Annotated in this window: 36 protein-coding genes and 1 pseudogene; 24 read left to right on the top strand and 13 right to left on the bottom strand. The window is 69.6% G+C overall.

From position 1 onward, the window contains the following. Positions 1-31 precede the first annotated feature (31 nt). Positions 32-2,269, bottom strand: a complete 2,238-nt coding sequence (locus tag ACFWFI_RS10330; protein WP_387387696.1) for a transglycosylase domain-containing protein — start codon at positions 2,267-2,269, stop codon at positions 32-34. Between the two features lie 398 nt (positions 2,270-2,667). Here ACFWFI_RS10330 and ACFWFI_RS10335 point away from each other — a divergent pair, with 398 nt between their 5' ends. Then, positions 2,668-3,033, top strand: a complete 366-nt coding sequence (locus ACFWFI_RS10335) for a WhiB family transcriptional regulator (RefSeq protein WP_387387698.1) — start codon at positions 2,668-2,670, stop codon at positions 3,031-3,033. Positions 3,034-3,073: 40 nt separating this feature from the next. Here ACFWFI_RS10335 and ACFWFI_RS10340 read toward each other — a convergent pair whose 3' ends face one another. Both ACFWFI_RS10340 and ACFWFI_RS10345 read right to left on the bottom strand, forming a co-directional pair. Further along, positions 3,074-4,519, bottom strand: coding sequence for an ArsA family ATPase (locus ACFWFI_RS10340; protein ID WP_387387699.1), 1,446 nt, complete (start codon positions 4,517-4,519; stop codon positions 3,074-3,076). After that, positions 4,516-5,550: an ArsA family ATPase gene (locus ACFWFI_RS10345; RefSeq protein ID WP_387387701.1), complete on the bottom strand. Its 1,035-nt coding sequence runs from the start codon at positions 5,548-5,550 to the stop codon at positions 4,516-4,518. The genes ACFWFI_RS10340 and ACFWFI_RS10345 overlap by 4 nt, the downstream gene beginning before the upstream one ends. 72 nt (positions 5,551-5,622) lie before the next feature. Between ACFWFI_RS10345 and ACFWFI_RS10350 the strand changes: the two genes are divergently transcribed. The 4 genes from ACFWFI_RS10350 (at position 5,623) to ACFWFI_RS10365 (ending at position 8,123) form a co-directional block, all read left to right on the top strand. After that, positions 5,623-5,781: a DUF4177 domain-containing protein gene (locus tag ACFWFI_RS10350; protein WP_019992579.1), complete on the top strand. Its 159-nt coding sequence runs from the start codon at positions 5,623-5,625 to the stop codon at positions 5,779-5,781. Then, positions 5,781-6,251, top strand: coding sequence for a RidA family protein (locus tag ACFWFI_RS10355; RefSeq protein ID WP_387387703.1), 471 nt, complete (start codon positions 5,781-5,783; stop codon positions 6,249-6,251). Before ACFWFI_RS10350 ends, ACFWFI_RS10355 begins: the two co-directional genes overlap by 1 nt. Before the next feature lie 118 nt (positions 6,252-6,369). Further along, a complete protein-coding gene (locus ACFWFI_RS10360) occupies positions 6,370-7,296 on the top strand; it encodes an NUDIX hydrolase (RefSeq protein ID WP_387387705.1) in 927 nt (308 codons plus the stop codon). Next, positions 7,293-8,123, top strand: coding sequence for an MBL fold metallo-hydrolase (locus ACFWFI_RS10365; protein WP_387387707.1), 831 nt, complete (start codon positions 7,293-7,295; stop codon positions 8,121-8,123). Before ACFWFI_RS10360 ends, ACFWFI_RS10365 begins: the two co-directional genes overlap by 4 nt. A gap of 118 nt (positions 8,124-8,241) precedes the next feature. On the opposite strand, the gene ACFWFI_RS10370 is transcribed toward ACFWFI_RS10365, so the two are convergent. Beyond that, the gene (locus ACFWFI_RS10370; RefSeq protein ID WP_014046869.1) at positions 8,242-8,916 is read right to left on the bottom strand and encodes a Crp/Fnr family transcriptional regulator; all 675 of its coding nucleotides are present in this window, start codon (positions 8,914-8,916) and stop codon (positions 8,242-8,244) included. A gap of 253 nt (positions 8,917-9,169) precedes the next feature. Between ACFWFI_RS10370 and nth the strand changes: the two genes are divergently transcribed. The 3 genes from nth (at position 9,170) to ACFWFI_RS10385 (ending at position 12,228) form a co-directional block, all read left to right on the top strand. Beyond that, the gene (gene nth / locus ACFWFI_RS10375) at positions 9,170-10,012 is read left to right on the top strand and encodes an endonuclease III (RefSeq protein ID WP_387387708.1); all 843 of its coding nucleotides are present in this window, start codon (positions 9,170-9,172) and stop codon (positions 10,010-10,012) included. A 181-nt stretch (positions 10,013-10,193) separates the two neighbouring features. Further along, positions 10,194-10,931 (top strand): NUDIX hydrolase, encoded by a 738-nt coding sequence (locus tag ACFWFI_RS10380; protein ID WP_387387709.1) that lies wholly within the window; start codon positions 10,194-10,196, stop codon positions 10,929-10,931. A 91-nt stretch (positions 10,932-11,022) separates the two neighbouring features. Next, positions 11,023-12,228, top strand: coding sequence for a MarP family serine protease (locus ACFWFI_RS10385; RefSeq protein WP_387387711.1), 1,206 nt, complete (start codon positions 11,023-11,025; stop codon positions 12,226-12,228). Positions 12,229-12,481: 253 nt separating this feature from the next. Here the strand turns inward: ACFWFI_RS10385 and ACFWFI_RS10390 are convergent, their stop codons facing one another. The 6 genes from ACFWFI_RS10390 to ACFWFI_RS10415 form a co-directional block, all read right to left on the bottom strand. Continuing rightward, entirely contained in the window at positions 12,482-12,685 is a 204-nt protein-coding gene (locus ACFWFI_RS10390; protein WP_382096052.1) for a hypothetical protein, read from the bottom strand. A 105-nt stretch (positions 12,686-12,790) separates the two neighbouring features. Beyond that, positions 12,791-13,768, bottom strand: a complete 978-nt coding sequence (locus ACFWFI_RS10395; protein ID WP_387387714.1) for an alpha/beta fold hydrolase — start codon at positions 13,766-13,768, stop codon at positions 12,791-12,793. Next, a complete protein-coding gene (locus tag ACFWFI_RS10400; protein WP_387387716.1) occupies positions 13,765-14,295 on the bottom strand; it encodes a phage holin family protein in 531 nt (176 codons plus the stop codon). The genes ACFWFI_RS10395 and ACFWFI_RS10400 overlap by 4 nt, the downstream gene beginning before the upstream one ends. Before the next feature lie 39 nt (positions 14,296-14,334). Continuing rightward, entirely contained in the window at positions 14,335-15,735 is a 1,401-nt protein-coding gene (gene nhaA, locus ACFWFI_RS10405) for a Na+/H+ antiporter NhaA (RefSeq protein ID WP_387387718.1), read from the bottom strand. A gap of 453 nt (positions 15,736-16,188) precedes the next feature. Next, positions 16,189-18,156: an acetate--CoA ligase gene (gene acs, locus ACFWFI_RS10410; RefSeq protein WP_387387720.1), complete on the bottom strand. Its 1,968-nt coding sequence runs from the start codon at positions 18,154-18,156 to the stop codon at positions 16,189-16,191. Between the two features lie 185 nt (positions 18,157-18,341). After that, positions 18,342-20,852, bottom strand: a complete 2,511-nt coding sequence (locus ACFWFI_RS10415) for a SulP family inorganic anion transporter (RefSeq protein WP_387387722.1) — start codon at positions 20,850-20,852, stop codon at positions 18,342-18,344. A 299-nt stretch (positions 20,853-21,151) separates the two neighbouring features. On the opposite strand from ACFWFI_RS10415, the gene ACFWFI_RS10420 reads away from it, so the two are divergent. Then, entirely contained in the window at positions 21,152-22,474 is a 1,323-nt protein-coding gene (locus tag ACFWFI_RS10420) for a polysaccharide deacetylase family protein (protein WP_387387723.1), read from the top strand. Positions 22,475-22,504: 30 nt separating this feature from the next. On the opposite strand, the gene ACFWFI_RS10425 is transcribed toward ACFWFI_RS10420, so the two are convergent. Next, a complete protein-coding gene (locus tag ACFWFI_RS10425; protein WP_387387724.1) occupies positions 22,505-23,500 on the bottom strand; it encodes an ATP-binding protein in 996 nt (331 codons plus the stop codon). A 102-nt stretch (positions 23,501-23,602) separates the two neighbouring features. On the opposite strand from ACFWFI_RS10425, the gene ACFWFI_RS10430 reads away from it, so the two are divergent. Beyond that, positions 23,603-24,427: a Fic family protein gene (locus ACFWFI_RS10430; RefSeq protein WP_387387725.1), complete on the top strand. Its 825-nt coding sequence runs from the start codon at positions 23,603-23,605 to the stop codon at positions 24,425-24,427. A 475-nt stretch (positions 24,428-24,902) separates the two neighbouring features. Here ACFWFI_RS10430 and ACFWFI_RS10435 read toward each other — a convergent pair whose 3' ends face one another. Next, positions 24,903-25,742: an HAD family hydrolase gene (locus tag ACFWFI_RS10435; protein ID WP_387387726.1), complete on the bottom strand. Its 840-nt coding sequence runs from the start codon at positions 25,740-25,742 to the stop codon at positions 24,903-24,905. A 500-nt stretch (positions 25,743-26,242) separates the two neighbouring features. On the opposite strand from ACFWFI_RS10435, the gene ssd reads away from it, so the two are divergent. From ssd to ACFWFI_RS10470, 7 genes and pseudogenes are all read left to right on the top strand, one after another. Beyond that, positions 26,243-27,382, top strand: coding sequence for a septum site-determining protein Ssd (ssd, locus tag ACFWFI_RS10440; RefSeq protein WP_387387727.1), 1,140 nt, complete (start codon positions 26,243-26,245; stop codon positions 27,380-27,382). Next, positions 27,379-28,527, top strand: a complete 1,149-nt coding sequence (locus ACFWFI_RS10445) for a TadA family conjugal transfer-associated ATPase (RefSeq protein ID WP_387387728.1) — start codon at positions 27,379-27,381, stop codon at positions 28,525-28,527. Before ssd ends, ACFWFI_RS10445 begins: the two co-directional genes overlap by 4 nt. A gap of 23 nt (positions 28,528-28,550) precedes the next feature. Next, entirely contained in the window at positions 28,551-29,393 is an 843-nt protein-coding gene (locus tag ACFWFI_RS10450; protein WP_387387746.1) for a type II secretion system F family protein, read from the top strand. Beyond that, positions 29,390-30,202 carry a type II secretion system F family protein gene (locus ACFWFI_RS10455; protein WP_387387730.1) on the top strand — a complete coding sequence of 271 codons (813 nt, stop codon included), beginning with the start codon at positions 29,390-29,392 and terminating at the stop codon, positions 30,200-30,202. Before ACFWFI_RS10450 ends, ACFWFI_RS10455 begins: the two co-directional genes overlap by 4 nt. Before the next feature lie 241 nt (positions 30,203-30,443). Further along, positions 30,444-30,679: pseudogene (locus ACFWFI_RS10460) on the top strand (DUF4244 domain-containing protein). Further along, positions 30,666-31,046 carry a TadE family type IV pilus minor pilin gene (locus ACFWFI_RS10465; protein WP_387387732.1) on the top strand — a complete coding sequence of 127 codons (381 nt, stop codon included), beginning with the start codon at positions 30,666-30,668 and terminating at the stop codon, positions 31,044-31,046. Before ACFWFI_RS10460 ends, ACFWFI_RS10465 begins: the two are co-directional and overlap by 14 nt. Next, a complete protein-coding gene (locus ACFWFI_RS10470) occupies positions 31,043-31,543 on the top strand; it encodes an Rv3654c family TadE-like protein (protein WP_387387734.1) in 501 nt (166 codons plus the stop codon). Before ACFWFI_RS10465 ends, ACFWFI_RS10470 begins: the two co-directional genes overlap by 4 nt. Here ACFWFI_RS10470 and ACFWFI_RS10475 read toward each other — a convergent pair. Continuing rightward, positions 31,467-33,974 (bottom strand): DEAD/DEAH box helicase, encoded by a 2,508-nt coding sequence (locus ACFWFI_RS10475; RefSeq protein ID WP_387387736.1) that lies wholly within the window; start codon positions 33,972-33,974, stop codon positions 31,467-31,469. The two genes, ACFWFI_RS10470 and ACFWFI_RS10475, sit on opposite strands and share 77 nt — an antisense overlap. A gap of 79 nt (positions 33,975-34,053) precedes the next feature. On the opposite strand from ACFWFI_RS10475, the gene ACFWFI_RS10480 reads away from it, so the two are divergent. From ACFWFI_RS10480 to topA, 7 genes are all read left to right on the top strand, one after another. After that, on the top strand, positions 34,054-34,407 hold the full coding sequence (locus tag ACFWFI_RS10480) for an STAS domain-containing protein (RefSeq protein WP_003967428.1): 354 nt from the start codon (positions 34,054-34,056) through the stop codon (positions 34,405-34,407). Positions 34,408-34,614: 207 nt separating this feature from the next. Then, a complete protein-coding gene (locus ACFWFI_RS10485; RefSeq protein WP_387387737.1) occupies positions 34,615-35,064 on the top strand; it encodes an ATP-binding protein in 450 nt (149 codons plus the stop codon). Positions 35,065-35,561: 497 nt separating this feature from the next. Then, the gene (locus ACFWFI_RS10490; RefSeq protein WP_387387739.1) at positions 35,562-38,012 is read left to right on the top strand and encodes a sodium-translocating pyrophosphatase; all 2,451 of its coding nucleotides are present in this window, start codon (positions 35,562-35,564) and stop codon (positions 38,010-38,012) included. 280 nt (positions 38,013-38,292) lie between these two features. Further along, complete coding sequence (locus tag ACFWFI_RS10495) at positions 38,293-38,919, top strand: small secreted protein (protein ID WP_387387740.1); 627 nt, start codon at positions 38,293-38,295, stop codon at positions 38,917-38,919. A 103-nt stretch (positions 38,920-39,022) separates the two neighbouring features. Continuing rightward, the gene (locus ACFWFI_RS10500; RefSeq protein WP_387387741.1) at positions 39,023-40,525 is read left to right on the top strand and encodes a DUF7059 domain-containing protein; all 1,503 of its coding nucleotides are present in this window, start codon (positions 39,023-39,025) and stop codon (positions 40,523-40,525) included. A gap of 415 nt (positions 40,526-40,940) precedes the next feature. Next, the gene (locus ACFWFI_RS10505; RefSeq protein ID WP_387387743.1) at positions 40,941-41,138 is read left to right on the top strand and encodes a hypothetical protein; all 198 of its coding nucleotides are present in this window, start codon (positions 40,941-40,943) and stop codon (positions 41,136-41,138) included. A gap of 279 nt (positions 41,139-41,417) precedes the next feature. Next, positions 41,418-44,187, top strand: a 2,770-nt coding sequence (gene topA, locus ACFWFI_RS10510) for a type I DNA topoisomerase (RefSeq protein WP_387387745.1), incomplete at its 3' end; no start/stop codon positions are given.

Consider the following 44,187-nt stretch of genomic DNA (forward strand, 5'->3'; position numbering starts at 1 on the left):
CATTCATGTCGTCGTCGCGTGACCCGGACGGTCAGGGACCGTTGCCACCGCGCCCGCCACCGTCGTTCCCGCCGATGATGCCGGGCGGCAGGGTGATTCCGCCGATGGGGTCGGCGGGCTTGCCGTTGTCGTTCCCGCCGCCACCGGTGTCCTGGTCGCGGCCCTTGTCCTTCTCCTTGTCCTTCGCCTTCTCCTTGGCGCGGGGCACCGAGATCGGGTGGAAGGACGGGGTCTCCGAGGCATTGAGCGCGCCGGTCATCGCTGTCTTCCAGATGGGACCGGGAAGACAGCCACCGCAGACCTTGTCGTAGTACTGGCCACCGATGTTGATGTTGTACATCTTGGTGGTCTTCGCGCCGATGTCGTCGCCCACCCAGACCGCGGTGGAGAGGTTCGGGGTGTAGCCGACGAACCAGGCGTCGAGGCGGTCGTTCGTCGTACCCGTCTTGCCCGCGTTGTCGCGGTCGGTGAGACCGGCCAGGGTGCCGGTGCCGTCCTCGACCACGCCCTTGAGCATCTGGCTGATCGTGTCCGCCGTCGGCTCGCTCATCGCGCGGGAGCACTCGGTCTTCGGTACGCCGATCTTCTTGTCGTTGGCGTCGGTGATCGACTCGATGGCGACGGGCGAGCAGTACGTGCCCCGGTTGGCGAACGTGGCGTACACGGAGGCCATCGAGAGCGGGGTGCTCACCTCGCCGCCGAGGGTGATCGAGGCGTGCTCCTCGATCTCCTTGCCGTCGCCCCGCTCGTAGCCGGTCTTCTTGGCCATCTCGACCGTCTCGCAGAGCCCGGCCTTCTGCTCGAGCTTGGCGAAGTAGGTGTTGATGGACTTGCCGAGCGCGCTCGTCATGTCCCAGCTGCCCTTTTCGGACTCCATCTCGTTCTGCAGGTCCCAGTTGCTGCTGCCGGTCGGGGCGCCCGCACAGGTACGGAAGGAGTTCAGCGGCAGCGAGATCTTCCAGTCGGTGGCGTAGCTCTCCGCCGGGCTGATGCCCTTCTCCAGGGCGGCGGCGGCGGTGATCGGCTTGAAGGTCGAACCGACCTGGAAGCCGTAGGTGCTGCCGCCCATCTTGTTGCTGACGCCGAGGTTGAGGACCGTCTCGTTCTTCTTCTGGTCCAGGCCGTACGGCCTGGACTGGCCCATCGAGAGGATCTTGCCGGTGCCGGGCTCGACCTGCACCACCGAGGCGGCGACCTTGTCGTCCTTGTAGACCTTCGAGGTCGCGGCGTCGTCGGCCGCCTTCTGCGCGCGCGGTGAGAGCGTGGTCCTGACGGTCAGACCGCCGAGGTTCCAGAGCTTGGCGCGCTCCTCCTCGGTCTTCCCGAAGGTCGGGTCGGTCAGGATGGTCTTGCGTACGTAGTCGCAGAAGAATCCGGCGCCGCTGACGGCCGTGATGCAGCCGTTCTTCGGCTTGCTGACCTTCAGCTCGAGGGGGGCGGCGATGGCCTCGTCGGCCTCGGTCCGGGAGATGCTGCCGACGGCGGCCATGCGCTCGAGCACGGTGTTGCGACGCTTGGTCGCCTCCTCCGCGTCGTTGACCGGGTCGTAGCGGGTCGGCGACTGGACGAGGCCGGCGAGCATGGCCGCCTCCTCCACCTTCAGGTCCTTGGCGTGCTTCGAGAAGTAGCGCTGGGAGGCGGCCTCGACGCCGTAGGCCTGCTGCCCGAAGAACGTGATGTTGAGGTAGTTCTCCAGGATCTTCTTCTTGCCGAGCTCTTCCTCGACCTGGATCGCGTACTTCAGCTCCCGGACCTTGCGGCCCAGGGTCTGCTGGGTCGCCTCGGCGACCTTGTCCGGGTCGTCGCCCGCCTCCTCGACGAAGACGTTCTTCACGTACTGCTGAGTGAGCGTCGATGCGCCCTGCGCGGCGCCGCCCTCCTGCACGTTGCGGTTCATCGCGCGCAGGATGCCCTTGAGGTCGACCGCGCCGTGCTCGTAGAAGCGTGAGTCCTCGATCGCGATGATCGCGTCCTGCATGTACGGCGAGATGTCCTTGAGCGGGACGACGGTGCGGTCACGCGAGTACACCGTGGCGATCGCGCCGCCCTCGTTGTCCAGGATCGTGGTCCGCTGGCTCAGCGGCGGAGTCTTGAGGTTGGAAGGGATCTCGTCGAATCCCTCGACCGTCCCCTTGGCTGCGAGCCCGAGTGCGCCGGCGGCCGGCAGCGCGATGCCTGCCAGCACAGCTCCGGAGAGCGCGGCGACACCGAGGAACTTGGCGGCCTGCTGGGTCGTCGTCAGACCCCCGCCTGAGCGCTTCTTTGGCATGGGGGCAGCCTACGTTCTCATTCGCCGGACACGCGTATAGGCCTTGGCCTAAGCTGCTCTCAACTGTCACAGCAGTCCGATTTTGTATCAACCCCCCTGCACGGTCCTCAGTGGAATTCAGCCACCCGTCGAGGCGTTCCCGAATTCGCCTCTTATGTTGCTGAATGTCCGTTGCGACTTGGGGTTTCTGTCCCGATTCTTTCGGGATAGTCGCGCATGTCCTCGCATCACTCCTCTGGGTGATCTGCCGCGTACGCATAGTCCGTTCGGGCCATTCAAGATTGGGCCCGAAGGGGGTGTTGTGCTGTCGCCACCTTCCGTAACGTCCTCAACTGGCAGCGGTGAATATGCCGCTACCGCCGTGGGGGAGCCTCGATTCGGGAGAGGACGGCGCCGGGATGGGCTGGGTAACCGACTGGAGTGCGCAGGCAGCCTGCCGCACTACCGATCCGGATGAATTGTTCGTACAAGGGGCAGCGCAGAACAGGGCCAAGGCGGTGTGCACCGGATGTCCGGTGCGGACCGAGTGCCTGGCCGACGCGCTGGACAATCGCGTCGAGTTCGGCGTGTGGGGCGGGATGACGGAGCGGGAGCGCCGCGCACTGCTGCGCCGGCGGCCGACCGTGACGTCCTGGCGTCGCCTGCTGGAGACCGCGCGCAGTGAATACGAGCGGTCCACGGGCTTGCTGCCCGCAGCGGTGGGCCTGGACGACGACGAACTGCACGACGACGAACTGCACGAGACGTTCGCCGCCGTGGGGTAGTGGCACTCGGGCTGCCTGTGGGGGAGGCCCTGGGGTGGTCCTATGCAGCTCCGGCCGGTGCAGAAGCGGAACCGGTCGCGAGCAGTTCTCCGATGGCCCTGAGGCCTGAGAGGTCGTGCACGTCACCCGGCAGCGCGGCCACCTCGGTCACCGGGACCTCGGGGTGGTGCGTGGTGAAGCGGTCGCGTGTGTGCTGCTCGCGCGCGACGACCTGCATCCGCTCGGCGTGCAGCCGCAACAGACCTGCGGTCAGCTGCTCGACGGATACCTCGACGGACACGGCGTCCGCGGTGGGTGTGTCTTGCCCGTCCGCTTCCGTGGGTGGCACGGAAGGGTCAGTCGACTTCCGGCCACGGCCGTGCGGCTCGGGGGTGCGCGACGTCCGGTCGTGCTGGGGCGGCTCCTGCTGTGGTGGATCGTGCGGTGCGGGCTCGTTGCTGCGCTCGGGGGAGAGTGGCGACTCCGGGGCTTCGGGAGAGGTGGCGGCCACCGGGTCCGCCGGGTCACCAAGGCCAGCCTTCCCGGCCGTCTGATCCACAATGCCGCTGCCTTCAAGATTTTCTGCGGCTGCCAGCGCCCGCTCCTCGGAGAGCCGTGAGGCCTCGCTGCCGTGCACCCGGTTGAGGACCAGGCCGGCCAGCGGCATCTCCTCCGCGGCCAGCCGCTCCACGAAGTACGCGGCCTCGCGCAGCGCGTCCCGCTCCGGCGTCGCCACCACGAGGAACGCCGTACCGGGTGCCTGGAGCAGCTTGTACGTCGCGTCGGCCCGGGTACGGAATCCGCCGAACATGGAGTCCATCGCCGCGACGAAGGTCTGTACGTCGCGCAGGAATTGACCGCCGAGCAGCTTGCCGAGCGTCCCCGTCATCATCGACATCCCGACGTTGAGGAATTTCATCCCGGCCCGCCCGCCGATCTTCGCCGGGGCGATCAGCAGCCGGATGAACTTCCCGTCCAGGAAGGAGCCGAGACGTTTCGGCGCGTCCAGGAAGTCCAGAGCGGAACGGGACGGCGGGGTGTCGACGATGATCAGGTCCCACTCGTCGCGCGCCCTCAGCTGCCCGAGCTTCTCCATCGCCATGTACTCCTGCGTGCCCGCGAACCCGGCCGACAGCGACTGGTAGAAGGGGTTCTCCAGGATCGCGCGGGCCCGCTCGGCATCCGTGTGCGCCTCGACGGTCTCGTCGAAGGTGCGCTTCATGTCGAGCATCATGGCGTGCAGTTCGCCCTCGCCGTCGATGTCCTCGACCCGGCGCGGGATGTTGTCCAGCCGGTCGATGCCCATGGACTGGGCGAGCCGGCGGGCGGGGTCGATGGTCAGGACGACGACCTTGCGGCCTCGCTCGGCCGCCCGCACCCCGAGCGCCGCCGCGGTCGTGGTCTTGCCCACGCCCCCGGAGCCGCAGCACACGACGATACGGATCTCCGGGTCGTCCAGGAGCGCGTCGGTCTCCAGTCCCGGTGCGATGCCCGTGCTCAGCGTCATGACCCCACCCCTCGTCCGGAGCCGCGTCGCTTCCCGCCCCGGGGCGCCTGCCCCGCCGCGTCCGCGGTCTCGTCGCCGACACCTTGTTTGCGGAACTCCTCCGCCAGCTCGTTCAGCGCGGACAGGGTCACTCCCTCGCTCATCAGCGGGAGCTCGGCCAAGGGCAGTCCGAGCCCGGCCAGCACCGCGCGCTGCTCACGCTCGAGGCCGACCCGCTGGGCATGCTCGGCGGCCTGCGCGACCAGCGGTCGTACCAGCCCGGCGGAACCTGTCACACCGGCTCGGGTGAGCGCCTTCGCGATCTCCTTGCGGCGGCCCCCCGACGCCGTGCGCAGAGCGTCCTCGTCCAGCAGATGGGGCCGCACCATGTTCACCACGACCCGGCCCACGGGCAGTTCCGCGGCCCGCAGCTCGGCGATGCCGTCCGCGGTCTCCTGGACCGGCATCTCCTCCAGGAGCGTCACCAGATGGACCGCGGTCTCGGGCGACTTCAGGACCCGCATCACGGCCTGCGCCTGATTGTGTATCGGGCCGATCCGCGCCAGTCCCGCCACCTCGTCGTTCACGTTGAGGAAGCGGGTGATGCGGCCGGTGGGGGGCGCGTCCATGATCACGTAGTCGTAGACGAACCTGCCCTGCTTGTCCTTGCGGCGTACGGCCTCGCACGCCTTGCCGGTCAGCAGGACGTCCCGGACGCCCGGGGCGATGGTGGTGGCGAAGTCGATCGCGCCGAGCTTCTTCAGAGCCCGGCCCGCACTCCCCAGCTTGTAGAACATCTGGAGGTAGTCCAGGAGCGCGCGCTCGGCGTCGATCGCCAGTGCGTGGACCTCGCCGCCGCCGGGCGCCACGGCGATCCTGCGTTCCTCGTAGGGGAGGGCATCGGACTCGAAGAGCTGGGCGATGCCCTGTCTGCCCTCGACCTCGACGAGGAGGGTGCGCCTGCCCTCGGTCGCGAGGGCGAGCGCGAGTGCGGCGGCGACCGTGGTCTTACCGGTCCCGCCCTTGCCGCTGACGACCTGGAACCTGCTCACGTCTTCGAGCCTAACCAGTCGGCAGGCAGGCTACGCACGAGGCCGCATGTGCCAGGCATTACAGTCGGCTGCATGACCAAGTGGGAATACGCGACCGTGCCCCTTCTCGTGCACGCGACCAAGCAGATTCTGGACACCTGGGGCGAGGACGGCTGGGAGCTGGTCCAGGTCGTTCCCGGCCCGAACAACCCCGAGCAGCTCGTGGCCTACCTGAAGCGGGAGAAGCCGTAGTGGCGGGCGCCGTCGAGGCGAAGCTCGCCGAGCTCGGCCTGACGCTTCCGGACGTCGTCCCGCCGCTGGCCTCCTACCAGCCGGCCGTGCGGTCCGGGTTGTACGTCTACACCTCGGGCCAGCTCCCGATGGTGGACGGCCAGCTCGCGGTGACCGGCAAGGTCGGCGCCGAGGTGACGGCGGACGAGGCCAAGGAGCTGGCGAAGACCTGCGCGCTGAACGCCCTGGCAGCAGTGAAGTCGGTCGCCGGTGACCTGGACCGGATCGCACGTGTTGTGAAGGTCGTGGGGTTCGTAGCCTCGGCCGCCGACTTCACCGGGCAGCCGGGAGTCGTCAACGGTGCGAGCGAGCTCCTGGGCGCGGTCCTGGGCGACAAGGGCGTGCACGCGCGCAGCGCCGTGGGCGTAGCCGTGCTGCCGCTGGACGCACCGGTGGAGGTCGAGGTCCAGGTCGAGCTCGTCGACGCCTGAGTCCCGTACACCCACGATCCCGCCCGGTCCCACGACCGGGCGGGATCGTGGGTGTAAGGGGCAGGTATTGCGTCGGGGACCCCTCGAACATCGGCGCGGTTCCGGATAGCCTCCGGCCATGTCCAACGGTCAGTGGTACCCACCGGAATGGCCCGACCGGATCCGGGCCCTCGACAGCGGCGAGCTGACAGCCGTGCCCCCCAGGCGTGCGGCCACGGTGATGCTGCTCCGGGACGACAAGCCGGGGCCGGAGGCAGCCGGTCCCTCCGTCCACATGCTGCGCCGGCGGACCTCCATGGCCTTTGCCGGCGGTGCGTACGCCTATCCGGGTGGCGGGGTCGACCCGCGCGACGACGACCACCTCGTGGGCTGGGCGGGACCGTCCCTGGAGACCTGGGCCGGCCGGCTGGGCGTCGACACGGCCGCCGAGGCGCAGGCAGTCGTCTGCGCCGCGGTCCGTGAGACGTACGAGGAGGCCGGCGTCCTGCTGGCCGGGCCGAGCGGCGACACAGTCGTGAGCGACACCACGGGTGCCGACTGGGAGGCCGACCGTGAGGCGCTCGTCGCCCGGGACCTGTCCTTCGCCGGGTTCCTGGACCGCCGGGGCCTGGTGCTGCGCTCCGACCTGCTGGGCGCGTGGGCGCGCTGGATCACCCCGGCCTTCGAACCAAGGCGCTACGACACCTGGTTCTTCGTCGCCGTGCTCCCGAAGGGGCAGCGCACCCGGAACGTCTCCACCGAGGCCGACCGGACGGTGTGGATCCGGCCCGGTGACGCCGCCGACGGTTACGACAAGGGCGAGCTGCTGATGATGCCGCCCACCGTGGCCACCCTGCGGGCGCTGAGGCCGTACGGGACGGCCGCGGAGGCGTTGGAGGCGGCAGCCTCCCAGAGCCTTGCTCCCGTGCTGGCAGAGGCCCGTATGGAGGGTGACGAGCTGGTTCTGAGCTGGCCGGGGCACGACGAGTTCACCAAACACGTCCCGACGGCAGGTGGCCCCGCCGCCCCCTCCACGGACGACGGCACGGACGGGAACTCCGCATGAGCGAAGCGGCCGCACTGCCCGGACAGCCCCGCGGCGGGGTCCTCTCCGGACCCGCCACCACCCGTACGGTCAACGTCCTGGCGCCCAACGCCTCGGCGATGACGCTGGACGGCACGAACACCTGGATCGTCGCGGAACCGGGCTCCGACCTCGCGGTCGTGATCGACCCGGGGCCGCTCGACGACGTACATCTGCGGGCCGTCATCGACACCGTGGAGAGGGCGGGCCGGCGCGTCGGCCTCACCCTGCTCACTCACGGGCACCCCGACCACGCGGAGGGCGCCTCCCGCTTCGCCGAGCTCACCGGGACGAAGGTGCGTGCCCTGGACGTGGCGCTGCGCCTGGGCGACGAGGGACTCACGGCCGGCGACGTGATCACCACAGGAGGGCTCGAACTCCGGGTCGTCCCCACCCCGGGGCACACCGCGGACTCGCTCTCCTTCCATCTGCCCGCCGACCGGGCGGTGCTGACGGGCGACACGATCCTCGGGCGCGGCACCACCCTCGTCGCCCACCCGGACGGCCGCCTCGGCGACTACCTGGACACCCTGCGGCGGCTGCGTTCGCTGACGGTCGACGACGGGGTGCACACGGTGCTCCCGGGGCACGGACCGGTGCTGGAGGACGCGCAGGGCGCCGTCGAGTTCTACCTGGCTCACCGTGCACACCGCCTGGCTCAGGTCGAGACGGCCGTGGAGGCGGGCCACCGGACGCCTGCCGAGGTCGTGGCGGCGGTGTACGCGGATGTGGACCGCTCCCTCTGGCCCGCGGCGGAGCTGTCGGTGAGGGCCCAGTTGGAGTACCTGGCCGAGCACGGACTGATCTGAACCGAACCGGTCAGGGAACGCACGCGAAAGGCCCCACCGGTCGGTGGGGCCTTTTCGACGGCTGCGTCCATCGGCGGCCGGTCACGGTCGTCCGGCGACCGCGTGTGCGGCGGAGGGGTCAGCGGGACCGCTTCGCCAGCCGCTCCACGTCCAGCAGGATCACGGCGCGCGCCTCGAGCCGCAGCCAGCCGCGGCCCGCGAAGTCCGCGAGTGCCTTGTTGACCGTCTCGCGGGAGGCGCCGACCAACTGGGCCAGCTCTTCCTGGGTCAGGTCGTGCACGACGTGGATGCCCTCCTCCGACTGCACGCCGAAGCGGCGCGACAGGTCGAGGAGCGCCCGGGCGACGCGTCCCGGCACATCGGAGAAGACCAGGTCGGACATCTGGTCGTTCGTCTTGCGCAGGCGCCGGGCGACGGCGCGCAGCAGCGCGGTGGCCACCTCGGGCCGTGCGTTCAGCCAGGGCTGGAGGTCCCCGTGACCGAGGCCGAGGAGCTTGACCTCGGTGAGCGCGGTCGCGGTCGCGGTGCGCGGGCCCGGGTCGAAGAGCGACAGCTCCCCGATCAGCTCGCCGGGGCCGAGGACGGCCAGCATGTTCTCCCGCCCGTCGGGAGAGGTGCGGTGGAGCTTCACCTTGCCCTCGGTGACCACGTACAGGCGGTCGCCCGGGTCGCCCTCGTGGAACAGCGCGTCGCCGCGTGCGAGGGTCACCTCACTCATCGAGGCGCGGAGCTCCGCGGCCTGCTCGTCATCGAGCGCCGCGAAAAGCGGGGCGCGCCGCAGAACGTCGTCCACGAGTTCTCTCCTTGTCGGCCTGTTCAGGGAAGGGTGGTTTCCATGATGCCGGACGGTAAAACAGTGCGATCGATCACAAACCAGTTTGACGCACGGGCGTGCCGGACCCTACGGCAGGGGGCCGATTGGGCGTGGATGTGCGGTGACCGGGGCGGATGTCAGCCCCTGGCTCTAGGCTGGCCGGGTGTCCGGAACGCCGGTGAGAGCGCAGGCCGAGGGGGCTGATGGGGTGTCGGGAGACAGGAATTCCGCTGTGGGCGAACAGGGTGTACGAGGTAAGAAAAATGCCGCAAATCGCTCGACGGGAGCGGCGTCGGGCAAGCCCGCGAAGCAGGAGTCGCACCTCGCGATGGTCCGCCGTGCCCGCAGGATCAACCGCGAGCTGGCCGAGGTCTATCCGTACGCCCACCCCGAGCTGGATTTCCGCAATCCCTTCGAGCTCCTGGTGGCCACGGTTCTTTCCGCCCAGACCACCGACCTGAGGGTCAACCAGACCACCCCGGCGCTATTCGCCGCCTACCCGACACCCGAGGACATGGCCGCCGCCGTTCCCGAGAAGCTGGAGGAGATCATCCGGCCGACCGGCTTCTTCCGGGCCAAGGCGCGGTCCCTCATGGGCCTGTCGGCCGCTCTTCGGGACGACTTCGGCGGAGAGGTCCCCGGCCGGCTGGCGGATCTCGTGAAGCTGCCGGGTGTCGGCCGCAAGACGGCCAACGTCGTCCTCGGCAACGCGTTCGGCGTGCCCGGCATCACGGTGGACACCCACTTCGGCCGGCTGGTCCGCCGCTGGAAGTGGACCGAGCAGGAGGACCCGGAGAAGGTCGAGGCGGAGATCGCCGCGATCTTCCCGAAGAGCGAGTGGACGATGCTCTCGCACCGTGTCGTCTTCCACGGCCGCCGCATCTGCCACTCCCGCAAACCCGCCTGCGGCGCCTGTCCGATCGCGGCCCTCTGTCCCGCCTACGGGGAGGGCGAGACGGATCCCGAGAAGGCGAAGAAGCTCCTGAAGTACGAGATGGGCGGCTATCCGGGCCAGCGCCTCAGCCCGCCCCCGGACTATCCGGGCAGCCCCGCCCCGCCGCTGGGAGCCGGGTGAGCGGCCGTCCTGCGAGCGCGCGGTCCGAGCGGCGCCGTCCCCGGCCTGCGGGTGCGCGAGCCGGGGAGGGCCTGTCCCGGCCGGAGTGTGCGAGGGACGAGCGGCGCCGGCCCCGGGCCGCGGGGCGGGCCCGTGCGGAACGAAATGGCCGACGACAGGCGTTGGAACGACGGGGGTGCCCATGACGCACGCACAGAGCACACGGGCCGCGACGGACGCGGCCACCGACGGGACGGGCGAGCCCCACGACAGCGCGCTCACCGTCTCGGCCGACGGCCTGCCGGGCTGGCTCGAGCCCGTCGCCCGGGCGGCGCGGACCGTCCAGGCCCAGCAGCTCAGCCGTTTCCTGCCGCCGGAGAGCGGGGCCGGGCGCCAGTCCGCCGTCCTGATCCTCTTCGGCGAGGGCGAGCGCGGCCCCGAGCTGCTCCTGATGGAGCGTTCCGGGACCCTGCGCTCCCACGCCGGCCAGCCGTCCTTCCCCGGCGGCTCCCTCGATCCCGAGGACGGCGACCACACGACCACCGGACCGCTCAGGGCCGCTCTGCGGGAGGCCGAGGAGGAGACCGGACTCGACCCGAGCGGTGTCCAGCTCTTCGGGGTGCTGCCCCGGCTCTACATCCCGGTGAGCGGCTTCGTGGTCACGCCCGTCCTCGGCTGGTGGCGGACGCCGAGCCCGGTGGGTGTCGTCGATCCGGCCGAGACGGCCCGGGTCTTCACCGCCCCCGTGGCGGATCTCACGGATCCGGCCAACCGCGCGACGGCCGTCCATCCGAGCGGCCACCGAGGCCCCGCATTTCTGGTCGAATCCGCACTGGTCTGGGGATTCACAGCCGGTGTGATCGACAGGATTGTGCACTACGCAGGGTGGGAACGCCCCTGGGACAGGACCAGACAGGTGCCGCTCGACTGGCGCGCATGACAGGCTGACTCCCGTGCTGCGCTGTTCCGGGCCTGGCCCGGACCCCGTTGAACCGGACGGGCCAGGTGACGAATCTGCGAGGCTATAGACGGTGAACGTGCTGGACATCCTGCTGCTCGTCGGCGCCGTGTGGTTCGCGGTCATCGGCTACCGCCAGGGTTTCGTCGTCGGCATCCTGTCCGTGATCGGCTTCCTGGGGGGCGGCCTCGTGGCCGTCTACCTGCTGCCGGTCATCTGGGACCAGGTGACCGACGGGTCGGAAGTCTCCTCCACCGCCGCCATCGTCGCGGTCGTGATCGTGATCGTGTGCGCCTCCGTGGGCCAGGCGTTCACCACCCACCTCGGCAACAAGCTCCGCCGGTACATCACGTGGTCGCCGGCGCGCGCGCTGGACGCCACCGGCGGCTCCCTGGTCAACGTGGTGGCCATGCTCCTGGTGGCCTGGCTGATCGGCTCCGCGCTGGCCGGTACGTCGCTGCCGACACTGGGCAAGGAGGTCCGCAGTTCCTCGGTGCTGCTCGGGGTCTCCCGGGTGATGCCCGCTCAGGCCTCCAACTGGTTCACGGACTTCTCCTCCGTCCTCGCGCAGAACGGCTTCCCGCAGGTCTTCAGCCCCTTCGCCAACGAGCCCATCACCGAGGTCGAGCCCCCGGACCCGGCGCTGGCCGGGAGTCCCGTCGCTGCCCGTGCCAAGAAGTCCATCGTCAAGGTCGTCGGCATGGCGCCGGGCTGCGGCAAGGTCCTCGAAGGAACCGGTTTCGTCTTCTCCGACCGCCGTGTGATGACCAACGCCCACGTGGTCGGCGGCGTCGACGAACCGACCATCCAGATCGGCGGCGAGGGCCGGCTGTACGACGCCAAGGTCGTCCTCTACGACTGGCAGCGGGACATCGCCGTACTGGACGTGCCTGACCTGGACGCCGAGCCGCTGCGCTTCACCGACACCGACAAGGACGCGGGGAGCGGGGACAGCGCCATCGTCGCGGGCTTCCCGGAGAACGGCGCCTACGACGTACGCTCCGCACGCATCCGTGGCCGTATCGACGCCGACGGCCCGGACATCTACCACCGGGGCACGGTGCGCCGTGATGTGTACTCGTTGTTCGCGACCGTCCGCCAGGGCAACTCCGGCGGCCCGCTGCTCACTCCGGACGGAAAGGTGTACGGAGTGGTGTTCGCCAAGTCACTCGACGACCCGGACACGGGTTACGCGCTGACGGCCGACGAGATCCGCGAGGACATCGAACTCGGCAAGTCCACGGCGCAGCAGGTCGACAGCCAGGGCTGCGCGCTCTGAGGCCCTGCGTCCGGCTCCGTCCGGACGCGGTCGCACGGCCCGCGCCCGGTGGCCCCGCGTGGCGCGGGCAGGTACGGCCGAATGCCCCGGACGGAGAGTGCTTGGCTCCGGCGGGTGCGGGTGCGGGTGTCAGGTGGAGGCCAGGGCCCCCGGGCCACCGGCCGCTTCCGTACAGATGTCGCGTACGGGCCGGTTCCCGGGCCTCAACCGGCCCGGACACCGGCGCGTGGCGTGTTGTCCGGCCGCCCCCGCGTCATCCACGGGGATGGCGCAGACGCGCCGAGACCCAGCGGGCCCGGCGGTGGAGAATACGCGGAATGCCCAGCCGGAGATCATGGAAATCGCTCACATCGTGCACCCGGCTCAGGGAGCCGCCCCCCTCGTGAATGCTCGGACCAGCAGGAGCGGTCGAGCGGCGGTTGCGTGCTGCGTCATTGAAGTCGCGCGTCCAGCCCATACCCCGACGTCTGCCCGTGACCCAAGGTCGGTAATCGTGCGTGAGTCAGCCAATTGGCTTATGCGGCAGGCAATTGGCTGTTCGTCGGACACGTGTGCCCATCGACTACCGGTCGGGCTCGGGGTCCTTGAGCCAGTTGATGAGTTCGGTCGAGAAGCCGACCGGATCCTCCTCGTGGGGGAAGTGCCCCAGACCGTCGAAAAGTCGCCACCGGTACGGTGCCTCGACGTACTCGCCGGACCCCGCGGAACTACGGGTCCGGATCGCCGGGTCGAGCGAGCCGTGGAGATGCAGCGTCGGTACACGCACCGGGCGCTTCATCCGCCGGTTGAACTGGACGCCGTCCGGACGCGCCAGGGAGCGCACCATCCAGCGGTACGGCTCGATCGAGCAGTGCGCCGTCGACGGGATGCACATCGCGCGCCGGTAGACGTCCACCGTCGCGTCGTCCGGGAACTCCTGGGTGCGCGGCCCCGACCAGTCGCGGATCATCCGGGCCACCAACGCCGCGTCGTCCGCGACGAGCTGACGCTCCGGGACCCAGGGGCGCTGGAAACCCCAGATGTGCGAGCCCGCCCGGGACTGTGCGAGGTCGGACAGCATCGAAGAGCGCCAGCGGCGGGGGTGCGGCATCGACGACACCACGAGCCGCCGCACCAGCTTCGGCCGCATCACGGCCGCCGTCCAGGCGAGATAGCCGCCCATGTCGTGACCCACCAGCGCCGCGTCCGGCTCGCCGAGCGAGCGGATGACTCCGGTGACGTCGAGCGCCAGGTTCGCGGGGTCGTAGCCCCGGGGCGTACGGTCGCTGCCGCCGACCCCGCGGAGGTCCATCGCGACCGCTCGGTACCCGGCGTCGGCCAGGGCGGTCAGCTGATGGCGCCAGGTCCACCAGAACTGCGGGAAACCGTGCAGCAGCAGCACCAGCGGCCCGTCGCCGAGCTCGGCGATGTGGAAGCGTGCGCCGTTGGCCGCCACATCACGGTGGGTCCACGGCCCGTCGAGGCGGACGGGGCTGCCGGAACCGGCAGCCGGTCCCAGCGGCCCCACCGGGCCGGATGCGCTGAAATCGGGGTCGGTCATGTGGACGAGCGTGTCACAGAGACCGCCTTGTCCTGGACAGGGCGGTTCTCGATGGCCCTGTCCGCGAGTGTGCTGCCCTGCGCCGGCTCGATCGCACGCGCGCTGACGACGGGGCGGGGGTGCGGCTTGACGCCCTGCAGGACCGCCGCGGTCTGCTTGGCCGAAGCGATGGACTTCTCCGGCGGCTTGACCTTCTTGAACTTGGCGAGCCCGAAGAGGGCGAGCAGGATCCCCAGCAGGATGAACGCACCGCCGACGATCAGGAACGACCAGGCGAGACCGAGTCCCAGATTGTGGATCCCGTAGGCCGCGGCGAAGCTCAGCACGGGGATCGCGAACAGGATCAGGACACCCGTGACGATGAATGCCACGCTGCCGATCACGCCGCGCTTGACGTCCTGACGTACCTCGGCCTTGGCCAGGGCGATCTCGTCGTGCACCAGCGCGGACATTTCAGCGGTGGCCGAAGCGAACAGCTGTCCGAGACTACGGTCGGTGCTGCCCGCGTAGTTGCCGGGGTCGCTCATCCCTGACTCCCTCTCCTCTTCCGTACATCCGATGTCAGATCATGCCGGACTGTCCGGCTTGCTGCTCGCTGCCCCCGCCCGTTCGGCAAGGCGGCGGTGTTCGGCAGCCTTCTTCTCGTGGATCGCGGCCATGCGCAGGTGGTACTCCGGGTCGTCCTGCTCGTAGACGTCGGGCACCCCCGATTCGTCCGCGTCGAGTTCCTCGGCCTCGTACAGCGTCCTGTATCTGCGTACCCGCAGTTTGAGCAGTACACCGGAGAGTACGGCGGCAATCAGGGAACCGATGAGGACCGAGGCCTTGACGTCGTTGATCATGTCCTCGTCGCCGGTGAAGGCGAGCTCCCCGATGAGCAGCGAAACGGTGAATCCGATGCCGGCCAGTGTGGCCACCGCGAAGACATCCGCCCAGGCGAGGTCCTTGTTCAGCTCGGCCTTGGTGAAGCGGGTGACGAGCCAGGTGCCGCCGAAGATGCCGATGGTCTTGCCGACGACCAGACCGAGCACCACCCCGAGCGTTTCGGGCCGGGTGAAGACGCCGGCCAGGGCATCGCCCTTGAGGGTGACACCGGCCGAGAAGAGTGCGAACAGCGGGACCGCGACGCCGGCCGACAGCGGGCGCACCAGGTGCTCGATGTGTTCCCCCGGGGAGTGCGTCTCTCCCTCGCGCCTGGTGCAGCGCAGCATGAGGCCCATGGCGACGCCCGCGATCGTGGCGTGGACGCCGCTGTTGTACATCAGCGCCCAGATGACCAGGGCGAGCGGCAGATAGATGTACCAACCCCGTACGCCCGTGCGCAGCAGCACGAAGAACACGGCCAGACCCAGGAACGCGCCGCCGAGTGCCAGGAAGTCGATGTCCTCGGTGAAGAAGACCGCGATGATGAGGATGGCGAAGAGGTCGTCGACCACGGCGAGCGTCAGCAGGAAGGCGCGAAGTGCCGCCGGCAGCGACGTACCGATGACCGCGAGGACGGCGAGCGCGAACGCGATGTCGGTGGCGGTGGGAACGGCCCAGCCGGCTAGGGACCCGCCTCCCAGCGCAGCGGCCACCGTATAGACGACGGCGGGGACGGCCATGCCGCAGAGTGCCGCCGCGACGGGCAGAGCCGCGGCCCGGGGGTCGCGGAGTTCACCGGCGACCAGCTCCCGCTTCAGTTCGACGCCCGCGACGAAGAAGAAGACGGCGAGCAGTCCGTCGGCCGCCCAGTGGGACACCGAGAGATGGAGCCCCAGCGCCTCGGGGCCGAAGTGGAAACGGCTGACAGAAGCGTAGGAGGAGCCGAAGGTGTTTGCCCAGATCAGCGCGGCAACGGCCGCGGCCAGCAGGATGACGCCGCCGACCGTCTCGGTGCGCAGGGCCTCCGCGACGTAGTTGCGCTCGGGGAGGGAAAGCCGGCCGAGCAGGGTGCGGCGGCCGGAAGGGGGAACGGGCGGGGCCACGAGGGAGACCTCCGGGTCGGATTACGGCAGTGGCGGCATGGCGGATACACATGCCGACCAGACTTCCCGGCGCCCCTGTGAAGATTTTTGTGTCGTTGTCGCTGAGTCCTCGCGCTTACGTGCCGGCGGGCACGTGATTATGCCGATGTGCTCCGCCTGACGAGATCACCACTCTACCTGGGGCATCGGAAACGTATACGGATCCGGATCGCGCCGCCCGGCGGTGTGCTCCGGTGCCCCGTCTCCGTGTCCGCCTTTCTCTGCCCTTCCGCCCCGCCCCTCAGGCTGCCGGAAGGGTACTTGGGCCCCGGTTGCCCGGAGGGGCACCCGGGTTGCTTCCGGGTGCCCCTCGAAGGCGTGCTGGCGGACCGCTCAAGGCCCGGGCTTGTCGCTGTCCGTCCTCCCTAGGTCCTCCTGGTCCGTCCTTGTCCTTCCCTGTCGGTCCCTGTCCGTCTAGTCCTCGGACGAAGCGGAGGGCAGCTGGGTCTGGATGAGGGACATGACCGAGGAATCCGTGAGCGTCGTGACGTCGCCCAGTTCGCGGTTCTCGGCGACGTCGCGCAGCAGGCGGCGCATGATCTTGCCGGAGCGGGTCTTGGGCAGTTCGGCGACGGGCAGGACGCGCTTGGGTTTGGCGATCGGTCCGAGTGTGGTGCCGACGTGGTTGCGCAGCTCGGCGACCAGTTCGTCGGAGGCGGTGGCGGTGCCGCGGAGGATCACGAAGGCGACGATGGCCTGGCCGGTCGTCTCGTCGTTGGCACCGACCACGGCGGCCTCGGCGACCGAGGGGTGCGACACGAGAGCCGACTCGACCTCGGTGGTGGAGATGTTGTGCCCGGACACGAGCATGACGTCGTCGACCCGGCCGAGCAGCCAGATGTCACCGTCCTCGTCCTTCTTGGCACCGTCGCCCGCGAAGTACTTGCCCTCGAAGCGGGACCAGTAGGTGTCGAGGAAGCGCTGGTCGTCGCCCCAGATGGTGCGGAGCATCGACGGCCACGGCTCGGTGAGGACGAGATAGCCGCCCCCGCCGTTCGCCACCTCGTTGGCCTCGTCGTCGACCACGGTGGCGGAGATGCCGGGCAGGGCCCGCTGGGCGGAGCCGGGCTTGGTCTCCGTGACCCCGGGAAGCGGCGAGATCATCATGGCCCCGGTCTCGGTCTGCCACCAGGTGTCCACGATCGGACACCTGTCGGCGCCGATGTGCTTGCGGTACCAGATCCAGGCCTCGGGGTTGATCGGCTCACCGACCGAACCCAGGACCCGCAACGACGACAGATCGAACTTCGCGGGGATGTCGTCCCCCCACTTCATGAACGTACGGATCGCGGTCGGCGCGGTGTAGAGAATCGTCACCCCGTACTTCTGCACGATCTCCCAGAACCGCCCCTGGTGCGGGGTGTCGGGCGTGCCTTCGTACATGACCTGCGTCGCACCGTTGGCCAGCGGCCCGTAGACGATGTACGAGTGCCCGGTCACCCAGCCGATATCGGCGGTGCACCAGTACACATCCGACTCGGGCTTGAGATCGAAGACCGCATGGTGCGTGTACGCCGCCTGGGTCAGGTAACCCCCGGAAGTGTGCAGGATCCCCTTCGGCTTACCCGTCGTCCCCGAGGTGTAGAGAATGAAGAGCGGCTGCTCCGCCTCGAACGCCTCGGGCGTGTGCTCGGCCGACTGCCGGCCGGTGATCTCGTGCCACCAGACGTCCCGGCCCTCCGACCACGCGGTGTCCTGACCGGTCCGCCGGACCACCAGAACATGCTCGACACTGTCGATACGGGAGACGGCGTCATCCACGGCCGGCTTCAGCGCAGAGGGCTTGCCGCGACGGTAACCACCGTCGGCCGTGATGACGACCTTGGCATCGGCATCCTGAATACGGGCGGCGATGGCATCCGCGGAGAAACCCCCGAACACCACCGAATGCGCTGCGCCGATGCGGGCACAGGCCAGCATCGCTACGGCGGCCTCCGGGATCATCGGCAGGTAGACGGCGACCCGGTCTCCCCTGCCGACACCGAGTTCGGTGAGTGCGTTGGCCGCACGGGAGACTTCGTCCTTCAGCTCCGCGTAGGTGATCGCACGGCTGTCGCCGGGCTCACCCTCGAAGTGGATCGCGACCCGGTCGCCGTTGCCCGCCTCGACATGCCGGTCCACGCAGTTGTACGCGACGTTGAGCTTGCCGTCGGCGAACCACTTCGCAAAGGGCGGGTTGCTCCAGTCGAGCGTCTCCGTCGGCTCGGTGGCCCAGGTCAGGCGGCGGGCCTGCTCGGCCCAGAAGCCCAGCCTGTCCGCCTCGGCCTGCTCGTACGCCTCCACTGTCACGTTGGCGTTCGCGGCCAGATCGGCAGGCGGTGCGAACCGCCGCTCCTCCTTGAGCAGATTGGCCAGACTTTCGTTGCTCACGACATCTCCCATTCCCAGGGTGTCCGTTGTGTCCCGGAGGACAGCTCATCAGGCTGCGGGCCAGGTGACAAGTGTCTGCCGGAAATTGGTTTAGACCTGTGCCTCGCGCGGAGGGCCAAAGGCCCCGCTTTCGCAAACAGCGTTGTTCGATGCGAAAGCGGGACCACAAGGTCTCACGGACCGGGTGGGGGAGTGGTTCAGGCGCCTACCGTGGTGCCAGGGGCCGTTTGCAGCGCTTCGGTGCCGGGCTCAGCGCCCCATACCGCTCCGGGGGCGACCCGGGCGAAGACCTCGTCGGGCCCCGTTCCGGAACTGGCGCCCTCGGTCAGCAGGTAGGCCTGAGCCTCGCCGACATGAAAGTACATGCCGTGCAACTGCAGGGTGCCTGACGCCAGTCGGCGAGCGACCGATTCGTGCGCACGCAGGTGTTCCAACTGCTGGACCACATTGGTCAGGCAGAGCTGCTCCACCGCGTCGGTGGGCATCCTGCCGGCGATGCGCGCCCAGGAGTGGTGGCGGGAACGCATGCGCTCCAGGCTCGGCAGCCCGTGCCGCAGCCAGCGCCACAGAGGTGTCTTGGGCGTCTCCGGCGCGGCCCCCAACAGGGCCTGCATCGCCCCGCATCCGGAGTGGCCGCAGATGGTGATGGACTCGACCTCCAGCACATCCACCGCGTACTCGATGGCGGCGGCCACGGAGTCGTCGTTGCTCGTCGAGCCCCCGGTGTCCGGCGGCGGCACCAGATTGCCGACGTTGCGCACGGTGAAGAGGTCACCCGGGCCGCTCGCCGTGATCATGCTGGTTACCAGGCGGGAGTCGGCACAGGTGAGGAACAGCTGCGAAGGCCGCTGCCCTTCGGCAGCGAGCCGGGCCAGCTCCTCACGCACCAGTGGGGCGGTGGTGCGCTGAAATGAACTGAGTCCGCTGAGAAGCCGATGGGCCCCGTGCCGACGGATCGGGGAGTTTTCCGGTGCTGCGGGAGGAGTAGCCTTCGAGACGATGTGCGAGGCAGGGACGGCGGTGGTCGGTGCGGCGTCCTGCACACGGTCGTGGCAGTGGTGGTTGCGCCATGGTGTCCATGGACGGCAGCAGGAGTGGGCCGCCGACGCCGGCTCGGCGATCCGGCCACCGGAACGCCCTGTGAACTCGATACGGCCCCCCATAGCGGTCTGCGCCGCGTACCAGTCCTGGATCGTCTCGTACGCCGCGTGGTCCATGAAGAAGCCGTCCAACTCGACTACGGCGTCCACCCCGTGGGGGAGCCTTCCGAGCAAGCGGCTGAGCCGGGGGACGGCCAGGAACGTCAGCTGTCCCCGAGCGGCCACCAGGTAGCGGCCGTCCTGTTCCGTCACGGTGATCCTGGTGCGTGCCAGACGGTGCAGGGCGACGGCCACCGCCACGACGATGCCGATCGCCACACCCTCGAGCACCCCGGCGAGGATCACGCCGCTGATCGTCGCGCCGTACACCAGGAACTCCCGGTGTCTGTGGACCTTGCGGATGTGGGCGAAGCTGACCATCTGGACACCGACCACCATCACCAGGGCGGCGAGCGCGGCCAGGGGGATCCACTCGAGGGCCGTCACCAGCAGCAGGGCTGCCAGCAGCACCCAGACGCCGTGCAGGACGGTGGAGGCGCGGCTCTCCGCGCCCGCTCGCACGTTCGCTGAACTGCGCACGGCGCCGCCGGACACGGGAAGTCCTCCGGCCAGTCCCGACACCGCATTGGCGACACCCTGGGCCCGCAACTCCCGGTCGAGGTCGGATCGCTTTACAGGCGCGGGCGGCGTCGCCCCGTCCTTGGAGGCGGCTGTTGACCGGTCCGCGGCCAGCTTGTCCACGGCGACCGCGGCGAGCAGGGACTCGAGGCTGGCCACGAGCATGACCGTGAACACCGCTGTTGCCAGCGCTGCCACCGGGCCCTGCGGCAGCTCGGGCAGTGCGTGCGCGCGCCATGAAGGGAGGTCCACGCGGGCGATCCCGGGTGTTGCCACGGTAGCCACGGCCGTGGCGATGACCACTGCCGCGAGCGCGGCGGGAATTCTGCCCAGCGAACCTCCGATCCGGCCGGGCAGGCGCGGCCACACGACGAGAAGCAGAATCGTGAGGGCTCCGATGGAGAGCGAGGCCGGCGCGGACCGCACCAGGTGCGAGGGAAGCGACAGCGCGTTGTCGAGCGCTGTGCTCTGCGGTGCTCCACCGAGCACGATGTGCAGCTGGGCGAGGGCGATGGCCACACCGATACCCGCGAGTGTGCCGTGCACGATGGCCGGGCTGACGGCGAGGGCGCTGCGGGCCGCTTTCAGCGAGCCCAGCAGAATCTGCAGGAGCCCCGCACCGATGGTGATCGCGCACGTGGTGCGCCAGCCGTAGATCTGGATCAATTCGGCTGTGACTACGGTCAGTCCGGCGGACGGGCCACTGACCTGGAGGGGCGTGCCGCCCAGGAGTCCGGCGACGATGCCGCCGATCGCCGCCGAGACCAGACCGGCGGCTAGGGGGGCGTCCATGGCGACGGCGAGTCCGAGCGACATGGGAACGGCGATCAGAAAGACAGTGATCGATGCGGACAGGTCCGCACCTGATACGCGGAAACGTCCGCGGTGGGGCGGTGGTGGCGGGCTGTGCGGACGCTTGAATCCCGAGGCACGTGAAGGGTGCGAACTGCGGGATGAGTGGTCGTTGCGGGTAGGGACGCAGGCAGACATGTTTCCCGTCTCCTCCGGGGCAGCGCGGTCGCGGTATGTGAGTGACGGCGGCCGTGGGTCACGGCGTGCAGCGGTGGGGTACAGCGGCGGGATTCTCAACTCTCCGTAAACGAATCGTAATGGAGAGTAAAGAAAGGTGTCCATGTTTTCGAGCAAATAGCCCAGCGAGTCACCCCTTCAAGTGAATAAGCAGCTTTTCATTCGGCTTGTCGTACTGATTCCGGCAGGGCTGCGTGTGAGGTTGACGGCGCCGCGTCGGCACTTCAACGCACGAATCCTGCAAGGAAGAGGGTGGACGGATGATGGCCGCCACGAAGCGGATCGCACTGGGTGCCGTGGTCGCGGCACTGGTCGCCGGCTTGGCCGGTTGCTCGGGTTCCGGCACGGGGGCCGCACCGGGAGCCGGGAAGGAGTCGGCTCCCGGTGCGGAGGGGAACTCTCCGGCGGCAGCGCCGAAGGGGGCGGTCAACCTCATCGGGGACGGTTCCACGGCCTTTACGGGAGCCCAGCCGAAACTCCCTGTGGCCAAGCGTCTCAAGCCCGGCCAGAAGCCTCCGCAGTTCGTGGTGTTCTCGTGGGACGGCGCGGGCGAGGACAGTCAGAAGCTCTTCTCGCATTTCCGCGCTGTCGCGAAGAAGTACGACGCGAGGATGACGTACTTCCTCAGTGGTGTGTACCTCCTGCCGGAGGAGAAGAAGGGGCTCTACGACCCGCCTCAGCATTCGGCGGGCCGTTCCGACATCGGGTTCAACGACACCGAGGGAATTCGCCACACGCTCACGGAGTTGCGTGCCGCGTGGCAGGACGGCAACGAAATCGGCACGCACTTCAACGGACACTTCTGTGGGCCGGACGGGGGCGTCGGCACCTGGTCGGTCGAGGAGTGGAAGAGCGAGATCAGCCAGGCGAAGTCGTTCGTGAAGAGCTGGAAGACCAACACCCCCGCTCTCAAGGGCGAAGCACCGCTGCCCTTCGACTACGACAAGGAGCTGATCGGCGCCCGCACTCCGTGCCTGGAGGGGCAGAAGAACATGGTCGCGGCCGCACGGACCATGGGATTCCGCTATGACTCCAGTGGTGTCGGCAATCAGGTCTGGCCGGCGAAGAAGGACGGGCTCTGGGACCTCCCCCTGCAGCTTGTCCCGGTACCGGGACGAGCCTTCGAGACGCTCTCGATGGACTACAACTTCATGTTCAACCAGTCCGGTACGACGCAGGGCGACCCGGACCAACATCAGTACTGGGGTAACCAGATGCGGGACGGCCTGCTCCAGGCGTTCGGCCGCGCCTACAACGGGAACCGCGCTCCGCTGATCATCGGCAACCACTTCGAATCCTGGAACGGTGGCACCTACATGCGTGCGATCGAGGAAACGATCAAGACGGTGTGCACCCAGCGGGATGTGCAATGCGTTTCCTTCCGCCAGCTCGCCGACTGGCTGGACGCGCAGGATCCCGCGACGCTCGACAAACTCGGGACGCTGAAGGTGGGTCAGGCGCCGAAGCCGGGCTGGGCCGCATTCCTGGCGGGGACGGCTCCGGCTGAGCCCGCAGGCAGCCCCGTGCCTGCCAGGCCGGCGGATCAGCCGGCAGGCAGGGGAGCCGACGGGAGCGCGGATTAGAGGTCACCTTCGGGCGCCGCTCCGCCCGGCTCAGGCCGGCTGGGTGGCGCCCGCTTCCGCGTAGTGCTCGTGCAGGACGAAGGCGGGGTCGACCTGGGCAGCCAGGTCGGCGCCCGTCTTCTCGTTGCCCCAGCTCTCCGCGTTCTTCAGATGGAAGTGGACCATCTGCCGTGTGTAGCGCTCCCAGTCGCGCAGCTCGTACGAGTCCTCCGCGGCGTTCTGCAGGGCCTGCAACGCCATCCGGTTGTCTGCCTCCAGCAGCTCGAACGGGGCCGGACGGCCCTTTTCCATCGTCCGGACCCAGTCGGACTGGCCCACTCCGACCAGCAGGTCGTCGCCGACCTCGGAGCGCAGGAAGTCGAGATCGTCCTCGCCCTGCACCTTGTTGCCCACCACCTTGAGCGCGACACCGAAGTCCCGCGCGTACTCCTTGTACTGGCGGTAGACGGAGACGCCCTTCCTTGTCGGCTCGGCGACCAGGAAGGTCATGTCGAAGCGGGTGAACATTCCTGACGCGAACGAATCCGACCCCGCTGTCATGTCGACCACCACATACTCGTCCGGGCCGTCGACCAGGTGGTTGAGGCAGAGCTCGACCGCCCCGACCTTGGAGTGGTAGCAGGCGACCCCGAGATCGGACTCGGTGAACGGTCCGGTGGCCATCAGCTTGATTTCCCCGTCGTCGAGACGGACGGTGCGGGCGCAGGCGTCATAGACCGGGTTGTCCTCCCGGACGCGCAGTAGCCGGGACCCTTCCCCGGGCGGTGTCGTCTTGATCATCGTCGCGGCGGAGGCGATGCGGGGGTTGCTTCCGCGGAGGTAGTCCTTGATGAGAGGCAGCTGGGCGCCCATGGCGGGCAGCGCGGCGGCTTCCTTCTCGTCGAGGCCGAGGGCGGCCCCGAGGTGCTGGTTGATGTCGGCGTCCACCGCGACGACATGGGCTTCATTGGCAGCGAGGTGGCGGATGAAGAGCGAGGACAGCGTTGTCTTGCCGCTGCCGCCCTTCCCTACGAAAGCGATCTTCATGTTCACCTAGGGTAGCGGTGTCATCGCTCACTGCTGTCACGCTTCGTGAAGAAGACCACTCCTGGGCGGTATCCGTACCTGGGGCGCGTAGCCTCCCTACTTATGAGTACGACTTCCTCGGACCCGCTTGCCGCTCTAGGGGCCCTGCCGGGGGTCGCCGACGCGGTGGACTCCGTACGCAAGGCCGTGGACCGGGTTTACGGGCACCGGGTCATGCGACGCCGTAGCAACGAGGTCACCGCGGAGGCGGCCCTGCGGGGGGCTCGCGGTTCGGCGGCGCTCTCGGGTGCCGACTGGAATCTCGAGGAGGTGCGCCGACGTACGGACTTCAGTGGTGAGGACGAGGCTCGCACCATCGGTGCCGCCCTGAGGCTCACGGCGGAGGCGGGGCAGTTGCTCTCGATCTGGCGGCAGTCACCACTGCGTGTCCTTGCCCGGCTGCATCTGGTGGCGGCAGGCGGCGTTACTCCCGACGATACGGTCGGCAGGCCCCGACTGACGGGCGAGCCGGTCGAGGAGCCACTGATCGAAGCGCCCGTCCCTGGCGCGGACGAGGTGTCCGGGCGGCTTGAGGGTCTGTCGAAGCTGATCATTGCCGGTGGCTCCGCGCCCGCGCTGGTGACGTCCTCCGTGGTGCACGGTGAACTGCTGGCGCTGCGGCCCTTCGGTTCGCACAACGGCTTGGTCGCTCGGACCGCAGAGCGGATCGTGCTGATCGGCAGTGGACTCGACCCCAAGTCGATCTGTCCCGCCGAAGTCGGTCATGCGGAGCAGGGGCGCGCGGCCTACGTGGCCGCGTTCGAGGGATACCTGTCGGGGAGCCCGGAGGGCGTGGGTGCCTGGATCGCCCACTGCGGTCGCTCCGTGGAGCTGGGTGTCAGGGAGTCCACGGCGGTGTGTGAGGCGCTGCAGCGCGGCGCTGCCTGAGGGCTGACCAGGGCCCGTGGTCGCGTGGCCGGTTAGCTGGCCGACCGGATGCCGCGCGGGCTTTCAGTGCACCGGAGGGCTGCCGGAAAAGGGTTGCGGCGGTACCGATTCCGGTACCGCCGCTGGCACGTCCGCCCAGTTACCAAGCGTCCTCGATATATGCCCATCAGGTCGGGGTCTTTGCCCGTTACCTGGTGCGGCTGGCCCGTAATCGACGGGTCGACGTCGCGTGGGTGCTCGGCTTTCATGCTCGGTCCGTGGGGCCTTCTGTGCGTAGAAAGGTAATCCTCGCGGATGTCCTTGGTCTCGCGGGCCGTTGAGTCCTTTGTACTCCAGGACCGGGAAGAGCGGAAGGCTTAGCCGCACTTCTTTACTTTTATGTTCAAATGCAGTCGAGTCGGACATTGCTGAGTCTGCTGGTGGGGACTCCGCTGCTGTTGGGCCCAGAGGGGCGATATCCGTCCACAAGTGCCTGTCACGTGGTGAGCGCGGCGGCGCGCCGGCGGCTGGCGTACCAGACCAGCCCAGCTGTCACGGCAGCCGCTCCCACCGCGGCCGCGGCCACGAGGGCCGGCCGGGGTGGCATCGAGAACGCGGGCAGGCGCTGCTTGAGCCGGACGGGCCGGTCGAAGACGAGAATCGGCCATTCCCTGAGTGTGGCCTCGCGCCGCAGTGCCCGGTCCGGGTTGACGGCGTGCGGGTGCCCGACGGATTCGAGCATCGGCACGTCGGTGGCGGAGTCGCTGTACGCGTAGCACCGAGAGAGGTCGTAGCCTTCCGACTCGGCGAGAGCCTTGATCGCCTCGGCTTTGGTCGGTCCGTAGGCGTAGTACTCGATCTCGCCGGTGAAGCAGCCGTCGTCGCCCACGACCATCCGCGTCGCCACGACCCGGTCGGCGCCGAGCAGTTCCCCGATCGGTTCGACGACTTCGGCGCCTGAGGTCGAAACGATGACCACATCGCGCCCGGCGGTGTGATGTTCCTCGATGAGGGTCGCCGCCTCGTCGTAGATGATCGGGTCGATCAGGTCGTGCAGGGTCTCGGCGACGAGGTCCTTGACCTGTTGGACGTTCCACCCCTTGCAGAGCGCCGAGAGATATTCACGCATCCGCTCCATCTGGTCGTGATCGGCACCTCCGGCAAGGAACACGAACTGTGTGTACGCGGTGCGCAGTACGGCACGGCGGTTGATCAGCCCGCCTTGGTAGAAGGACTTGCTGAAGGCCAGTGTCGATGACTTCGCAATGACCGTCTTGTCCAGGTCAAAGAAGGCTGCTGTGCGCGGCGAGAAGCAGTTTTCCACAAAGGTGAGCATAGGGGCCCGCCATTCGGCGTAAAGTCCGGCGGGTGGGTTTGCCTGAGAAGGTGCTCGGGTACACCATGGAAGTCACGGATCGTTCGCGACCGTGCTAACCCGGTCCGACTCCTCCCCCCCCGAGTCGGCCGTGGGGACGACCCCCGCTCTCCCCCCCGGCGGGGGTCGTCGCATGTCCGGATGCGTTTTTCGGCAGAGGATCGAGGCACTCTCTCCTCTGCCGGACTTCGTCGGCCACCTCTCGCGCCGATGGACTCGATCATCTCTCGTCACCGTGTGTAGCGGAAGCGCTGCGCTGTGAAAGTCCCCTGTACGAGCTACCGAGATATTCACAGCGCTGAAGTTGTCCACAGTTTTTGAGCAAGATCCACATGTTTTTCCGTGCAGTTGCATGTTGATTCCCACCCGCGAAGTCCGCGGGTTCCGGAATCGCGCATCTCGGAAGCGCTCGAGATCGCCGCGAAACCGCACTGAAGGGACAGTGAGAGGGGGCGGAGAACGTGGCTGGATCCTTCGTGGGCGAAGGTCCGTCGAGCGCCGAAGGGCGGCGGAGCGGACCGTTGATCGTGACCGAGGACGCCGAGTTGCTGGACGATCTGCTCAGGCTGTGCGCGGCGGCCGGGGCGGTGCCCGAGGTGCATCACGGGCCTCCGGGGGAGAGGGGCGGCTGGGAGCGGGCCCCGATGATCCTGGTGGGCGACGACGCGGCGCGTGCATGCCGGGGGGTGGCCCGCAGACCTGGCGTCATGCTCGTCGGCAGGGACCAGGACGACCCTGACGTATGGCGCCTCGCCGTGGAGATCGGGGCCGAATATGTGCTGAGGCTGCCCGACTCCGAAGGCTGGCTCGTCGACCAGATCGCCAATGCGGTGGAAGGCGTGGGCCGATCCGCGCTCACCGTGGGAGTGATGGGGGGACGCGGCGGCTCCGGGGCGTCCACGCTGGCCTGTGCGCTTGCTGTGACGGCGGCGAGGTCAGGTCGGCGGACCATGCTGATCGACGGCGATCCCTTGGGCGGCGGGATCGACGTGCTGCTCGGCGGTGAGGCATCCGAGGGCCTGCGTTGGCCGGATTTCGCCCGTTCGAAAGGGAGGGTTGGCGGAGGGGCGCTGGAAGAGTCGCTGCCGGCGTTGCACGGGCTGCGGGTGCTCAGCTGGGGCCGGGACGACGAGGTGATCGTCCCGCCGCAGGCCATGCAGTCGGTGCTCGCCGCGGCGCGCCGGCTCGGCGGTGCGGTGGTTGTCGATCTGCCGCGGCGGGTCGACGAAAGCGTGGCGGAGGCGCTGGCGCAGCTGGACGTCGGACTGTTGGTCGTGCCTGGGGAGCTGAGGGCGGTCGCGGCGGCGCAGCGCGTGGCGTCGTCGGCCCGAATGGTCCTGGAAGACCTACGGGTCGTCGCCCGGGGCCCCTACACCGCGGGCCTGGACGAGCAATGGGTGGCGCATGCGCTGGGGCTTCCGCTCGTCGGCGATCTGCCCACGGAGGCTGGGCTGGCGTCGGCTCAGGACAGCGGTGTGCCCCCGGGCGGGAACTCCCGCGGGGCACTGGCTCGCTTCTGTACGGCCTTCTGGGAGCTGGCGGATGCTCCGGCCCGCTCGGACGGCGTTCCGGCCCGGCCCCGCGCGGGGGAGACGCCATGACCGACGCGTTGCTCGATGCCGTGCGTCAACGACTGGCCCGCAGCGGTGCGGCTCCCACTCCGGCCGGGGTGGCTGCAGCGTTGAGGGAACAGGGCCGCCTGCTCGGCGACGCGGAAGTCCTCGGCGCGGCCGAGGAACTGCGGGGCGAACTGGTCGGCACAGGAGTGCTGGAGCGGCTGCTGGCCGACCCGGCGGTGACCGATGTGCTGGTGTCCGCTCCGGACCGGGTATGGGTGGACCGCGGCGGTGGACTCGAGCTGACCCGAGTCGTCTTTCAGGACGCGGCGGCCGTCCGGAGGCTGGCGCAGAGGCTTGCCGCAGTAGCGGGGCGCCGGCTGGACGACGCCCGGCCGTGGGTGGACGCCCGGCTGCCGGACGGAACGCGCATGCACGCGGTCCTGCCGCCGGTGTCCGTCGGCTCGACGTGCCTCTCACTGCGGGTGGTGCGGCCCAGGGCCTTCACGCTGGCGGAGCTCGTGGCGGCGGGGACGGTTCCGCCCGGCGGAGACCGGTTGCTGAGGGCGCTGGTCGAAGCGCGGGTCTCGTATCTGATCAGCGGAGGAACCGGAGCGGGGAAGACGACTCTGCTGTCGAGTCTGCTGGGGGCGGTCGGTGAGCGGGAGCGCATCGTGCTGGCCGAGGATTCGGCGGAGCTGCGACCGGATCACCCGCATGTTGTGCGTCTGGAGTCGCGCCCCGCCAATCAGGAAGGTGCCGGGCGGGTGACGCTACGGGACCTGGTACGCCAGGCGTTGCGCATGCGTCCTGACCGGCTGGTCGTGGGAGAGGTCCGGGGTGCCGAGGTGACGGAGCTTCTGGCCGCTCTCAACACCGGACACGAAGGCGGTTGCGGCACGGTGCACGCGAACGCGGCCGAGCATGTTCCGGCGCGTCTGGAGGCTCTGGGGACGGCTGCGGGTCTCGACCGGGCGGCTCTGCACAGCCAGTTGGCAGCGGCGCTCTCGGTGGTCGTCCACCTCGTACGGGACAGGGAAGGGCGGCGACGTCTGGCCGAAGTGCATGTGCTGGAGCGGGATTCCGCAGGCCTGGTCGTCACCGTGCCCGCACTGAGCTGGAGCGCCGAGGGATTCGTGCCGGAGCGGGGCCGGGAGCGGCTCGGCGCACTGATCGGGGAGGGGGCGTGACGGCGACGGGCTCTGAGGCGCTGATGCAGGCGTTGGCGTGGGCGATGGCGGGCTGCGCGGGCCTGGCAGGCGGTCTGGCCGTGGCGCGGGACCCGGGGGCGCGGCGTGCTCGGGTGTTGTTGGCTCGACGGCGGGAGGCGGAGTGGAGGCCGGTGGCATCGGCCACGGTCCGTGCCCTCTTCGACCGGCGGCGGGAATGGCTGTGTGCCCCTGTGGCGGCTCTTCTCGCCGTGCTGGGCGGATCGGTGCTGCCGCTGCTCGCGGGAGCTGTGGCGGTCCCGCTCGTGAGGCGCTGGCTGCGGCGGCGCGAGCGGCGGCGTGAGCGCGAGAAGGCGGCCCAGGCTGTGACCGCGCTCTGTGGGGCGGTGGTGGGCGAGCTACGGGCCGGGCGCGAGCCCGGACAGGCCTTGCTCGCAGCCGCACGGAACGCCGGCGCGCTGGGCGCTGCCGAGCCCGCCGTGCTGGCCGCTGCCAGGTTCGGCGGCGATGTCCCGGCCGCGCTGCGGCAGGCGTCGGCAGGGCCCGGCCTCGACGGGCTGGCAGGGATGGCGGCCTGTTGGCGGGTCGCGGTGAACGGCGGAGCCGGCCTCGCGGCAGGTCTGGCCCGCCTGGAGAGCGCGCTGCGGGGCGAGAGGCGGCGGCGGGAGGAGTTGCGGGCACAGCTGGCCGGCGCGTGGTCGACGGTCGTGGTCCTGGCATTGCTGCCGGTGCTGGGTCTGGGGCTGGGGGCGGCACTCGGAGCGGATCCGCTGAGGGTTCTGCTGCACAGCCCGGGCGGACTCGTCTGCCTGGCGACGGGCGGCCTTCTGGAGGCTGCGGGCTTGTTCTGGGCCTCGAGGATCGTGCGGGCGGGGGAGGCGGAATGAGCGTGATGCCTGCTGCGGGGGACTGGCGGGCAACGGCCGGGGCGGTGGGGGTGGCGCTCGGCACAGCCTCGTACCTCGCCCTCGCGCTGGCCGTCCGACGGCATGAGCGGGCGATACGCAGCCGGGGGGCTTCGCTGACCAAGTCCTGTATGAGCAGGCCGAGGCAGGGGTGGCTGGAACTGCGAGTGCCGGGCTGGAGCCGTGCTCGGCGGTGGGCGGTTCTCCTGGCAGTCTGGGCGGCCGGTTGGCTCCTCGTCGGCGGACCCGCCGGATGTGGGGTCGGCCTGGCGGCGGCGTACGGAGTGCGGCGGTGGCGGAGCTCCGTGAGGAAGTGCGACGCCGCCGGCCGGGAAGCCGAGGCCGCTCTGATCGCCCGGCAGCTGCCGATCACCGCCGACTTGTTGGCATCCTGCCTTTCGGCGGGCGCCGGGCCGCGGGACGCGGCGGAGGCGGTCGGGGAATCCATTGCCGGCCCGGTCGGCGAGCGACTGGCTCGCACGGCGGCCGTGATCCTGCTCGGCGGTGAACCGGACGAGGCGTGGCGCCGGTTCGGGGAGCTGCCGGGTGCCGCGCCACTGGCCCGCTGTCTGGAACGCGCCGCATCGACGGGGGCACCCGCGGCGGAGCCGGTCTCCAGGCTGGCCGACGAGATGCGTGCCGAGCGGGCGAGCGCGGCTGTGGCGCGTGCCCAGCGGGCGGGTGTGCTGATCACCGCGCCGGTGGGGCTCTGCTTCCTGCCCGCCTTTCTGGCGGTGGGAGTGGCGCCGGTGGTGATCGGACTGGCGAGCGGCTTGTTGCGAGGCAGCTGACTGACAGCAGCCCTCTGTCCCGGCGGCTCCGCAGGGACGGAGGGACAGACGGGGCGAGCCGATGGCCGGTCGGGACCCGAGCCGGGATTCCGGCTGCGGCTCGAGTCGTGGACCTGGCTGGTCGCCCGAGCCGGAGTGGCGCCTGGTTCCCGGGCGGGAGTCGGGCCGGGATCCGGCTCGCTAAAAGCGCTGAAAAGAAGTTCCTGACGAAACAACGTGATGTTTGGACATGGGGGTTGAGATGAGCAGGAATGCCATGGAGCAGTCTCTGAGCGCGCTTCGTCGTGTGTGGGAGGCCGGGTTCGGCAGGCGTGCAAGGCGCCTGGGCCTCGACCGGGGGATGACGACGTCCGAGTACGCGGTGGGGACGATCGCCGCCTGCGCGTTCGCGGCGGTGCTCTACAAGGTGGTTACCAGCGGAGCAGTGCTGTCGGCGTGCAGTCGCTGATCAAGGACGCCCTCGATGCGAAGTTCTGAGTGGGCGCGGAGGGGCCGGGGCGGCGACGGGGGCGCGGTGACGGCGGAGGCCGCCATGGCCCTCACCGTGCTGGTGACGTTCGTCTTCGCCCTCGTCTGGGCGCTGGTGGCCGCGGCGGACCAGATCCGCTGTGTGGATGCCGCTCGGGCCGGAGCGCGGGCGGCGGCCCGGTCCGAGCCGGAGGCGGCGGTACGGTCCGCGGCGCGGGAGGCGGCGCCGGGAAGGGCCCGAGTCGCTGTTGAGCGGGCCGGGGGACTCTGGCGGGTCCGGGTGGAGGCGCCGACGCCGGGGCCGGGTCCGCTGGGTCTGACGCTGACTGCTGAAGCAGTCGCGCTGGCCGAGGACACCGTGGGGGCAGAGCCGTGAGGAGGTTCGGAGACGGTCCCGGGGACCAGGGGCTGGCGACGGTCTGGGTGGCTGTCACCACGGCGACGCTCTGCGCCGTGTTCGCGACGGTTCTCGCTCTCGGCCAGGCCGTGTCCGCCCGGCACAGGGCCGGTGGCGCGGCGGACCTGGCGGCGCTCGCCGCAGCCGACCAGGCGTTGCGGGGTGCGGAGGCGGCGTGCGAGGCGGCCACCGAGGTGGCCGTGGCCCAGGGAGCGGAGATCGTGCGTTGCGGGGTCCAGGGCGAGATCGCCGACGTGACCGCGCGTGCGCGTTTCGGCCCGTACGCACCTGAGGTCAGGTCGAGAGCGGGGCCTCCGGAGGCCCTGGATGCCCCGCTTCCCCCGGTGCGTTCGGTGGCGCCCTCGTTCGCCGAGGAGCCGACTCACGCACGTGGCCTCACTACGCTCTTTCCGGCCGGGGACCCTCCGAGCTCTCTGCCGGGCGTTCTTCCCCGGGGTCCGGGGGCGCCGTCCTGAGCAGTTCGGTCAGGAGGCGTACGGCGCCCCGTTTGTGGAGTGGCTCGTTGCCGTTGCCGCACTTGGGGGACTGGATGCAGGACGGGCAGCCGGCCTCGCACTCGCAGGACGCGATGGCCTGACGCGTCGCCGTGAGCCATGTGCGGGCCGTGTGGAAGGCGCGCTCCGCGAAGCCGGCACCACCCGGGTGGCCGTCATAGACGAAAACCGTGGGGAGGAGCGTGTCGGGGTGCAGGGGAACGGAGACGCCGCCGATGTCCCAGCGGTCGCAGGTGGCGAAGAGCGGCAGCATCCCGATGGAGGCGTGTTCCGCGGCGTGCAGGGCGCCTCCGAGGATCTCCGGGCTGATCCGGGCGGCATCCAGCTGGTCCTCGGTGACCGTCCACCACACGGCACGGGTACGCAGGGTGCGGGGCGGCAGGTCGAGTTTGGTCTCGCCCAGGACCTCTCCGGTCATCAGCCTGCGGCGCAGGAAGGAAACGACCTGGTTGGTGACCTCGACGGAGCCGAAGCAGAGCCGTCCGTCACCCCACGGGATTTCGGTGTCGGTCTCCAGCACGGAGATGGCGGTCGTGTCGCGGGCGTTGGTGGAGTACGGCGGGACGGCTTCCTCCACCAGGGCCACCGAATCCTCCAGATCCAGCTTCCGGACCAGGTATGTCCGGCCTTGGTGGAGGTGTACGGCACCCTCGTGGACGGAGGTGTGCGCGGCTGCCTCGTCAACGGTTCCCAGGAGTCGGCCGGTGCCTTCCTCGACGATCTGGACCGGGCGGCCGCCCCCGCCGCGGATGTCGGTGAGGTCGGCGGCGCGTTCACGGCGGGTCCAGTGCCAGCCCGTCGTCCGCCTGCGCAGCAGCTTCGCGGCCTCCAGCTGTGGCAGAAGCTCGGGCACGGCGGGGCCGAAGAGCGCGATGTCGGCTTCCGTGAGGGGGATCTCCGCAGCTGCGGCGCACAGGTGTGGGGCGAGGACATAGGGGTTGTCCGGGTCCAGGACGGTCGACTCCACGGGCTGTTGGAACAGCGCTTCGGGATGGTGGACCAGGAAGGTGTCCAGCGGGTCGTCCCGGGCCACGAGGACGGCGAGGGCGCCCTGCCCCGAGCGTCCGGCGCGGCCCGCCTGCTGCCAGAGGGAGGCACGGGTGCCCGGATAGCCGGCGATGACGACGGCGTCCAGGCCCGAGACGTCGATGCCGAGCTCAAGGGCGGTCGTGGCGGCCAGTCCGAGCAGGTCCCCGGAGTGCAGTGCTCTTTCCAGGGCCCGGCGCTCCTCGGGCAGGTAGCCGCCGCGGTAGGCGGCGACGCGCCCGGGCAGCGAGCGGTCCACCTCGGCGAGCCGCTCCTTGGCGATGACGGAGATGAGCTCGGCGCCCCGCCGGGAGCGCACGAAGGCGACCGAGCGCACGCCCTGGAGGGTCAGGTCGGTCAGGAGGTCGGCGGTCTCGGCCGTGGCGGTACGGCGTACGGGGGCCCCCTTCTCGCCGTGCAGATCGGTCAGTGGCGGCTCCCAGAGGGCGAAGACCATCTCTCCCCGGGGCGAGGCGTCGTCGGCGACCTCCTTGACGGGCAGGCCCGTGAGACGGCCTGCGGCGACGGAGGGCTGCGCCGCTGTGGCGGAGGCGAGGAGGAAGACGGGATCGGATCCGTAGCGGGCGCAGAGGCGGCGAAGACGTCGCAGCACCTGGGCGACGTGGGAGCCGAAGACGCCCCGGTAGGTGTGGCACTCGTCGATGACGACGAACCGGAGGGAGCGGAGGAAGGAGGCCCAGCGGGGGTGGGACGGGAGGATGCCCCGATGCAGCATGTCGGGGTTCGTCAGGACGTAATTGGCGTACTGGCGCACCCATTCGCGTTCTTCGACCGGCGTGTCCCCGTCGTAGACCGCCGGCCGGATCGCGGAGCCGAGGGGCGCCGCGAGCGCCTTCACCGCGCGGCGCTGGTCGGCGGCCAGGGCCTTGGTGGGGGCGAGGTACAGGGCGGTGGTGCCGCGGCCGTTCGGGGCATGGGAGCCGTCGAGGAGGGTACTCAGCACCGGAGCCAGGTAGGCGAGCGACTTGCCGGACGCCGTCCCGGTCGCGATCACGACGGACTCGCCGTCCAGGGCGTGCTCGGCCGCGACGGCCTGGTGCGTCCACGGATGGTCGATTCCGGCCCGGCTGATTGCCGAGATCACTTCTGGCCGGATGCGATCCGGCCAGATGGCATGGGTTCCCGCACGCGGGGGCAAGTGCTCCGTATGAGTGATGCGCGCTGCCCGGCCCGCCGTTGCGGCGAGCCGGTCGAGAACCACTGCGGGAGAGGGGCGCGAGCCCACGTTCTCGGGTGGTCGACTGGGGCGGTGATTCTTGGCCATCGGCACCGAGTGTGTCACTGGCGTGACGGACAATGGTCCCAAGGCGTCGTGCATGGCTGCTGGTAAGTGATTGAATGCCATCGCGGCTGGCGATCCGTCCCCTGGCCTCCGTCGGGGAGACCGAGGGGCGACCGCTCGATAGCAAGGTGCTGGAGGATCCGTGGACCTGTCCCTGTCGACTCGCAATGTGTCCGGGCCTGGTGGCGACCGTACGGTCGTCGAGGTCGGTGGCGAGATTGATGTGTATACCGCGCCCAAGCTGCGCGAGCAGTTGGTCGAGTTGGTGAATGACGGCAGCTACCACCTGGTTGTCGACATGGAAGGCGTCGACTTCCTCGACTCCACCGGCCTCGGCGTGCTCGTGGGCGGCTTGAAGCGTGTCCGGGCCCATGAGGGCTCGCTGCGCCTGGTGTGTAACCAGGAGCGCATTCTCAAGATCTTCCGGATCACAGGTCTGACCAAGGTGTTTCCCATCCACACCACGGTCGACGAGGCTGTCGCGGCCACCGACTGAACCGTCGGTGCAGGCCGGCAGCTCCAAGGTCGGCAGGCATGGCAGTGACAGACCGGCAGGCGGCAGCAGACGGGCCGCCACGAGCAGGCGGTCGACCATGTGGTCGGCTGCCGGCTTCGTCGGTTTCCGGGGGAGAATGAGAGCAGGGGTACCGGGCGGCACGCCCGGGCCCCTGAGATGCACGCCCATACGTTCGAGGGGGATGGCATGCCAACCGTTGAACTCCGCTTCAGCGCTCAGCCCGAACACGTCAGGACGGCCCGCCTCGTGGCAGCCGCCGTGGCGCGCCGGGCCGGCGTCGACGAGGCGGTGCTCGACGAGGTCAGACTCGCAGTCGGCGAGGCGTGCAGCCGAGCCGTGGGACTGCATCGGAGCCATGACATCGCCGCCCCTGTCACGGTCGTTCTGACCGAGGACGAGAAGGCGTTCTCCATCGAGGTCGGCGACGGGCTTCCCGCCCCGGGAAGCGGCTCGTCGGTGCCGGGAGCGACCGGCGGCGGAGGCCCGGACGATCCGGGGACCGACGCCGACAGCGAGGACGAGATGGGCCTCGCGGTCATCAGTGGCCTGGTGGACGACGTGGAAGTCCGTACAGGTGCGGACGGCGGAGTGATCCGCATGACCTGGCCGACGTCTCCGGCCGTGGTGCTTCCCTGACTCACCCCGCCTGGTGCCCTTTCCGCCCGGCGCGGCTTGCACAGCCCTCCACAGTGCGGGCTCACCTCACGTGGCCCTACCGCCCTGCGCGGTCGGCCGTGCCCAGCCTGCGCCTCGCGTAGCCCGCGCCCCGCGCGGCTTCGCTCCGGTGCGCCTCGCGCCCCGCACCCCGCGCTCGGGTAAATCCACCCACCCAACCCCGTCCTGCCTGGCCGCCGCCGCGCCTCGCGCCTCCTTCTGCGGCCTTCGGGCGACGGGTGTGATCACGTTTTCGGGCCCTGCTGAGCAGGGCCTTTCCTCTGTGCTTGATCAGTGATCTCCAGTAATTCCCCGTGCGCCATGCGCCAGACCCATTACTGCATTCGGGTTCAGGTGCGCGCGAGATCATTTGCCATTGGGCGGACGAAAGTCGATTTCATTGACCACCCACTGTTTTGATCAGGTTCCGCTCCCTACAATCCGTCCACGTCTTGAGCGCTCAGCGTCAAGGAGGACGTATGGCGGAGTTCTTCAACACCCCACTGGCAGAACTGACGCACGTTTCCGTACCTTCCGGCCGGTCCACCTCACTCGCAGCCGCAGTACTCACCGATGGCAACCGGCTGATCGTCGTCGTCATCGCGGTCGTCGCCCTTGCCGCGCTGGTCGTGGCCCAGCTGCTGGTACGCCAGGTGTTGGCGGCGGGTGAAGGCACCGAACGCATGAAAGAGATCGCGGCGGCCGTCCAGGAAGGCGCGAATGCCTATCTGGCCCGGCAGCTGCGTACCGTCGGCATCTTCGCCGTCGTCGTGTTCTTCCTGCTACTGCTGCTTCCGGCGGACAACTGGTCGCAGCGCGCGGGGCGCTCGCTGTTCTTCCTGGTGGGTGCGCTTTTCTCGGCGGCCACCGGATACATCGGTATGAGGCTCGCCGTCCGCAGCAATGTGCGCGTGGCGGCCGCAGCGCGTGAGGCGACCCCCGCCGAGGGAGAGCCGGAGAAAGATCTCACCACCGTTTCGCACAAAGCGATGAAGATCGCTTTTCGTACGGGTGGTGTGGTCGGCATGATCACGGTGGGCCTCGGCCTGCTCGGTGCTTCCTGCGTGGTACTCGTCTACGCCGCCGACGCGCCCAAGGTGCTGGAGGGTTTCGGCCTCGGTGCCGCGTTGATCGCCATGTTCATGAGGGTCGGAGGCGGCATCTTCACCAAGGCCGCCGACGTGGGTGCCGACCTGGTGGGCAAGGTGGAGCAGGGCATCCCCGAGGACGATCCGCGTAACGCCGCCACCATCGCCGACAACGTGGGCGACAACGTCGGTGACTGCGCGGGCATGGCCGCCGACCTCTTCGAGTCGTACGCCGTGACGCTCGTGGCCGCGCTCATTCTGGGCAAGGCCGCCTTCGGGGACGCGGGGCTCGCGTTTCCGCTGATCGTTCCGGCGATCGGGGTGGTCACGGCGATGATCGGGATCTTCGCCGTCGCTCCCAGGCGCGCCGACCGCAGCGGGATGAGCGCCATCAACCGCGGATTCTTCGTCTCCGCGGTGATCTCGCTCGTACTCGTGGCGGTGGCCGTCTTCGTCTATCTGCCGTCCTCCTACGCCGCACTGGACGGGGTCACCGACGACGCCATCACCTCGCACGGTGGAGACCCGCGCGTCTTCGCGCTGGTCGCCGTAGCCATCGGGATCGTGCTCGCCGCCCTGATCCAGCAGCTCACCGGTTACTTCACAGAGACCAGCCGGCGCCCCGTCCGGGACATCGGGAAGTCCTCGCTGACCGGTCCGGCGACCGTGGTGCTCGCGGGAATCTCCATCGGCCTCGAGTCGGCCGTCTACACCGCGCTCCTGATCGGCCTCGGCGTCTACGGAGCGTTCCTGCTCGGCGGTACGTCGATCATGCTGGCGCTCTTCGCGGTGGCCCTGGCAGGGACCGGTCTGCTCACCACCGTGGGCGTCATCGTCGCGATGGACACCTTCGGCCCGGTCTCCGACAACGCCCAGGGCATCGCGGAGATGTCCGGGGACGTCACGGGCGCGGGAGCCCAGGTCCTCACGGACCTGGACGCCGTCGGCAACACGACCAAGGCCATCACCAAGGGAATCGCGATCGCCACGGCGGTCCTGGCGGCGTCCGCGCTCTTCGGCTCGTACCGGGACGCCATCGCCACCGCGGTCGACGATGTGGGGGCCCGGGCGGGGGAACTCGGGCTGAGCCTGGACATCTCACAGCCGAACAATCTCGTCGGCCTGATCCTCGGAGCCGCGGTCGTCTTCCTCTTCTCCGGGCTGGCGATCAACGCGGTCTCCCGTTCGGCGGGGGCCGTGGTCTACGAGGTGAGGCGGCAGTTCCGGGAGCACCCCGGGATCATGGATTACACCGAGAAGCCGGAGTACGGCCGGGTCGTCGACATCTGCACCAAGGACGCACTGCGCGAACTGGCCACACCCGGGCTGCTCGCGGTCCTGGCGCCGATCGCGGTGGGATTCAGCCTGGGGGTCGGGGCCCTCGGCTCGTATCTCGCGGGTGCGATCGCCACCGGAACCCTGATGGCCGTCTTCCTCGCCAACTCCGGTGGCGCGTGGGACAACGCCAAGAAGCTGGTCGAGGACGGCCATCACGGTGGCAAGGGCAGCGAGGCCCACGCCGCGACGGTCATCGGCGACACGGTGGGCGACCCGTTCAAGGACACAGCGGGCCCGGCCATCAACCCGCTCCTCAAGGTGATGAATCTCGTGGCGCTGCTCATCGCCCCAGCGGTGGTGCAGTTCAGTTACGGCGATGACGCGAGCGCGGGCGTACGGACCCTGGTGGCCGTGGTCGCCATCGTTGTCATCATCGGCGCCGTCTATGTGTCCAAGCGGCGCGGAATCGCCGTGGGCGACAGCGGCGGTCCGGACGGCGGTGGTGGTGACGACGGCGGTGGTGACGGCCCTGCCAAGTCGACCGACCCTGCGGCCGTTTCATGAGGCTCGCGGTCACGAGACGGCCGGCCTGTACGTAACGCCTGCTCAGCGAGGCGGCGGACGGCGTGTTCTGATGCGTCGTCCGCCGTTTCCATGTCCGGGCAGGCCCCGGACGACGGGACGTATCCGCACATGCGTCCGAGTGGGCAGGTGAGTTGTATCTCCCTGGTTTCCCTTGGTGCAAATGGCTGCAAAAGAATATATATCGGATGCCCGGCGCCTGATTGTCGCCCACTTGGCGTGTAAGTTCCGGGGCCGAGAGCCTTGGAAGGGACCCAATCCGGTGAACAAGAAGCTTGCAGCCGCACTGTCCGGCGGTGCGGTACTCGTACTGACGCTGTCGGGCTGCAGCGACGACAGCGACAACAAGGTGAACGACTGGGCGAAGAAGGTCTGCGACCAGGTTCAGCCGCAGTTGCAGAAGATCGCGAACGCCAATGCCGCGATCCAGCAGCAGACGGCCGACAACAGCAAGCCCGCCGACGTCCAGAAGACCGACTCGGCCGCCTTCCAGCAGATCTCGCAGGCGTACAAGGCGCTGGGCACGGCCGTGGACTCGGCGGGCGCGCCGCCCGTGGACGGCGGAGAGACCACGCAGAAGGAGGCCGTGAAGGAGCTGAACGCCTCTTCGGTGGCCTACGCGAACCTGAAGACGAAGGTCGACGCGCTCGACACGAAGGACCAGGCGAAGTTCGCCGACGGTCTCAAGGGCATCGCCGACGAGCTGAACAAGATCAGCACCAACGGTGACCAGGCGCTGAAGAAGCTCCAGTCCGGCGAGGTCGGCTCGGCGATGGCGAAGCAGAAGGGCTGCCAGAAGCCGACGGCCTCGGCTCCGCCCGCCTCCGGCCCGTCCGCTCCGGCGTCGAAGGCCGCATCGCCGTCGGCCTCGGCGAGCGAGAAGGCGTAGGCGCGGGAAGCAGTCGCGGGAAAACGTAGGAACGCAGCAGCCCGGCCGCCCATCGAGGGCGCCGGGCCGCTGCCGTTGTCGGCGGGAGCGGCACAATGGTCGGGTGAGTACGACCAGCCTTCCCGCATCCGACCATGCCCTTCGACTCCGCGAAGCCCTGATTGGCGCCGCCTTCACCGCCGATGGCCTCCTCGAACGGCTCGGCGCGCCCGCCTACACCGCGCTCGCCCGCAGCGAGACCGTCCCGGCTCTCCGGGCCACCCGCGGGGATTCGCCGCTCGACACGCTGGTGCGGCTGTTCCTTCTGCAGCGCCCGGTTCCTGCCGCCGCGGCGGCCGTGGCCCTCCCGCTGGAGGAGTGCGTGGAGGACGGCTGGGCGGTCCACGAGGGCGACCTGGTCAGAGCGACCGTCGACGTGCGGCCCTACGGCGGGCCCGACGGGCAGGACTGGTTCATCGTCTCCGACCTGGGATGCGCGGTGGGCGGGGCCGGCGGCATCGGCTCGCACGAGGAAGGCGTCGTCCTGGGCGTCGGCGGGGCTTCCACCACGCTCGCCGGGATCACGGTGCGAAAGCCCGTGACCTCAGCCCTCGATCTCGGCACGGGCTCCGGTATCCAGGCCCTGCACGCCACCCAGTACGCCACCCGGGTCACAGCCACGGACGTCAACCCGCGTGCTCTGGAATTCACCCGTCTCACCCTTGCCCTGTCAGGAGCGGCCCCCGCCGACCTGCGGGAGGGGTCCCTCTTCGAACCCGTCGGGACCGAGACGTACGACCTGGTCGTGTCCAACCCGCCCTTCGTCATCTCGCCCGGTGCCCGGTTGACGTACCGCGACGGCGGCATGGGCGGTGACGATCTGTGCCGGACTCTCGTGCAGCACGCCGGGGACCGGCTCAACGAGGGCGGGTACGCGCAGTTCCTCGCCAACTGGCAGCACGTGGAGGGTGAGGAATGGCAGGACCGGGTCCGCTCCTGGGTGCCCGCCGGCTGCGACGCCTGGATCGTGCAGCGTGAGGTGCAGGACATCACGCAGTACGCCGAGCTGTGGCTGCGTGACAGCGGCGACCACCGCACGGACCCCGCCCTGTACGCCGAGCGGTACGAAGCCTGGCTGGACGAGTTCGAGGCCCGCAGCACCACGGCCGTCGGCTTCGGGTGGATCACGCTCCGGAAGTCCGCGGCGGCCGCGGGGAATCCCTCGCTCGTGGCCGAGGAGTGGCCGCACGCGGTGGAGCAACCCCTCGGGTCCGCCGTGGAGGCCCATTTCGCGCGGCAGGACTATCTGCGTGAACACGACGACGCGGCGCTGCTCGCCGCGCACTTCACCCTTGCCGAGGAGGTCGTGCAGGAGCAGGTCGGACTGCCGGGCGCCGAGGATCCGGAGCATGTGGTGCTGCGTCAGCATCGCGGGATGCGCCGGGCGACCAAGGTCGATGCCGTCGGGGCGGGTTTCGCGGGCGTGTGCGACGGTTCGCTGCCCGCGGGCCGGATCCTGGACGCCATCGCCCAGCTGATGGCCGAGGACCCGGTGCTGCTGCGCGACCGCACCCCGCAGGCGATCCGACTGCTGGTGGAGGAAGGCTTCCTGGAGCCCGTGCGCTGACGTGCCGCCGCGGTAGCTGCGATGCCGGTGGCCTCTGCGTTGCGGCTGCCCCCGCGACGCCGACGGCCCCGGTGGCGCAGTCCGCGCCGGTGCCGTCGCGCTCCGTTCCTGCGTGCCGGAGCCGGGCCCTCCTTCACCCAACACCCGTCTGACCAGTGCCTTCTCGCCTTGTCGCATGCCGCTCCGGTGCGGCTTGCGGCTTCCGCTCACGGCAGTTCCCCGGGCATCCCCTCGGTGTTCATCCCCGGTTCGTGCCGAGGACGCCCCGGGGTGGCAGCCTCCCCTCTGCCGAGTCGCCCACAGCGCGACGGCGACGGGAGCCACGGCGAGCGCGACGGCAACGGAGCCACGGCGAGCGCGACGGCGTACGAGCGTCAAGGCGGCAGCCGAGGCGAAGAGTGTGAGGGGTACGGGCATGGAGAGTGTCACCGCGGTCTTCGCCGGTGCGGCATTCGCGCTGTTCGGTACCGCACTCCTCGTCTGGACAGGGGCGCGCACCATTCAGCGCGCGCCGGTGGCGATCGGTGTGAGCCCCGTCGCCTCCACCGCTCTCGCCACGCTCTTCGGCGTACTCTTCCTCCTCCTCGGCGTGTGGTGCTTCACCCGCATCTGATCCACTTCTCCGGCAGGGACGGCGGCCGCCGGGCAGCCGCCCCGCAGCCTCCCCGACAGGGCCCCGAAACCCGCAGGCGACAGCCCCGCGAGGAGCGGACCGGGTAGTCCGGGCGGCAGGAGTGGCGGAAGTCGGGTTACCGTTCGAGTGGCCGTTGCGGGCTTTTGCCGTTTGACACGGGGGCGGGTTGTACCGTCACACTCCGCAGCGACAGCACCGCGGGCAGCGTCATATCGCTGCCCGGATGCCCACGAGTGCCGACCGGAGAGAAGAGCGAAGTTGTCCCCGACCAGCGAGACCGCAGGCCGCCGACTCGTCATTGTCGAGTCGCCTGCCAAGGCGAAGACGATCAAGGGCTACCTCGGCCCCGGATACGTCGTCGAGGCGAGCGTCGGGCACATCCGCGACCTGCCCAACGGCGCCGCCGAGGTGCCGGACGAGTACACCGGTGAGGTACGCCGTCTCGGTGTGGACGTCGAAAACGACTTCCAGCCGATCTACGTCGTCAACGCAGACAAGAAAGCCCAGGTCAGGAAGCTCAAGCAGCTCCTCGCCGAATCCGACGAACTCTTCCTCGCCACCGATGAGGACCGCGAGGGCGAAGCCATCGCGTGGCACCTGCAGGAAGTCCTCAAGCCCAAGGTTCCCGTCCACCGGATGGTCTTCCACGAGATCACCAAGGACGCGATCCGGGCCGCCGTCGCCAATCCGCGCGAGCTCAACCAGCGCATGGTCGACGCCCAGGAGACCCGCCGTATCCTCGACCGCCTCTACGGCTACGAGGTCTCGCCGGTCCTGTGGAAGAAGGTCATGCCGCGGCTCTCCGCGGGTCGTGTCCAGTCCGTCGCCACCCGCCTCGTCGTCGAGCGGGAGCGCGAGCGCATCGCCTTCCGCTCCGCCGAGTACTGGGACCTGACCGGCACCTTCGCCACCGGCCGCTCCGGTGATGCCTCCGACCCCTCGACGCTCACCGCCCGCCTCAGCGCGGTCGACGGGCGCCGTATCGCCCAGGGCCGCGACTTCGGCCCCGACGGGCAGCTCAAGCAGGGGTCCGCCCAGACGCTGCACCTCGACGAGGCCAACGCCCGCGCCCTGGCCGCGGCGCTCGCCGACTCGGCGTTCGCGGTCCGCTCGGTCGAATCGAAGCCCTACCGCCGCTCGCCGTACGCGCCCTTCCGCACGACGACCCTCCAGCAGGAGGCGAGCCGCAAGCTGGGCTTCGGGGCCAAGGCCACGATGCAGGTGGCGCAGAAGCTGTACGAGAACGGCTTCATCACCTACATGCGTACGGACTCCACGACCCTCTCGGACACCGCGGTCTCCGCGGCCCGGGCGCAGGTCACACAGCTGTACGGGGCGAATTACCTCCCCGAGAAGCCCCGCACGTACGCCGGCAAGGTCAAGAACGCGCAGGAGGCGCACGAGGCGATCCGCCCCTCCGGCGACCGCTTCCGCACCCCGGCGGAGACGGGTCTCACCGGCGACCAGTTCCGGCTCTACGAGCTGATCTGGAAGCGCACCGTCGCCTCCCAGATGAAGGACGCCGTCGGTAATTCCGTCACCGTCAAGATCGGTGGCCGGGCGAGCGACGGCCGCGACGCCGAGTTCTCCGCGTCCGGCAAGACGATCACCTTCCACGGCTTCATGAAGGCGTACGTCGAAGGCGCGGACGACCCGAACGCCGAGCTGGACGACCGCGAGCGCCGACTCCCGCAGGTCGCCGAGGGCGACGCCCTGACCGCCGACGAGGTCACGGTCGACGGGCACGCCACCAAGCCGCCGGCCCGCTACACCGAGGCCTCGCTGGTCAAGGAGCTCGAAGAGCGCGAGATCGGCCGTCCGTCGACGTACGCCTCGATCATCGGGACCATCCTGGACCGCGGCTACGTGTTCAAGAAGGGCACGGCCCTGGTGCCGTCGTTCCTCTCGTTCGCCGTGGTGAACCTGCTGGAGAAGCACTTCGGCCGGCTCGTGGACTACGACTTCACCGCTCGCATGGAGGACGACCTCGACCGCATCGCGCGGGGCGAGGCCCAGTCCGTGCCGTGGCTGCGCCGCTTCTACTTCGGCGCCGGCGACGACACCGCCGGTGCCGGCGCGGCTTCCGACGCGGGTAACGGCGACGGGGACCACCTCGGTGGCCTGAAGGAGCTCGTGACCGACCTGGGCGCGATCGACGCCCGCGAGATCTCCTCGTTCCCCGTCGGCAACGACATCAAGCTCCGCGTCGGCCGCTACGGCCCGTACATCGAGCGCGGCGAGAAGGACTCCGAGGGCCACCAGCGCGCGGACGTGCCGGAGGACCTGGCGCCCGACGAGCTGTCCGTGGAGCTCGCGGAGGAGCTGCTGGCCAAGCCGAGCGGCGATTTCGAGCTCGGCGCCGACCCGGTCAGCGGTAACCAGATCATCGCGAAGGACGGGCGCTACGGCCCGTACGTCACCGAGGTGCTGCCCGAGGGCACGCCGAAGACGGGCAAGAACGCGGTGAAGCCGCGGACCGCGTCCCTCTTCAAGTCCATGTCGCTCGATACGGTGACGCTGGCCGACGCGCTCAAGCTGATGTCGCTGCCGCGCGTCGTCGGTGAGGACGCCGAGGGCGTCGAGATCACCGCGCAGAACGGCCGCTACGGGCCCTACCTCAAGAAGGGCACGGACTCGCGTTCGCTGACGTCCGAGGACCAGCTCTTCGACATCACGCTCGAAGAGGCCCTCGCGATCTACGCCCAGCCGAAGCAGCGCGGGCGTGCCGCCGCCAAGCCGCCGCTGAAGGAACTGGGCACGGACCCCGTGAGCGGGGCCCCGGTGGTCGTGAAGGACGGCCGGTTCGGCGCGTACGTCACCGACGGTGAGACGAACGCGACGCTGCGGACCGACGACAGCGTCGAGGACATCACGCCGGAGCGCGGCTACGAGCTGCTTGCCGAGAAGCGGGCCAAGGGGCCGGCGAAGAAGAAGACGGCGAAGAAGGCTCCGGCCAAGAAGGCGCCCGCGAAGAAGGCCACGACGGCCAAGAAGGCGACCGCCACCAAGGCGACCGCCACCAAGACGA

This window comes from Streptomyces sp. NPDC060209, from assembly GCF_042728155.1.
GTDB lineage: Bacteria > Actinomycetota > Actinomycetes > Streptomycetales > Streptomycetaceae > Streptomyces.

What these genes read in the sequence shown, in the direction of transcription:
- ACFWFI_RS10450 (WP_387387746.1), top strand. Translation starts at nt 28,551, where the DNA reads ATGCAGGCGTTGGCGTGGGCGATGGCGGGCTGCGCGGGCCTGGCAGGC.
- ACFWFI_RS10335 (WP_387387698.1), top strand. Translation starts at nt 2,668, where the DNA reads ATGGGCTGGGTAACCGACTGGAGTGCGCAGGCAGCCTGCCGCACTACC.
- ACFWFI_RS10485 (WP_387387737.1), top strand. Translation starts at nt 34,615, where the DNA reads ATGCCAACCGTTGAACTCCGCTTCAGCGCTCAGCCCGAACACGTCAGG.
- ACFWFI_RS10395 (WP_387387714.1), bottom strand. Translation starts at nt 13,768, where the DNA reads ATGACCGACCCCGATTTCAGCGCATCCGGCCCGGTGGGGCCGCTGGGA.
- ACFWFI_RS10425 (WP_387387724.1), bottom strand. Translation starts at nt 23,500, where the DNA reads ATGAAGATCGCTTTCGTAGGGAAGGGCGGCAGCGGCAAGACAACGCTG.
- ACFWFI_RS10475 (WP_387387736.1), bottom strand. Translation starts at nt 33,974, where the DNA reads ATGGCATTCAATCACTTACCAGCAGCCATGCACGACGCCTTGGGACCA.
- acs (WP_387387720.1), bottom strand. Translation starts at nt 18,156, where the DNA reads ATGGGAGATGTCGTGAGCAACGAAAGTCTGGCCAATCTGCTCAAGGAG.
- ACFWFI_RS10435 (WP_387387726.1), bottom strand. Translation starts at nt 25,742, where the DNA reads ATGCTCACCTTTGTGGAAAACTGCTTCTCGCCGCGCACAGCAGCCTTC.
- ACFWFI_RS10350 (WP_019992579.1), top strand. Translation starts at nt 5,623, where the DNA reads ATGACCAAGTGGGAATACGCGACCGTGCCCCTTCTCGTGCACGCGACC.
- ACFWFI_RS10330 (WP_387387696.1), bottom strand. Translation starts at nt 2,269, where the DNA reads ATGCCAAAGAAGCGCTCAGGCGGGGGTCTGACGACGACCCAGCAGGCC.
- ACFWFI_RS10415 (WP_387387722.1), bottom strand. Translation starts at nt 20,852, where the DNA reads ATGTCTGCCTGCGTCCCTACCCGCAACGACCACTCATCCCGCAGTTCG.
- ACFWFI_RS10445 (WP_387387728.1), top strand. Translation starts at nt 27,379, where the DNA reads ATGACCGACGCGTTGCTCGATGCCGTGCGTCAACGACTGGCCCGCAGC.
- ACFWFI_RS10400 (WP_387387716.1), bottom strand. Translation starts at nt 14,295, where the DNA reads ATGAGCGACCCCGGCAACTACGCGGGCAGCACCGACCGTAGTCTCGGA.
- ACFWFI_RS10490 (WP_387387739.1), top strand. Translation starts at nt 35,562, where the DNA reads ATGGCGGAGTTCTTCAACACCCCACTGGCAGAACTGACGCACGTTTCC.
- ACFWFI_RS10430 (WP_387387725.1), top strand. Translation starts at nt 23,603, where the DNA reads ATGAGTACGACTTCCTCGGACCCGCTTGCCGCTCTAGGGGCCCTGCCG.
- ACFWFI_RS10420 (WP_387387723.1), top strand. Translation starts at nt 21,152, where the DNA reads ATGATGGCCGCCACGAAGCGGATCGCACTGGGTGCCGTGGTCGCGGCA.
- ACFWFI_RS10505 (WP_387387743.1), top strand. Translation starts at nt 40,941, where the DNA reads ATGGAGAGTGTCACCGCGGTCTTCGCCGGTGCGGCATTCGCGCTGTTC.
- ACFWFI_RS10340 (WP_387387699.1), bottom strand. Translation starts at nt 4,519, where the DNA reads ATGACGCTGAGCACGGGCATCGCACCGGGACTGGAGACCGACGCGCTC.
- ACFWFI_RS10380 (WP_387387709.1), top strand. Translation starts at nt 10,194, where the DNA reads ATGACGCACGCACAGAGCACACGGGCCGCGACGGACGCGGCCACCGAC.
- ACFWFI_RS10365 (WP_387387707.1), top strand. Translation starts at nt 7,293, where the DNA reads ATGAGCGAAGCGGCCGCACTGCCCGGACAGCCCCGCGGCGGGGTCCTC.
- ACFWFI_RS10360 (WP_387387705.1), top strand. Translation starts at nt 6,370, where the DNA reads ATGTCCAACGGTCAGTGGTACCCACCGGAATGGCCCGACCGGATCCGG.
- ACFWFI_RS10455 (WP_387387730.1), top strand. Translation starts at nt 29,390, where the DNA reads ATGAGCGTGATGCCTGCTGCGGGGGACTGGCGGGCAACGGCCGGGGCG.
- ACFWFI_RS10390 (WP_382096052.1), bottom strand. Translation starts at nt 12,685, where the DNA reads ATGGGCTGGACGCGCGACTTCAATGACGCAGCACGCAACCGCCGCTCG.
- ACFWFI_RS10465 (WP_387387732.1), top strand. Translation starts at nt 30,666, where the DNA reads ATGCGAAGTTCTGAGTGGGCGCGGAGGGGCCGGGGCGGCGACGGGGGC.